At 57.5% G+C, this 54,743-nt stretch carries 64 protein-coding genes and 3 tRNA genes (1 of these 67 cut by a window edge); 31 read left to right on the top strand and 36 right to left on the bottom strand.

The window, feature by feature from the left end; all coding sequences use genetic code 11:
- Positions 1-50: 50 nt before the first annotated feature.
- Positions 51-470: a CidA/LrgA family protein gene (locus tag HWX89_RS01220; RefSeq protein WP_138795580.1), complete on the top strand. Its 420-nt coding sequence runs from the start codon at positions 51-53 to the stop codon at positions 468-470.
- Entirely contained in the window at positions 457-1,158 is a 702-nt protein-coding gene (locus HWX89_RS01215) for an LrgB family protein (RefSeq protein ID WP_138795581.1), read from the top strand. The genes HWX89_RS01220 and HWX89_RS01215 overlap by 14 nt, the downstream gene beginning before the upstream one ends.
- 20 nt (positions 1,159-1,178) lie before the next feature.
- On the opposite strand, the gene HWX89_RS01210 is transcribed toward HWX89_RS01215, so the two are convergent.
- The 3 genes from HWX89_RS01210 to HWX89_RS01200 form a co-directional block, all read right to left on the bottom strand.
- Entirely contained in the window at positions 1,179-1,535 is a 357-nt protein-coding gene (locus HWX89_RS01210) for a cupin domain-containing protein (protein ID WP_138795582.1), read from the bottom strand.
- 18 nt (positions 1,536-1,553) lie between these two features.
- Positions 1,554-2,837 carry an O-acetylhomoserine aminocarboxypropyltransferase gene (locus HWX89_RS01205; RefSeq protein WP_138795583.1) on the bottom strand — a complete coding sequence of 428 codons (1,284 nt, stop codon included), beginning with the start codon at positions 2,835-2,837 and terminating at the stop codon, positions 1,554-1,556.
- 74 nt (positions 2,838-2,911) lie between these two features.
- A complete protein-coding gene (locus tag HWX89_RS01200) occupies positions 2,912-3,346 on the bottom strand; it encodes a CoA-binding protein (RefSeq protein ID WP_138795584.1) in 435 nt (144 codons plus the stop codon).
- An 837-nt stretch (positions 3,347-4,183) separates the two neighbouring features.
- Between HWX89_RS01200 and HWX89_RS01195 the strand changes: the two genes are divergently transcribed.
- The 6 genes from HWX89_RS01195 (at position 4,184) to HWX89_RS01170 (ending at position 9,122) form a co-directional block, all read left to right on the top strand.
- Entirely contained in the window at positions 4,184-5,020 is an 837-nt protein-coding gene (locus HWX89_RS01195) for an EamA family transporter (protein ID WP_138795585.1), read from the top strand.
- A 246-nt stretch (positions 5,021-5,266) separates the two neighbouring features.
- Entirely contained in the window at positions 5,267-5,731 is a 465-nt protein-coding gene (gene rplM, locus HWX89_RS01190) for a 50S ribosomal protein L13 (protein WP_138795586.1), read from the top strand.
- A gap of 2 nt (positions 5,732-5,733) precedes the next feature.
- Positions 5,734-6,201 carry a 30S ribosomal protein S9 gene (gene rpsI, locus HWX89_RS01185; RefSeq protein ID WP_051795849.1) on the top strand — a complete coding sequence of 156 codons (468 nt, stop codon included), beginning with the start codon at positions 5,734-5,736 and terminating at the stop codon, positions 6,199-6,201.
- A 128-nt stretch (positions 6,202-6,329) separates the two neighbouring features.
- On the top strand, positions 6,330-7,283 hold the full coding sequence (speB, locus tag HWX89_RS01180; protein ID WP_138795587.1) for an agmatinase: 954 nt from the start codon (positions 6,330-6,332) through the stop codon (positions 7,281-7,283).
- Positions 7,284-7,356: 73 nt separating this feature from the next.
- Positions 7,357-8,283 carry an N-acetyl-gamma-glutamyl-phosphate reductase gene (gene argC, locus HWX89_RS01175; RefSeq protein WP_138795588.1) on the top strand — a complete coding sequence of 309 codons (927 nt, stop codon included), beginning with the start codon at positions 7,357-7,359 and terminating at the stop codon, positions 8,281-8,283.
- On the top strand, positions 8,280-9,122 hold the full coding sequence (locus HWX89_RS01170) for an aminoglycoside phosphotransferase family protein (RefSeq protein WP_138795589.1): 843 nt from the start codon (positions 8,280-8,282) through the stop codon (positions 9,120-9,122). Before argC ends, HWX89_RS01170 begins: the two co-directional genes overlap by 4 nt.
- A 1-nt stretch (position 9,123) precedes the next feature.
- Here HWX89_RS01170 and HWX89_RS01165 read toward each other — a convergent pair whose 3' ends face one another.
- Complete coding sequence (locus HWX89_RS01165) at positions 9,124-10,227, bottom strand: COX15/CtaA family protein (RefSeq protein ID WP_178340589.1); 1,104 nt, start codon at positions 10,225-10,227, stop codon at positions 9,124-9,126.
- Positions 10,228-10,491: 264 nt separating this feature from the next.
- On the opposite strand from HWX89_RS01165, the gene HWX89_RS01160 reads away from it, so the two are divergent.
- The gene (locus HWX89_RS01160; protein WP_138795591.1) at positions 10,492-10,704 is read left to right on the top strand and encodes a DUF2842 domain-containing protein; all 213 of its coding nucleotides are present in this window, start codon (positions 10,492-10,494) and stop codon (positions 10,702-10,704) included.
- 101 nt (positions 10,705-10,805) lie between these two features.
- On the top strand, positions 10,806-12,062 hold the full coding sequence (locus tag HWX89_RS01155) for a GNAT family N-acetyltransferase (protein WP_138795592.1): 1,257 nt from the start codon (positions 10,806-10,808) through the stop codon (positions 12,060-12,062).
- 38 nt (positions 12,063-12,100) lie between these two features.
- Here HWX89_RS01155 and HWX89_RS01150 read toward each other — a convergent pair whose 3' ends face one another.
- The gene (locus HWX89_RS01150; protein ID WP_138795593.1) at positions 12,101-14,371 is read right to left on the bottom strand and encodes a GumC family protein; all 2,271 of its coding nucleotides are present in this window, start codon (positions 14,369-14,371) and stop codon (positions 12,101-12,103) included.
- Between the two features lie 222 nt (positions 14,372-14,593).
- On the opposite strand from HWX89_RS01150, the gene uppC reads away from it, so the two are divergent.
- The 6 genes from uppC (at position 14,594) to HWX89_RS01120 (ending at position 20,261) form a co-directional block, all read left to right on the top strand.
- The gene (gene uppC, locus HWX89_RS01145; RefSeq protein WP_138795594.1) at positions 14,594-15,166 is read left to right on the top strand and encodes a polysaccharide export protein UppC; all 573 of its coding nucleotides are present in this window, start codon (positions 14,594-14,596) and stop codon (positions 15,164-15,166) included.
- A gap of 17 nt (positions 15,167-15,183) precedes the next feature.
- Positions 15,184-16,320: a polysaccharide biosynthesis type 4 glycosyltransferase UppD gene (uppD, locus tag HWX89_RS01140; protein ID WP_138795595.1), complete on the top strand. Its 1,137-nt coding sequence runs from the start codon at positions 15,184-15,186 to the stop codon at positions 16,318-16,320.
- Between the two features lie 120 nt (positions 16,321-16,440).
- A complete protein-coding gene (gene uppE, locus HWX89_RS01135; RefSeq protein ID WP_138795596.1) occupies positions 16,441-17,997 on the top strand; it encodes a polysaccharide biosynthesis glycosyltransferase UppE in 1,557 nt (518 codons plus the stop codon).
- Positions 17,994-19,253, top strand: coding sequence for a polysaccharide biosynthesis O-antigen ligase family protein UppF (uppF, locus tag HWX89_RS01130; protein WP_138795597.1), 1,260 nt, complete (start codon positions 17,994-17,996; stop codon positions 19,251-19,253). The genes uppE and uppF overlap by 4 nt, the downstream gene beginning before the upstream one ends.
- Before the next feature lie 63 nt (positions 19,254-19,316).
- On the top strand, positions 19,317-19,466 hold the full coding sequence (locus HWX89_RS01125; protein WP_138795598.1) for a hypothetical protein: 150 nt from the start codon (positions 19,317-19,319) through the stop codon (positions 19,464-19,466).
- 162 nt (positions 19,467-19,628) lie between these two features.
- Complete coding sequence (locus HWX89_RS01120; RefSeq protein ID WP_138795599.1) at positions 19,629-20,261, top strand: hypothetical protein; 633 nt, start codon at positions 19,629-19,631, stop codon at positions 20,259-20,261.
- 57 nt (positions 20,262-20,318) lie between these two features.
- On the opposite strand, the gene HWX89_RS01115 is transcribed toward HWX89_RS01120, so the two are convergent.
- The 6 genes from HWX89_RS01115 to HWX89_RS01090 form a co-directional block, all read right to left on the bottom strand.
- Positions 20,319-20,855: a DUF1269 domain-containing protein gene (locus HWX89_RS01115; RefSeq protein ID WP_138795600.1), complete on the bottom strand. Its 537-nt coding sequence runs from the start codon at positions 20,853-20,855 to the stop codon at positions 20,319-20,321.
- A 174-nt stretch (positions 20,856-21,029) separates the two neighbouring features.
- Positions 21,030-21,290, bottom strand: coding sequence for a hypothetical protein (locus HWX89_RS01110; RefSeq protein WP_138795601.1), 261 nt, complete (start codon positions 21,288-21,290; stop codon positions 21,030-21,032).
- Position 21,291: 1 nt separating this feature from the next.
- Positions 21,292-21,612, bottom strand: coding sequence for a helix-turn-helix domain-containing protein (locus HWX89_RS01105; protein ID WP_178340577.1), 321 nt, complete (start codon positions 21,610-21,612; stop codon positions 21,292-21,294).
- A gap of 640 nt (positions 21,613-22,252) precedes the next feature.
- Positions 22,253-22,329: transfer RNA gene (locus tag HWX89_RS01100), tRNA-Pro, on the bottom strand.
- Between the two features lie 121 nt (positions 22,330-22,450).
- Positions 22,451-23,038 carry a dual specificity protein phosphatase family protein gene (locus tag HWX89_RS01095; protein ID WP_138795602.1) on the bottom strand — a complete coding sequence of 196 codons (588 nt, stop codon included), beginning with the start codon at positions 23,036-23,038 and terminating at the stop codon, positions 22,451-22,453.
- Between the two features lie 290 nt (positions 23,039-23,328).
- On the bottom strand, positions 23,329-23,916 hold the full coding sequence (locus tag HWX89_RS01090; RefSeq protein WP_138795603.1) for a YqaA family protein: 588 nt from the start codon (positions 23,914-23,916) through the stop codon (positions 23,329-23,331).
- A gap of 473 nt (positions 23,917-24,389) precedes the next feature.
- On the opposite strand from HWX89_RS01090, the gene HWX89_RS01085 reads away from it, so the two are divergent.
- On the top strand, positions 24,390-25,034 hold the full coding sequence (locus tag HWX89_RS01085; RefSeq protein ID WP_138795604.1) for an exopolysaccharide biosynthesis protein: 645 nt from the start codon (positions 24,390-24,392) through the stop codon (positions 25,032-25,034).
- Here HWX89_RS01085 and HWX89_RS01080 read toward each other — a convergent pair.
- Positions 25,020-25,313 (bottom strand): hypothetical protein, encoded by a 294-nt coding sequence (locus HWX89_RS01080; RefSeq protein ID WP_138795605.1) that lies wholly within the window; start codon positions 25,311-25,313, stop codon positions 25,020-25,022. The genes HWX89_RS01085 and HWX89_RS01080 overlap by 15 nt on opposite strands.
- 178 nt (positions 25,314-25,491) lie before the next feature.
- Between HWX89_RS01080 and HWX89_RS01075 the strand changes: the two genes are divergently transcribed.
- A tRNA-Asn gene (locus HWX89_RS01075) sits at positions 25,492-25,566 on the top strand.
- A gap of 85 nt (positions 25,567-25,651) precedes the next feature.
- Here HWX89_RS01075 and HWX89_RS01070 read toward each other — a convergent pair.
- The 4 genes from HWX89_RS01070 to HWX89_RS01055 all read right to left on the bottom strand — a co-directional run bounded on the left by HWX89_RS01070 (position 25,652) and on the right by HWX89_RS01055 (position 27,728).
- Positions 25,652-25,987, bottom strand: coding sequence for a DUF2934 domain-containing protein (locus HWX89_RS01070; RefSeq protein ID WP_138795606.1), 336 nt, complete (start codon positions 25,985-25,987; stop codon positions 25,652-25,654).
- 218 nt (positions 25,988-26,205) lie between these two features.
- Entirely contained in the window at positions 26,206-26,649 is a 444-nt protein-coding gene (locus HWX89_RS01065; RefSeq protein ID WP_138795607.1) for a TIGR02594 family protein, read from the bottom strand.
- Between the two features lie 112 nt (positions 26,650-26,761).
- Positions 26,762-27,316, bottom strand: coding sequence for a methylated-DNA--[protein]-cysteine S-methyltransferase (locus HWX89_RS01060; protein ID WP_138795801.1), 555 nt, complete (start codon positions 27,314-27,316; stop codon positions 26,762-26,764).
- A 142-nt stretch (positions 27,317-27,458) separates the two neighbouring features.
- Complete coding sequence (locus HWX89_RS01055; RefSeq protein ID WP_178340576.1) at positions 27,459-27,728, bottom strand: DUF982 domain-containing protein; 270 nt, start codon at positions 27,726-27,728, stop codon at positions 27,459-27,461.
- Between the two features lie 188 nt (positions 27,729-27,916).
- On the opposite strand from HWX89_RS01055, the gene HWX89_RS01050 reads away from it, so the two are divergent.
- From HWX89_RS01050 to sseA, 4 genes are all read left to right on the top strand, one after another.
- Entirely contained in the window at positions 27,917-29,365 is a 1,449-nt protein-coding gene (locus HWX89_RS01050; RefSeq protein ID WP_138795609.1) for a cryptochrome/photolyase family protein, read from the top strand.
- Between the two features lie 121 nt (positions 29,366-29,486).
- Positions 29,487-30,524, top strand: coding sequence for a cysteine synthase A (locus tag HWX89_RS01045; protein ID WP_138795610.1), 1,038 nt, complete (start codon positions 29,487-29,489; stop codon positions 30,522-30,524).
- Between the two features lie 12 nt (positions 30,525-30,536).
- Positions 30,537-31,274: an alanyl-tRNA editing protein gene (locus HWX89_RS01040; protein ID WP_138795611.1), complete on the top strand. Its 738-nt coding sequence runs from the start codon at positions 30,537-30,539 to the stop codon at positions 31,272-31,274.
- A gap of 16 nt (positions 31,275-31,290) precedes the next feature.
- The gene (sseA, locus tag HWX89_RS01035) at positions 31,291-32,712 is read left to right on the top strand and encodes a 3-mercaptopyruvate sulfurtransferase (RefSeq protein ID WP_138795612.1); all 1,422 of its coding nucleotides are present in this window, start codon (positions 31,291-31,293) and stop codon (positions 32,710-32,712) included.
- A 27-nt stretch (positions 32,713-32,739) separates the two neighbouring features.
- Here the strand turns inward: sseA and HWX89_RS01030 are convergent, their stop codons facing one another.
- Entirely contained in the window at positions 32,740-33,387 is a 648-nt protein-coding gene (locus tag HWX89_RS01030; RefSeq protein ID WP_138795613.1) for a dihydrofolate reductase family protein, read from the bottom strand.
- 48 nt (positions 33,388-33,435) lie between these two features.
- Positions 33,436-34,323 (bottom strand): DUF4344 domain-containing metallopeptidase, encoded by an 888-nt coding sequence (locus HWX89_RS01025; protein ID WP_138795614.1) that lies wholly within the window; start codon positions 34,321-34,323, stop codon positions 33,436-33,438.
- Between the two features lie 158 nt (positions 34,324-34,481).
- Here HWX89_RS01025 and HWX89_RS01020 point away from each other — a divergent pair, with 158 nt between their 5' ends.
- The 3 genes from HWX89_RS01020 (at position 34,482) to HWX89_RS01010 (ending at position 37,630) form a co-directional block, all read left to right on the top strand.
- Positions 34,482-34,949, top strand: coding sequence for a DUF1203 domain-containing protein (locus HWX89_RS01020; protein ID WP_138795615.1), 468 nt, complete (start codon positions 34,482-34,484; stop codon positions 34,947-34,949).
- Between the two features lie 96 nt (positions 34,950-35,045).
- Entirely contained in the window at positions 35,046-35,381 is a 336-nt protein-coding gene (locus HWX89_RS01015; protein ID WP_138795616.1) for a PilZ domain-containing protein, read from the top strand.
- Positions 35,382-35,641: 260 nt separating this feature from the next.
- Complete coding sequence (locus tag HWX89_RS01010) at positions 35,642-37,630, top strand: bifunctional 2',3'-cyclic-nucleotide 2'-phosphodiesterase/3'-nucleotidase (RefSeq protein WP_138795617.1); 1,989 nt, start codon at positions 35,642-35,644, stop codon at positions 37,628-37,630.
- Between the two features lie 42 nt (positions 37,631-37,672).
- On the opposite strand, the gene HWX89_RS01005 is transcribed toward HWX89_RS01010, so the two are convergent.
- Together HWX89_RS01005 and HWX89_RS01000 are read right to left on the bottom strand one after the other, a co-directional pair.
- Positions 37,673-38,215, bottom strand: a complete 543-nt coding sequence (locus HWX89_RS01005) for a DUF2087 domain-containing protein (RefSeq protein WP_138795618.1) — start codon at positions 38,213-38,215, stop codon at positions 37,673-37,675.
- A gap of 204 nt (positions 38,216-38,419) precedes the next feature.
- Positions 38,420-39,388, bottom strand: coding sequence for a LysR family transcriptional regulator (locus HWX89_RS01000; RefSeq protein ID WP_138795619.1), 969 nt, complete (start codon positions 39,386-39,388; stop codon positions 38,420-38,422).
- A 153-nt stretch (positions 39,389-39,541) separates the two neighbouring features.
- On the opposite strand from HWX89_RS01000, the gene HWX89_RS00995 reads away from it, so the two are divergent.
- Positions 39,542-40,159, top strand: a complete 618-nt coding sequence (locus HWX89_RS00995) for an FMN-dependent NADH-azoreductase (RefSeq protein ID WP_138795620.1) — start codon at positions 39,542-39,544, stop codon at positions 40,157-40,159.
- A gap of 38 nt (positions 40,160-40,197) precedes the next feature.
- On the opposite strand, the gene HWX89_RS00990 is transcribed toward HWX89_RS00995, so the two are convergent.
- The 3 genes from HWX89_RS00990 to ilvA form a co-directional block, all read right to left on the bottom strand.
- Complete coding sequence (locus HWX89_RS00990; protein WP_138795621.1) at positions 40,198-41,466, bottom strand: GGDEF domain-containing protein; 1,269 nt, start codon at positions 41,464-41,466, stop codon at positions 40,198-40,200.
- 120 nt (positions 41,467-41,586) lie between these two features.
- Entirely contained in the window at positions 41,587-41,895 is a 309-nt protein-coding gene (locus HWX89_RS00985) for an HlyU family transcriptional regulator (protein ID WP_138795622.1), read from the bottom strand.
- A gap of 73 nt (positions 41,896-41,968) precedes the next feature.
- Entirely contained in the window at positions 41,969-43,243 is a 1,275-nt protein-coding gene (ilvA, locus tag HWX89_RS00980) for a threonine ammonia-lyase (RefSeq protein ID WP_138795623.1), read from the bottom strand.
- Between the two features lie 80 nt (positions 43,244-43,323).
- On the opposite strand from ilvA, the gene HWX89_RS00975 reads away from it, so the two are divergent.
- From HWX89_RS00975 to HWX89_RS00965, 3 genes are all read left to right on the top strand, one after another.
- Positions 43,324-44,781: a TrkH family potassium uptake protein gene (locus tag HWX89_RS00975; protein ID WP_178340575.1), complete on the top strand. Its 1,458-nt coding sequence runs from the start codon at positions 43,324-43,326 to the stop codon at positions 44,779-44,781.
- Between the two features lie 64 nt (positions 44,782-44,845).
- A tRNA-Leu gene (locus HWX89_RS00970) sits at positions 44,846-44,931 on the top strand.
- Between the two features lie 250 nt (positions 44,932-45,181).
- Entirely contained in the window at positions 45,182-45,586 is a 405-nt protein-coding gene (locus HWX89_RS00965; protein WP_138795803.1) for a hypothetical protein, read from the top strand.
- 66 nt (positions 45,587-45,652) lie between these two features.
- Here the strand turns inward: HWX89_RS00965 and HWX89_RS00960 are convergent, their stop codons facing one another.
- Positions 45,653-45,847 carry a hypothetical protein gene (locus tag HWX89_RS00960; protein WP_138795624.1) on the bottom strand — a complete coding sequence of 65 codons (195 nt, stop codon included), beginning with the start codon at positions 45,845-45,847 and terminating at the stop codon, positions 45,653-45,655.
- A 175-nt stretch (positions 45,848-46,022) separates the two neighbouring features.
- Between HWX89_RS00960 and HWX89_RS00955 the strand changes: the two genes are divergently transcribed.
- Positions 46,023-46,253 carry a dehydrogenase gene (locus HWX89_RS00955; protein ID WP_138795625.1) on the top strand — a complete coding sequence of 77 codons (231 nt, stop codon included), beginning with the start codon at positions 46,023-46,025 and terminating at the stop codon, positions 46,251-46,253.
- Between the two features lie 384 nt (positions 46,254-46,637).
- Here HWX89_RS00955 and HWX89_RS00950 read toward each other — a convergent pair whose 3' ends face one another.
- The 12 genes from HWX89_RS00950 to HWX89_RS00895 form a co-directional block, all read right to left on the bottom strand.
- Positions 46,638-46,838, bottom strand: coding sequence for a hypothetical protein (locus HWX89_RS00950; RefSeq protein ID WP_138795626.1), 201 nt, complete (start codon positions 46,836-46,838; stop codon positions 46,638-46,640).
- 33 nt (positions 46,839-46,871) lie between these two features.
- Entirely contained in the window at positions 46,872-47,108 is a 237-nt protein-coding gene (gene rpsU / locus HWX89_RS00945; RefSeq protein WP_138795627.1) for a 30S ribosomal protein S21, read from the bottom strand.
- A gap of 24 nt (positions 47,109-47,132) precedes the next feature.
- Complete coding sequence (locus tag HWX89_RS00940; protein ID WP_138795628.1) at positions 47,133-47,423, bottom strand: cold-shock protein; 291 nt, start codon at positions 47,421-47,423, stop codon at positions 47,133-47,135.
- Between the two features lie 111 nt (positions 47,424-47,534).
- Positions 47,535-47,744, bottom strand: a complete 210-nt coding sequence (locus tag HWX89_RS00935; RefSeq protein WP_138795629.1) for a cold-shock protein — start codon at positions 47,742-47,744, stop codon at positions 47,535-47,537.
- A 260-nt stretch (positions 47,745-48,004) separates the two neighbouring features.
- Positions 48,005-48,325 (bottom strand): hypothetical protein, encoded by a 321-nt coding sequence (locus tag HWX89_RS00930; protein ID WP_138795630.1) that lies wholly within the window; start codon positions 48,323-48,325, stop codon positions 48,005-48,007.
- A 411-nt stretch (positions 48,326-48,736) separates the two neighbouring features.
- A complete protein-coding gene (locus HWX89_RS00925) occupies positions 48,737-49,450 on the bottom strand; it encodes a nuclease (RefSeq protein WP_178340574.1) in 714 nt (237 codons plus the stop codon).
- Between the two features lie 85 nt (positions 49,451-49,535).
- Entirely contained in the window at positions 49,536-50,069 is a 534-nt protein-coding gene (locus HWX89_RS00920; RefSeq protein ID WP_138795631.1) for a MerR family transcriptional regulator, read from the bottom strand.
- Positions 50,070-50,301: 232 nt separating this feature from the next.
- Positions 50,302-50,640, bottom strand: a complete 339-nt coding sequence (locus HWX89_RS00915; protein ID WP_138795632.1) for an integration host factor subunit alpha — start codon at positions 50,638-50,640, stop codon at positions 50,302-50,304.
- Between the two features lie 145 nt (positions 50,641-50,785).
- Positions 50,786-51,757 carry a beta-ketoacyl-ACP synthase III gene (locus HWX89_RS00910; protein WP_138795633.1) on the bottom strand — a complete coding sequence of 324 codons (972 nt, stop codon included), beginning with the start codon at positions 51,755-51,757 and terminating at the stop codon, positions 50,786-50,788.
- Positions 51,758-51,761: 4 nt separating this feature from the next.
- The gene (gene plsX / locus HWX89_RS00905) at positions 51,762-52,823 is read right to left on the bottom strand and encodes a phosphate acyltransferase PlsX (protein ID WP_138795634.1); all 1,062 of its coding nucleotides are present in this window, start codon (positions 52,821-52,823) and stop codon (positions 51,762-51,764) included.
- A gap of 99 nt (positions 52,824-52,922) precedes the next feature.
- Positions 52,923-53,486: a YceD family protein gene (locus HWX89_RS00900; protein WP_138795635.1), complete on the bottom strand. Its 564-nt coding sequence runs from the start codon at positions 53,484-53,486 to the stop codon at positions 52,923-52,925.
- Between the two features lie 8 nt (positions 53,487-53,494).
- Positions 53,495-54,034: a ubiquinol-cytochrome C chaperone family protein gene (locus tag HWX89_RS00895; RefSeq protein ID WP_138795636.1), complete on the bottom strand. Its 540-nt coding sequence runs from the start codon at positions 54,032-54,034 to the stop codon at positions 53,495-53,497.
- 269 nt (positions 54,035-54,303) lie between these two features.
- Between HWX89_RS00895 and HWX89_RS00890 the strand changes: the two genes are divergently transcribed.
- Positions 54,304-54,743: the 5' portion of an outer membrane protein assembly factor BamE gene (locus HWX89_RS00890; protein ID WP_138795637.1), read on the top strand. It continues 91 nt past the right edge of the window; 440 of the gene's 531 nt are visible here — the first part of the coding sequence; it begins with the start codon at positions 54,304-54,306; the stop codon falls past the right edge of the window.

Here is a 54,743-nt window from a genome sequence, read left to right as displayed (position 1 = left end):
GCAAACTATAGTGCGGGTCAAGGGAGGTTGTCGCAGCAAGGGTCAGTCAGATGACGATAAACAAGGCAACACACACTCTGCACAACCGTATTGTCTCCAGCAGGCTTTTCCAGATCATCATCATCAGCGCCTTCTGGCTGCTTGGCGAAGCCATCGTTCGTATTGCGCATCTGCCGTTTCCCGGTGCGGTCGCCGGATTGGCACTCGTGCTCATTCTGCTCGCCTCGGGCAAGATCAAGCCGACAAGCATGCGTGGCGGCGCGCAATGGCTGCTGGCGGACATGCTGCTGTTTTTCGTACCTGCTGTTCTCGCGGTTCTCGACCACCAGGAATTTCTCGGCATTGTCGGCCTGAAAATCCTCGCCGTCATTCTCGGCGGCACGGCAGCCGTGATGTGCTCGACCGCGCTCGCCGTCGATTTCGGCTACCGCATGATGATGCGGCTGGAGCAACGCCATGTTCCCGTCTGACAGTCTCATCTTCCAGACGGCATTCTGGTCGGCAGCAACAATCGTTCTCTATTACGTCTCGAAGCGGATTTATGGCCGTTGGCCGAAACCCTATCTCTCTCCGCTGCTTCTGGCGCCGCTGTTTCTGATCTTGATCGCGCTTGCCATGAACACGGGTTATGCCGAGTACATCCACGCAACACACTGGTTGATGCTGCTGCTTGGCCCGGTGACGGTCGCCTTCGCCATTCCGATCTATGAGCAGCGGGCGATGATCCGCCGGTACTGGCCGGTGCTGGCCTTCGGCGTAACGGTTGGCAGCACGACGGCGATGGTGACCGCATGGGCGCTGGCGAGCCTTCTCAGCATCGACGGAGCCTTGCGTCTCAGCCTCTTGCCAAGATCGATCAGCACGCCCTTCGCCATGACCATTTCACAGGACATTGGCGGCGTGCCCGATCTGACTGCCGTGTTCGTGGTGCTGACGGGCGTGCTGGGTGCCGCACTTGGCGAAACGCTGCTGCGCTATCTGCCACTCAAGTCGTCGCTGGCACGCGGCGCCCTTTTCGGCATGGGCGCGCATGGCGCCGGTGTCGCAAGAGCACACCAGATCGGTCAGGAAGAAGGCTCGATCGCAGGACTGGTGATGGTGATTGTCGGACTGGTCAACGTTCTTGTTGCGCCAGTCCTGGCCATGCTGCTGCGTTAACGGCACGGTATCATCCGCCGTTACAGGCGGATGACGTAATCCTTGCGGGTCGTTTCGATGACTTCCCAGGTTCCCTTGAAACCAGGCCGCACAATGAGCCTGTCGCCTTTTTGAAGGTGGATGGGCTCGCCGCCCTCCTCCGTCAGCACGGAGTGACCTTCAAGGATGCTGAAATATTCCCACTCATCGTAGACCACCCGCCATTTGCCCGGCGTCGACTGCCAGATACCGGCATAAAGACCACCTGAAGCCTCCTCCAGATTCCACGTCGTGAATTTGGGATCACCGGAAACCAGCCGGTCGGGCGCAGGCGCACCCTCTTCCGGTTGAACGCCAGCAAGATCGCCATCGGTCGCGAAGGTCAGAAAATTCGTCATGGGCATGCTCCGGCGGGATCAGATCTTGGCGAGCGACTGCTCGAGATCGGCGATGATGTCGTTGACATCTTCGATGCCGATCGACAGGCGGACGACATCCGGGCCGGCACCTGCGGCCTTCTGCTGTTCCGGCGTCAATTGCGCATGGGTGGTGGAGGCCGGGTGGATGACCAGCGAGCGCGTATCGCCGATATTGGCGAGATGCGAGAAGAGCTGCAGCCCCTCGACCAGCTTCTTTCCGGCTTCATATCCACCCTTGATGCCGAAGGTGAAGACAGAGCCTGCGCCCTTCGGCGAATAGTGCTGCTGGATCGCGTGATTGTCGCTGTCTTCCAGCCCGGCATAGTGCACCCAGCTGATCTTGGCATGCGACTTCAACCATTTGGCTACGGCAAGCGCGTTGTCGGAATGGCGCTGGACGCGTAGCGGCAGGGTTTCGATGCCGGTCAGAATAAGAAACGCATTGAACGGCGCAATCGATGGGCCGAGATCGCGAAGGCCGAGCACCCGGCAGGCAATGGCAAAGGCAAAGTTACCGAACGTCTGGTGCAGCACGACGCCTGAATATTCCGGACGTGGCTGAGACAACGCCGGGTAGCGATCCGTGGCCGACCAGTCGAAGGTGCCGCCATCGACGATGACGCCTCCCATGGAATTGCCGTGACCGCCGAGAAACTTGGTCAGCGAATGCACAACGATGTCCGCGCCATGTTCGAGCGGGCGAACGAGATAAGGGCTTGCCATGGTATTATCGACGATCAGCGGCAGTCCACGGCGGTGTGCGATATCGGCAATGGCGGCGATATCGACGAAGGTGCCGCCCGGATTGGCAAGGCTTTCGATGAAGATTGCCCGGGTGCGATCATCGATCTGATTTTCGAAGCTTGCCGGTTCGGCCGCATCGGCCCAGCGAACCTGCCAGCCGAAATTCTTGAAAGCATGACCGAACTGGTTGACGGAGCCGCCGTAAAGCTGGCGGGCGGCAACGAAATTGTCACCGGGCTGAAGAAGCGTGTGGAACACCAGCATCTGAGCCGCATGGCCGGATGCGACGGCAAGGGCTGCCGTGCCGCCTTCCAGTGCCGCAACGCGTTCTTCGAGCACGGCCTGGGTGGGGTTCATGATGCGCGTATAGATATTGCCGAATTCCTTCAGCCCGAACAGAGCAGCAGCATGATCGGAATCCCGGAAGGCATAGGCCGTCGTCTGATAGATCGGCGTAGCCCGGGCACCCGTTGTCGGATCGGGCTGTGCACCCGCGTGTACGGCAAGCGTGGCGAAACCGGGATTGCTGCTCGACATAATGTTTCCTCCAATTGAAATTTTGGAGGGATCATAACGCCTTGGCGGCAAATGGTAAGCCTGTTGCGTTCCAACTATCGCTTAATATTGAGACGCGGATACTCAATTGCCGGGCAACGGTCCATCACAACATCTATGCCGTAGGATTCCGCCTTGGCGGCTGCATCGTCGTCGCGCACGGAAAGCTGCCCCCAGAGCACGGCTGGGCGTTCAGGCAGGAGAATCGCCTCCTCGACGACATCCGAGAGATATTCCGGCGCGCGAAAAACATCGATCATGTCGACCGGCTCGGGAATATCGGAAAGACGGGCATAGACCTTCTGCCCCAGGATTTCCTTGCCTGCCTGCCCGGGATTGACGGGAATGACATGGTAGCCCTTGGCCAGAAGAAACCGCATGACGCCATGGCTCGGCCGCGCAGGGTTGGGAGACGCGCCAAGCAGAGCAATCGTTTCGACTTTCGTCAGGATCGTTCGGAGGTAGTCCGGATTGTAGTGGTCATGTTGCATGCCGACTTGTCCCTTTCTTACGCTCTTCTTTTCATGCCCATCCGTCGGATGCTGCGTAAAAATGCGCCGCTCCAACAATCGCCCTTCGAGCCCCTCGCTTTTAGCATAGCCTTTTTTCTGGCTCGTACGATTTAACACAGACACTGCAAAGGTAACGATCTTCTGTCATCTAGGTTGCCCTTCTACCGCGATGAAGGCCCGATTTGCGAATTTGCGACTTATCGGACAAGTGCTGCAACTTTTGCAAAATGATTTCACGGCGCATTGCAATCCGGGTTGCAGAGTTTTCACGCGGAGATTGTGCAGCAATCAAGCAACCTCGAAAATAATCCTAGACGACACCATAAACGTGCATAACATCCGCCATTCGTCTCCTGTTTGTTTTCATTCCGTTCACAGAAACATTAGCTATGTCTAATTTTCAAGATATGCGGCGGCGCAGCAAAAAAACATCGACCTGAAACGTTTCAGTTCGTTAAATTAGCGATTTTTGAAATTCATTTTCATTTGTGACATTGCCAAGAAAGCCGTTCTCACCGTGACGAAACGAACCCATGCAAATCGATTTGATCCGTAACATCCTCACGTAACATCGCGATCGAAACATGTCGGAAGACACACCAGGAGCAAAACCACAAGCTGTGCAGTGAGGTCAGCAAATTTGCAAATGACAGGCTAAATAATGGGCATGCCCCACGGCATTTGCGCTGATAACTTTTCTGACCGAGAGATTTGGCGCTTTTGCGACGTCGCCGCTCACACCATCAATATCGAGGAGAGTACCGCGCCTGCAGGAAATACGGTAGATGAAGAAAAAATGACGCGGGCGAATCTATCGTGACAATCGAGATCTTCTTGCTGGTGCTCCTTGGCGCCTTGCTGCATGCGGGCTGGAACGCGCTGGTGAAGGCCGGGTCCGACAAGTCGCTCGATGCTTCTCTCATTGCAGCCGGCGCGGCTGCATGCTGCGTCCCTTTCCTGCCCTTCCTGCCGTTTCCAGAGCCGATTGCCCTGCCCTTCCTGATCGCATCCGCCTTTCTGCAGTTTGCTTATTTCAGGCTTGTTGCGGCTGCCTACACGATTGGCGACATCGGCTTGGTCTATCCCGTCATGCGCGGCGTGGCACCTTTGATCGTCGCGGCATCGAGCAGCCTGTTTCTCAGTGAAATACTGAGTCCGGTTGCGCTTCTCGGCATAGCGATCATCTCAGCCGGTATTCTGACCCTGGCGTTCGAAGCACGGCGCGGTGGCGGACGGGCCATTCTTGTCGCCCTTCTCAACGCTTTCGTCATTGCCTCCTATACCTTCGTCGACGGCGTCGGCGCGCGGCTTTCCGGCAACGCGATTTCCTATACGCTGTGGATGTCGCTTCTGCCGCCGGTGCTGCTTTTCACATTCGCTTTCTATCAACGCGGCGTCACGCCCGTTGTCCAGCACGTCAAGCGTTACTGGTGGCGTGGGCTGATCGGCGGTGGCGGTTCCATCCTGTCTTACGGGCTGGCACTTTACGCGATGACAAAAGCCCCTGTGGCCGTGGTCGCGGCACTGCGCGAAACCTCAATTCTGTTCGCCATCGTCATTTCCGTGGTGATCCTGAAAGAGCGGGCGAGCATCTGGCGTTATGCGGCCGGAGCGATCATTGCGGGTGGCGTTCTGGTCATGCGGCTGGGTTAAATGGCCTCACTTGATGGGGTAAAATAATACCACATAGACAAACCATTGTTTTTGCTTGATTATTTTTACGACCCTGAAAATCGCCGATATTGACGCTTTTTCCGCCGCACCGTATAAGCGCGCCAGACTGAATTCCTGCCGGAAAGCGGTCTTTTGCGGTTGCTGACAAGGCAACCAACCCAAGCAACAAGAAACGCCTGCATACGCTTTTTACCGCGCATGACAGGTTCAAAGAAAGTGAAAACTATGTCTACTTTCGTTCAGAAGCCCGCTGAGGTGGAGAAGAAGTGGATCATCATCGACGCCGAAGGCCTCGTTGTTGGTCGTCTCGCCACCATCGTTGCTACCCGCCTGCGCGGTAAGCACAAGGCAACCTACACCCCTCACGTCGATGACGGCGACAACGTCATCATCATCAACGCTGAGAAGGCTGTCTTCACCGGCAACAAGTATTCCGACAAGAAGTACTACTGGCACACCGGTCACCCGGGTGGCATCAAGGAGCGTACGGCTCGCCAGATCATCGAAGGCCGCTTCCCGGAGCGCGTCGTTGAGAAGGCCGTTGAGCGCATGATCCCGCGCGGCCCGCTCGGTCGTCGCCAGATGAAGAACCTCCGCGTTTACGCTGGTTCGAACCATCCGCACGAAGCACAGCAGCCCGTCGCTCTCGACGTTGCATCGCTGAACAAGAAGAACGTAAGGAGCGCCTGATAATGGCCGATCTTTCCTCCCTGAAAGACCTCGCCCCGGCATCGGAAGCTTCGGCTCCCGTGCACGTCCGCAAGGTTGACACCCTCGGCCGCTCCTACGCGACCGGCAAGCGCAAGAACGCCGTAGCCCGCGTATGGGTCAAGGCTGGTTCTGGCAAGATCATCATCAACGGTCGCGACTTCACGGCGTACTTCGCTCGTCCGGTCCTCCAGATGATCCTGCAGCAGCCGATCGTTGCTGCCGCTCGCACGGGTCAGTTCGACATCATCGCTACGGTTGCTGGCGGCGGTCTGTCCGGCCAGGCCGGTGCAGTTCGTCACGGTCTGTCCAAGGCCCTCACCTACTTCGAACCGGGCCTGCGCTCTGTTCTGAAGAAGGGTGGCTTCCTGACCCGCGACAGCCGCGTTGTCGAGCGTAAGAAGTACGGTAAGGCCAAGGCTCGCCGTTCCTTCCAGTTCTCCAAGCGTTAATCGCTTCCGGAATACAGAACTACGAAAAGGCGGGGCTTCGGCTCCGCCTTTTTTCGTTGTCATGCGCCCTTGTTTTTGGCCCGATAAAACCGCAACCTCGCGGGTAAACAGGACCGTCGGGGAAACACATGCCATCGAAAACCATCGATCACGCCTTTACCGCCACCACGCTGACGTCGGCTGCGACCGATCCGACCCATGCGGGCACGCTGTCTTTCATGCGGCGCAAGTTCACCAAGAACCTGAAGGGCGTTTCAACGGCGGTCTGGGGCATTCCTTTCGATGCGGCAACGTCCAACCGTCCCGGTGCACGGTTCGGGCCACAGGCCATTCGCCGCGCTTCGGCGATTTTCGACAACGACCCGCAATATCCGTTCGAACGCGACCTGTTCGCCCATATGCCGACCATCGATTACGGCGACTGCCTGCTCGATTACGGCAACCACTGGAAAACGCCTGAGACGATAGAAAAAGAAGCGCGCAAGATCATTTCCAAGACGGACTATCTGCTGACGCTGGGCGGCGACCACTTCATTACCTGGCCGCTTCTGAAAGCCCACGTTGCCAAACACGGTCCGTTGGCGCTGGTGCAGTTCGACGCGCATCAGGACACCTGGTTCGACGACGGCAAACGGATCGACCACGGCTCCTTTGTGGCGCGCGCCGTGCGTGAGGGGCTGATCGATGCAGACCGCTCGATCCAGATCGGCATCCGTACACATGCGCCTGACGATTTCGGCATTCACATTGTGCACGGCTATGAGGTGGAGGAGATGCGCGCAAGCGACATCGCCTCGCTGATCGTCCGGCATACGGCAGGCATGCCCGTCTATCTGACCTTCGATATCGATTGCCTCGATCCGGCTTTTGCCCCCGGCACGGGAACGCCTGTGGCGGGTGGCCCCACCAGCGCCAAGATCCTGTCCGTTCTACGCGGGCTCGGCCAGCTCGATATTCGTGGCTCGGATGTGGTCGAGGTCGCACCGGCTTACGACCATGCGGATGTCACCGCCATTGCCGGGGCGACGGTTGCAATGTATATGCTTGGCCTGCGCGCTGAGCGACTGGCGAAAGCAGGTTGAAAAAAGACCCGCCGACGCATGAGAGATTGAATCCGAAAACAGATACAACCCACTGAAAAGTCAGGACAAGGACATGACAGCGAAGATCTTCATCGATGGCGAACACGGCACCACGGGTCTGCAGATCCGCACGCGCCTTGCTGGCCGCCGCGATATCGAGTTGCTGTCGATTCCCGAGGCCGAGCGTCGCAACGCCGCCATGCGTGAAGACATGCTGAATGGCGCCGATGTTTCCATCCTGTGCCTTCCCGACGACGCATCGCGGGAAGCCGTCGGCATGGTCGCTGGCAACAACAATGTCCGCATCATCGACACGTCCACCGCGTTCCGGATACATCAGGACTGGGCTTACGGCTTCGCTGAAATGGACAGGGAACAGACCGACAAGGTGCGTTCGGCCCGTTTCGTCGCCAATCCCGGCTGCTATCCGACCGGCGCCATCGGCCTTATCCGGCCGCTGCGTGCCGCGGGCATTCTGCCTGACGGCTACCCGGTCAGCGTCAACGCCGTTTCCGGTTACACCGGTGGCGGCAAGCAGTTGATCGGCCAGATGGAAGACCTGAACCGCGATGACGCCATCACGGCCAACAACTTCCTTTACGGGCTGACGCTGAAGCACAAGCACGTTCCCGAAATGAAACAGCACGGCCTTCTGGACCGTTCTCCGCTGTTTTCGCCCTCCGTCGGCCGCTTCGCGCAGGGCATGATCGTACAGGTGCCGCTGTTCGTTGCCGACCTGAAGGATGGCGCGAGTGTCGAAACCGTGCATGCCGCACTTGTTGCCCATTATGCCGGCCAGGACATCGTTACCGTTGTGCCGCTTGAAGAGAGCAAGGCGATTGCCCGTATCGATGCCGAGGAACTGGTCAACAAGGACACGATGAAGCTTTACGTGTTCGGCACCGGTGAGCACATCAACCTCGTTGCTGTCCTCGACAATCTCGGCAAGGGCGCATCGGGTGCGGCTGTCCAGAACATGGAACTGATGCTCTCTGCATGAGCGGGAGCGGCTTGCCTTTTCCGCCCGAATGGCAGATCGCGCAAGCCAGGCAGATTGCCGACACGGTTGCGGGCACGGTCTATGACGTGACCCGCGCCGACGGTTCACGCGATATTGCCAAAACTCTCAAACCCAAGGCGCTTGAAGACAGCCTGCGCGGTGCGGATTTCATCGCATGGCGCGGCGGTATTGGCTGCGTCGAATTGATCGACCGCACCGATACGATCCTCCTGATGGAACACGCCGGCGAGACAACACTGCGTGACCTTCTGGAGCGGGATGGCGATGCGACAGCAACCGGCATCGCCGCCGAGGTCCTCCTGAATTACCACCGCCCGTCTGACACGCCGCCGCCTGCCAGCCTGCAGCCGCTGCAGCGTTATTTTGCCAGCCTGTTTGCCAAGGCAGAACAGGACAGGCGAGACGGTCGCGACAGTCTGTACACCGAAGCTGCCGGCATTGCGCAGGCGCTGATTGGCAATCAGCAGGATATCAAGCCGTTGCATGGCGACCTGCACCACGAAAACATCATGAAGAGCCCGCGTGGCTGGATCATCATCGATCCTGCCGGCCTGATCGGCGATCCGGCACTCGATGTCGCCAATATGTTTTCCAATCCGCTCGACCGGTTCGATCTGACCCGCAGCGAGGAGAGGATTGCCGCCATGGCCTCTGTTTTTGCCGAAACACTGAAGCGCGACATGCGCACCATCCTGCGTTACGCCTTTGCCTATGGCTGCCTTTCAGCCGCTTGGCATGAGGAAGACGGCAATGAAAAAGACCGCGACGATGAACTCTCCGTCGCGGTCTCGATAAAATCCGTCCTCGGACAGCTCTGAATCAGTCGCGAAGCTCGACCGCGACTGCCGGCGGGTATTCACCGATAAAACCACGCCAGTGCGCAATCGCGAAGCCAAGCACGATCAGCGCCATGCCCTGATGGGCGAGTGCCACGTGGATATCGACATGCATCAGCAGCGTCGTGATGCCGAGCGCAGCCTGGATGCAGATCAGCACGAAGAAGAGCACACTGCGGCGCGCATGCGGCGTTCCCGGCAACTCCCGGCAGATGCCGACCATATGCCAGAGACTTGCGGCAAACAGCGTGTAGGCGCCCAGACGATGCACGAACTGCACGGTCTTGGGGTTCTCGAACAGATTGATCCACCAGGGCTGCTGCAGGAAGAGATCGCCCGGAACCAGCGAACCGTCCATCAGTGGCCAGGTGTTATAGGAGAGCCCGGCATTCAGCCCGGCAACGAGCGCACCGAGATAGATCTGGAAAAGACAGAGTACGGCCAGCACCATGGCAAACCGCCGGCCGGTGCGTTCATTGGCGGCATCCGGTGAGTGCACCGACAGGCCGCGCAGTATCCACATGCACCCTGCAAAGATCAGACAGGCGATCGTCAGGTGGGTGGCAAGGCGATATTGCGACACATCCGTGCGGTTGACGAGGCCAGACGACACCATCCACCAGCCGATGAAACCCTGAAAGCCGCCCAGCGCCAGCAGTCCGACCAGTGGCAAACGCAGACGTTTTTCGATGCGGCCGGTCAGCCAGAAATAGGCGAGCGGCAGCGCGAAGATCAGGCCAATGGTGCGGGCCAGCAAGCGGTGCGCCCATTCCCACCAGAAAATGGTCTTGAACTCATCCAGGGACATGCCCCTGTTGATTTCCTGATATTGCGGAATACGCTTGTAAAGCTGGAATTCCTCTTCCCATTCGGCGACCGAAAGCGGGGGAATGGCGCCGTGTATCGGCTTCCATTCGGTGATGGAAAGGCCCGATTCCGTCAGGCGCGTCGCGCCGCCGACAAGAACGAGACAAAACAGCGTGAAAAGCACCACGCGCAACCAGATTCGCAGTAGGCGACGATCCTTCTCCTGTTTGTGCAGGGCAGTTTCCACCGCCAGCTCCACAGAACCGTTTGCCACCGTCATGCCACTCGAACGCATTTCGCCGATCTCCATTGTTCAGCCTCTGTCTGATTAGCCCCAACCGACCCTGCAAAACAAGACCCGAGGGTTTGCGGCATCCCGTCGCGGCGCTATAGTCGGGCAAGACATTGGGGTGGAGCATTGCATGGGTGAACGTCATTTGGTTTCGGCAATACAACCGAAGGGGGATTGGAGCGCCGGGCTATTTTCCTCAGAAACGACAAAACCCGGCCTCAATGCCCGAAACCTGAACCTCGGTTGATCCTCATGCGCCCTCGCCTCAGATCCTTCATCGGCACCATCGTCATTATCTGTCTTGTCGTGGTTTATGCCGTCGTGGCCACCTCCGTTGCGGCTGCGATCTTGTCGCAATCCCCCTGGTGGGTGCACCTCGCCTATTTCATTCTGACCGGGCTTTTGTGGATTTTGCCCGCCATGCTTATCATTCGATGGATGGCCGGGTCAAAACAGGCAAAATAGCGTGGACAAAAGCGCGTTACCGCCAGCGGTTGCCTTCGGCTTATAAAGACATTGTTTGCCGGTGGCAGCTATAGTCTCGCCTGATCAACCGGAGAGAGCGGATGACGGCGGTGGGGCCGGTCACGACCAAGGATGGCGAAGCGAAGTTCACTTCGGTGGACGGTTCTGCGTTGCCTGAGCGGCGCCGCGCCGACCGGCTCATCGTCGATCTCGTCGACGATATCGATTCCATCCGCACAGAATGGGACGCTCTCGACCGCGATGCTCTCAACTCGCTGCATCAGGGACTAGACTGGTGCCGCATCTGGGCGAAGACCCAGAATAGCCCGTTGCATGTCATCCGTGGTCGCCAGGGTGGCAAAACCGTTTTCCTTCTGCCACTCGAACTGGTCCGTGAAGGTGGCATTCGCCAGGCGCGTTTTCCAGGCGGCCGCTTCAACAACATCAATACCGGTGTGTTCGATGCGGATTTTGCCGAGAAGGCAAACAGCGCCACGACCGCAGCCATTACCCGCGAAGCCAAAAAGCTTCTGCATGGAAAGGCCGATGTTCTGGCGTTGCAGAATGTGCCGCTGGTCTGGCGTGAGCGCACCAGCCCGCTTGCGCATCTTGCCTCTGTCGAAAACCAGAACCCCGCCTTCCAGCTTCCGCTTCTCGGCAGCATGGAAAACACGATCCGGCAGGTGAATGCCAAAAGGCGCCGCAAGAAATTTCGCATCCAGAGCCGCCGTGCCGAAGAACTGGGTGGCTACACCCACGTGATCGCGCAGACGCCGGAGGAAAAATGCCAGTTGCTGCAGACCTTTTTCCGGCAGAAATCGACGCGGTTTGCATCGCAGGGCATACCAGACGTTTTCCGCGACCAGGCCGTCAAGGACTTCTTCTACGACCTGGCATCCGTGGAACCGGCCGGGACTGACACCGCGCTCGAGTTACACGCCATCCGCCTTCACGGCGAAAATGAAGGTTTGATTGCCGCGGTTGCCGGTCTTTCGCGCAAGCAGGACCATGTGATCTGCCAGTTCGGCTCGATCGATGAAACGGTTGCCAAGGACCTGAGCCCCGGCGAATTGCTGTTCTGGCTGATGATCGAGCGGGCCTGTCAGGAAAAGGCCGTGCTGTTCGATTTCGGCGTCGGCGACCAGCTTTACAAACGAAGCTGGTGCCCGATGATGACGGTGCAGCACGACATCTTCCTGCCGCTGACACTGAAAGGCCGGCTTGCAGCGTCTGTGTTCGTGGCGATTGCCAGAACCAAGAGTGCGATCAAAACCAACCCGACGCTTTATGCGCTGATCCAGCGGCTGCGTGCCCGCACCTGGGATGGAGGCGGATCAGCCGCCTCCAGGGACGATTAGGATCAAGATCCCATCGATGTTTGAAACGCCATTAGCGCTCACGCGGCGCTGAGATGATCGCGCTTGCGCATTCCCGACATCGGCAGAGCCTGTTCGTAGCCATGCGCGAGCAGATCACCGAGGGTCTTTTCCAGCACGACATCTTTCGTGTCGGGAACGGAAACGACGATTTCGGCAGGCATACGCCGCAGCATCTTCTCAAGGCTCTGAATCTGGACCGCACCGCATTCCACGAGAACCGTGTCGTAGGCATCAGACAGCGCGTTGATAATCATCGTCAGACGGTCGATGGCGCGCATCGCTTCACGCGGCTGCGCATTGCCCTGCGGCACAATATGGGCATCGGACAACCTGTCGCTGTGAATCGTCTCGCCAAATGCGGCTGCACCAGCCAACAGGTCCATGATGCCGGGAAGGCCGGTGTCTGGAGCCATCAGGCGGGTCGGACACGCGGACGCCGTCATATCCACCAGAACGACGGAACGGCCGAGTTCGGAAAGAGCACGGGCCAGCATGACGGTGGTTGTGGAGCCGCTATCACCGGTTGGAGACACGACCGCGACCACAGGTTTGGCAACGCGAGCCGCCAGGAATGCCGCAACGGCATCAACTGAAAATTCGCCCTGGTCGTCATCGTCTTCCGCTGCAGCAATCTCTTCCTGCGCGGCTGCAGCGACGGCGGCGGCCTGCGGCTTTTCTTCCGCGATAGCGGCAGACGCCACCACTGGCGGTATCATCGCTGCGGCGGGTGACGGTTCGACATAAGCCTGCGGCGCAACGACCGGCGGCTTTTCTTTTGCCTTTGGCGTTTCCATCAATTCCGCCTCGTCGGCGCGTTCGTTCCTGTCCTCTGCGGCGGCAATACGGTTGGGATTGTCGCCAGCGACTGGCGCAGGCGCACGACCAACCGGCTTCAAGGCGCGACCGGTGAACAGTTCCAGCAGCATCACCACGATGCAGGAGAGAAGGAAGGTCGCCAGCGTCACGACGATGGTGATCGCCCCTGTTTTGGGGAAATAGGCTTCGCGCGGTTCGACGGCCGAGGAAATGACGCGGGCGTCGGCAGGCGTCGATTCTGCCGATCCGGCGCGAGAGGTCGCTTCGCGGTAACGGGCGAGATAGGTTTCCAGCAACTGACGCTGGGCGGCGGCTTCGCGCTCCAGATCGTTCAATCCGACCTGCTGCTCGCCAGCGCGCGCACTTTCGGATTTCAGCACATTCATCTGCTGCACGAGTTGACGTTCCCGCAACCGCGAAACATTCGCCTCGTTTTCAAGGCTCGCCAGAACCTTGCGTGTCTCTTCCTGAATTTGCCGCTGAATGCCATCAAGCTGGCTGCGCAGCGCCTTGATACGCGGATGGCCTTCCAGCATAGAAGACGAAAGATCGGAAATCTGGCTGCGGATCGTCGCCTCGCTTTCCTTGAGGCGCTGGATCATCTGCGAACTGACCACATCCGGGAAAGTGTCGAGCGGGCGGCCACTTGAGAGGGCATTGCGTACGCTTTCAGCGCGCGCTTCCGCATTGGCCCGTTCCGTTCTGACGCGGGCAAGTTCGGTCGAGGCATCGCTCAATTGCCGTGTGGCAAGCGTTTCGCCCTGCCCGGCCGACAGAAGATCGGAGGAAGAGCGATAGTCGGCAACCTTGCGATCGGCATCACGCACCTTTTCGCGAAGACTGGCGATCTCCGGTTCAAGCCAGCGGGCAGCCTCGGTGCTGGTGTCCAGCTTCGCGCCGCTTTGCAGCGCGATGTAGACCTTCATCATCTCGTTCGGGATCGTGGCGGCGAGCTTGGGGTCCTGCGAGGAGAACTCAACAGCGATGACGCGCGAACTTTCAAGCTGATAGACCTGCAGCTTTTCCCTGAAAGCCTTGAGGACCCGTTCCTCCGGCGCAACCTGCAGCGGATCGCGCTTCAGACCAACAGAGACAAGCAATTGCGAAAGGAAGGAGGGATTTGCATCCGGGTCGAACTCGTTGAGTTCGTGCAGCTTCATGTCCCGCGCCACCTGTTTGATCAGGTCGACCGATTGCAGGATCTGCACCTGGCTCGAAACGGTCAGCTCATCCAGCGCAGGTTCGGCAGGCGTGTTCGACTGCGGCGATGCACCAAAGGATGCTGCGCGGGATTCGATCAGCACGCGCGCTTCGCCCTTGTAGGCTGGCGCCATCATGCTGGATGCGACAAAGGCAGCCCCGCCCGCGAGAAGCGTAATCAGGGCAATACGCCCCTTGCGCTCCCATATCGCCGACATCAGCCGGGCGAGATCGATATCCACATCCCTGTCGTCCATGCGCTCGCCGTTCATACGGGCTCCATAGCCGGGGCAACCCCGTTTGTTCAAATATAGATCACCAATTTCGCGCAAAGCTTAAGTGTTGCCGGTAACACAACAGTTAATCCGGCAAACAACCGACGCAAATCGCGCAAAATAAAGCCGATTTCATCGGCCATCCGCGCTGCCGTTTACCGGCCATTAACCCTAACAGACCGATAACAATGGTCATTGAACGACTCGGAGCCTGACGAAATGCCGCTCGCCGGATCACGACATGTCACAGCACTCATTGTAGCCGCCCTGTCGGCCCTTTCGGGATGCGCGGCATATCAACCCGCGCCGAAAGCATTCCATGAGGTTGCCATGCAACCCTATCACGTCGATAGCGGTGATCGGCTGCGCATCAATGTCTTCGAACAGGCCGGGCTGACCAACACCTATACCGTGGATCAGGCCGGTTATGTTGCCTTCCCGCTCGTCGGCCAGGTTTCCGCCCGCGGCAAAACGTTGCCGCAACTCGAAGCCGCAATCGCTGCCAAACTCCGCCAGGGCTATCTGCGCGATCCTGATGTCACCATCGAGATTGATCGTTACCGCCCTGTCTTCATCATGGGCGAAGTTGGCCGGCCGGGTCAATATTCCTACGTGCCCGGGATGACCGCGCAAAATGCCATCGCCATTGCCGGCGGCTTTACCTCGCGCGCCAACCAGGCCGATGTCGATATCACCCGCAAAATCAACGCCGATGTCATCACCGGCCGCATCGGCATTACGGCACCGATCCTGGCGGGCGATACGGTTTATGTTCGCGAACGCTTTTTCTGACGGGCGAGACAGCATCGATGTCGAATGACGGGCCTCCGCTACGCATCATTCACTGCTTCCGCTCCCCTGTGGGCGGTGTCTTCCGCCATGTGCGCGACCTCATCGAAGAACACGTCAAGCAAGGCCACAAGGTCGGCATCGTCTGCGACAGCTCGACCGGCGGCGCCTATGAAGAGAAGCTTTTTGCCCAGATTGCCCCGATGCTGGAACTCGGGCTGACACGGCTGCCAATCCGGCGCTCTATCAGCCCTGGAGATCTCTTTGCGCTGTGGCGTTCCTATAAACACATCAAGAGTTTGCGGCCGGACATCTTGCACGGACACAGCGCCAAGGGCGGCGTGCTGGCACGACTGATCGGCTCACTGCTGCGGGTAAACAGGTATCGCGTCGCCCGCCTCTATTCGCCTCACGGCGGCAGCCTGCACTATGACAGGCGCAGCCTCAAGGGTCAGCTCTTCCTTCGGATCGAACGATTTCAGGAGCGTTTTACCGACGCGCTCTGCTTCGTCTGCCGGTTCGAACAGGAGACTTACGAAACGAAGGTCGGAAAGCCGCGCACCCGCACGGCGATGATCTACAATGGCGTTCAGGAAAACGAATTCGAGACCGTGCCGACACAGGAGGGTGCAGCACAATTTCTCTATATCGGCATGTTGCGCGACCTGAAGGGGCCTGACGTTTTTATCGATGCCTTTGCCAAGGCGGAGCGCATGACCGGCAAGACGCTGTCCGGCGTGATTGTCGGCGATGGCCCAGACAGAGACAAATATGCCGGAATGATTGCCCGTTCCGGTCTCTCGCGCCGCATCTCCATGCATGCGGCCATGCCTGCCCGGAAAGCCTTTGAAATGGCGTCGACAGTGGTGGTTCCCTCCCGCGCGGAAGCCATGCCCTACATCGTTCTGGAGGCGCTCGCGGCCGGCAAGACGGTCATTGCCTCGCGCGTTGGCGGCATTCCCGAAGTGCTGGGCGCAAAAAGCGAGGCGCTGGTGCCGGCTGGCGATTCCGGCGCTCTGGCCAAAATCATGGTTCAAGACGCCAGCGATCCCGTCTGGGCAGATCGGGTCATGCCCAAGCCCGAAGACTTCAAGGCGCAGTTTTCCACACCGGTGATGGCCGCAGATATGCTGACGCTCTATCGCTCTTTGACCTGAGACGCCGCCAGCCCCAAAGTTACACGCCCTGACTGCACGCAGCGTTAATAATCACTGCCATAAACGTTTCTTAGTATGTTTGGACTAGATTTTCGCTCGTAAAGGGTGTGGGCTGTAGCGATGAGCAAGGATAATGAAGAGCGGCACGAATTCGATGTAATCTCGTTCCGCAAGAAGATGTCCGAACGCGACAATAGAGACGCTTCCATTTCCGAAAGCGTCGAACCCAATCCGCTTGCGCGGCAGGTTGCCAGCCAGCTTCGCGCCGGAAATCACTCCCCCAACATGGTCATCGGCCAATTGCGGATTTTTGAATTCGCGCTTCTTGCCGTGATCGCAGCCGCCGTCAACGGCTTTGCCGCCTATGATGGTGCCGGCGGTTTTGCCCACTGGTTTGTCGGCGGGTTGCTCGGCGCGCTTGCCTGCGTGATGTTCATGCAGGCTGGCGACTGCTACCAGCTTCCGGCGTTGCGTGCTCCTTTCAAGGTCTTCTTCCGGGTTCAGGGCGCCGTCATCCTGTCATTCGCGCTGATTGCCGGTTTTGCGCTGGTGTTCTTTCCCGATACGCCGCGCTCTCGGGACGTGTTCATCACCTGGTATGCGCTTTGCGCCATCGCACTGTTTGCCGGCCGCACGCTTCTTGGTTTTGCCATCGGCCACTGGTGGCGAAACGGCGTGATGGAACGCCGTGCCGTGATTGTTGGCGGTGGCGACATGGCCAAGGATCTCATTCGCTCTCTCGAACAGCAGACCGACAACGATATCCGCATCTGCGGCATTTTCGACGACAGAAAAAGCAGCGGTCGTTCGCCCGATGTCGTCGCCGGCTATCCCAAGCTTGGCACCTTTGCCGAACTGGTGGAGTTTGCCCGGCTGACGAAGCTCGACATGCTGATCATTGCCCTGCCGCTGAGTGCTGAAGCGCGCATTTTGCAATTGCTGCGCAAATTGTGGGTGCTGCCGGTGGATATCCGCATTGCCGCACACGCCAACAAGCTGCGTTTCCGCCCGCGCTCCTATTCACATGTCGGCGAAGTGCCGATGCTGGACGTTGTCGACAAGCCGATCCGCGACTGGGATTCGGTGGCAAAACGCATCTTCGACATCGTGTTCAGCATCATTGCCATCGTCCTTCTGTGGCCGATCATGCTGGGTGCGGCGATTGCCGTGAAAGCGACCTCGAAAGGTCCTGTGCTTTTCATGCAGAAGCGTCACGGCTTCAACAACGAGACTATCAATGTCTGGAAGTTCCGCTCCATGTATACGGAGCTCAGCGATCCAACCGCCAAGAAGGCGGTGACGAAAAACGATCCGCGCGTCACGCCGGTCGGACGTTTCCTGCGCAAGTCCTCGATCGATGAGTTGCCGCAGATGTTCAACGTTCTACGCGGCGATCTTTCCCTCGTTGGGCCGCGGCCGCACGCCGTTCACGCCCAGACGGGCGACCTGAAATATACCGAGGTGGTGGAGCATTATTTTGCCCGCCACAAGGTCAAGCCGGGGGTTACGGGCTGGGCGCAGATCAATGGCTGGCGCGGTGAAATCGACCACGGCGACAAGATCAAGTTCCGCACCGAATACGATCTCTATTACATCGAGAACTGGTCGCTGTTCCTCGATCTGAAGATCCTGTTCCTGACGCCTATACGCCTGCTCAAGTCGGAAAACGCCTATTGACCAAAGCCGCCTACCAGCACGCTCCGGATTTTGACGCGCCGCTGGCCACCATGCGGCTGATCGGCTCGTTCTTCATCGCGTTCGGGGTGTTTCTGTCCGGCTTCGTCATCTCGGAACCTGCGCCTTACGAACTGATGATGGTAGGACAGGTCGCGCTGTGGTTTCTGCTCGGCCTGCGCCTGTCGCGCACCGTCGTCATTCTGTTGTGTCTGCTGCTGGCCTTCAATGTGGGTGGATATCTGTCGCTGACCACCATGGCCAATCTGGATGAGGGGCCGCTTTATCTTGCGGTATCGACCTTTCTGGCGCTGACATCTGTTTTCTACGCCGCGATCATCGAAGATAAATATCAGCGACTTCTGCTGATCTTCCGCGCCTGGCTTGCGGCCGCGCTGATTACTTCAATGCTCGGCATTCTCGGTTATTTCCACGCCCTGCCCGGCTTTGAGGTCTTCACACTTTACGACCGCGCCAAGGGTGCATTTCAGGACCCGAACGTCTTCGGTCCCTTCCTGGTGGCGCCGTCGCTCTACCTGATCTACGGCCTGCTTACCGGCAAGACGATGCATGCGCCCTGGCGTATTGCCGGGCTGCTGGTTCTGGCGCTCGGCATCTTCCTGTCCTTCTCGCGCGCAGCCTGGGGCCTCTTTCTGTTTTCAGCGGTCCTGCTGGTGTTCGTGATGCTGCTCAAGGAGCGCACCTCGGCGTTTCGGCTGAAAATTCTTGTGCTGTTTCTTCTCGCAGTCGCTTTCATGGTGGCGGCCGTCATCATCGCCCTGCAATTCAAGCAGGTCGCGGATCTGTTTTCCAACCGTGCATCTGCCGTCCAGTCCTATGACGGTGGACACCTCGGCCGCTTTGCCCGCCACTATCTTGGTTTCCTGATGGCGATGGAACACCCGCTCGGGATCGGCCCGATGGTGTTCGACGACATCTTTCCCGCGGCCGAACACAATATCTGGCTGAAAAGCCTGACCACGCATGGCTGGTTCGGTTTCGTCATCTATCTGGCGATGGTCTGCTGGACGATTGCGGCGGGCTTCAACAACCTGCTGCGTGAGCGCCCGTGGCAACCGTTCCTGATTATCGCCTGGGTGACTTTCGTTGGCCACGTGCTGATTGGCAATGTCATCGATACCGACCACTGGCGGCATTTCTTCCTGCTGCTTGGCGTGATCTGGGGATGCATGGCGCTGGAGAAACGCGAGACCCTGAAACGACGCCGAACACTGGCCGCGTCCCCTCGCCTGCCGTAACGGAACTTTCCCTGATCATCGGCGTTTATCCCGCGATATCACGATCATACGGGGATAATTTGCATGACTCAGACCAATAATCTTTACCTCATCATCGGCGCGCTGGTTGTGGTGATCGCCGGCCTTGGCGCCTATGTCTGGCATGAAGAAAGCAAACCGCAGGGCATTGAGATGAACATCGGCCCGAATGGTGTCTCCGTCGAGCAGAAATAATATACGCAAGCGTGAGGCAACCTTGCCCCAATAGACCGGTCGAAGGCGTTTAAAAACGTCGTGACCGGACTTCTGATGTGAGAAGCCAAGGGGTGGCCCGCGCCACCAACATGAGGTCGATGCGCATGAAACGCGTTGGCCTGTTCAGGACGCAAGATCGACATGGTATCTTCCATCGACCTTTCCACACGACTGACGGCAACAAAACTGGCACTCAAGGCCATCAAGGAACAGGAAGACGCAACAGAAAGCGCATCCAACCAGCGCACACAGCTTCTTTCGTCCTACGGTATCGATACCTCGGCCTCGACCACCACAACACTGAACAATCTGCTGACGCGCCTTTCGGAGCAATCGGGAGAAACCACCGAAGCAGACGATTCGACGCCGGTTTCCACTGACATCACCTCGGCCGATTTCATGACCAGCCTGAAGAAGAAACTTCAGGCGCTGGCGGAAGAAACAGCAACCGCCGAACAGGCGAAGGAAATGCTGGCAGCGCTGGAAAAAGGAACCCTCACCGTTTCGGACCCGCTGAATGGCGTTCAGATGACCGCCTGGGACCCATCGGATGAAAACGACGTGACGACGCAAGCCAGAACGCAGATCGAAAGCATGGGCTGGAGCGAGTTTCTGAAACAGCGGCTCGAGCGTGAAGGCGGCAGCTATGTCCGCTCATCGACCGGCGCCTATACGGATGCGATTTCCGGCAGCAATGCGTTTTTCGGCAGCGTGGGCGACCACTATTATTATCTGACCTGGCCCAAGGCAGACGCAAATACCGTTACGGTTTGATGCAACGAGATTTTGCGACACGCCGCAGAGTGCTGCGGCGTATCGCCAAAACCTTGCTTAGACAGCAGGAGCCGGCGTTTCCACGGAGCTGCCAGACAGCGCCTTTTGCAGTTGCGCTTCCTGCTCTGGCGAAAGCGAGGTTTTCAGGACGCGACCGCGCAGTCCTTCAAACTCAGCCATCACCTTCTCCGGCTGTACCTTGCGGATCAGCACGAACAGCGCAGACGATCCGTTTGGAATTGTTTCGCCCAGCGATTTGATGAAGTCGTCGTCAATGCCGTAATCACCCAGCGAACCGGCAAGCGCGCCCGTGCCCGCACCGAGAACGCCACCAATGGCGAAACCTGCCAGCGGATTGAGGAACAACAGGCCAACAAGGCCGCCCCAAAGGCCGCCAGACAGCAAGCCGGAACTCGCACCAAGTGCCGTCAGATTGACGCTCTGCTTGAGATGCACCTTGCCGGACTCATCACGAACGACAACGACTGCGTCTTCGAGATCGACCAGATATTCCTTTTTCAGACCCGCAAGCTTGAGAAGAACGCGGTCAGCTTCTTCTTTCCCGTCAAAACCGACGACTACCAATTCGGACATGAGCTATCTCCCTGAGTTTAGATTGCCTGCAACTGAACGTTTTGGACCGCAGCAGGTTCCCGTCTATGCTGAAGAGAAGATGTGTCGGGCGTTTGACAGTAAATGCGCGGTAAAAATCAGGGCCGATGCATCGCTGCACCGACCCTTTTTGATTTTTATGCTCTGAGGAAAACCTTAGTGCACGGATGGCTCTTCGCCGTCGAGGAAGCTTCTGATGCCATCCTTTTCGCAGGTTGCCAGAAACTCTTCCCAGGCGTCCTTGTCGGTGGCGAAATTCTCTTCCCAGGTCGTCACGTCGTCCTCTTCGCTGATGACCTCCAGCGTCCAGTCCTGCTGTGTGCCGGCAGGTCGGTAAATATCGACGAGTACCGTGATGCCGTCGTCTTCGAACTCGCCCGAAAACTCGGAATGTTCGATCTTCTCTTTCTTCGCCATGTCAGCCTCCTGCACCTGTGGGCGCATCCGGCGCCATGTGCTCCGGATACTGCACTGTCTCGGGACTTACAATCTCCGGATTCGGCGATTTAAGAAGACGCACACCGGGACCACCCGCCCCACTTGTCGCATTGTCATCGATAAATGAGATACCACCGGACTGCAGCGCCTGGAGCAAAGCAGCAACCGCATCGCCCGGCACCGGCTGACCGGCTTCAAAGGCCTGAACGGTAACGGCTTCAATCTTCGATTCGTCGGCAAGTGTCTTTTGCGACCAATCCAGGAAAGCTCTCGCGGCGCGGCATTGTGCAGGTGTCAGCATTAACAGAGGCTACTGCAATTTTGGGGGAATGGCCAGAAAGGACATTCTCCCGTTACCTCCCAAGCAGCGGCAACGGCAGACTGTAAACCAGCACCCATTCTGTGAACGGCTCGTTGGAAATATTCCGTGAATACGACGATGGCATAGAGCCAACTCCCGCCTCACAGCCGCGCACAATCAAAAGCCGCTCCAGTTTCCCGAAGCGGCGCTCTTGATAAAAATGGCTATGAATAAAGAAGCAATATCGATTTCAATATGGTGAATTGAGCTAAAATAAAGTGCCCGTCCCCTAAAACAAGCGTATTGATTTAGCACATCAAGCTGGGAGTCAAGCAACCGGCTACAACCTGTAGTGCCAAGTGTGTGTTTTCTGTTTGATAGCTGCAAACAAAAACAGCGTGTGCAGCCAAGACGTCACGCATTGGAAGGTTCTTCACCTCTCCGCACCTCAAAAGCGCAAGGTTCGAGTCCTGCAGGGGTCGCCACCTCGAAGCCAGCTTCTTACTCAATCTGACAGACCGGTCAGCACTCTCTTCGCCAATCCTGATACGAAAAAGCACGTAAGAGCGGAAAAGTATGCATCTATTGGATAGCTGAGAATTTTCAAGCCAGCCTTGGGGGCATCTGGCTTGGTTTTGAATGGTCGGAGCGACAGGACTTGAACCTGCGACCCCTTGACCCCCAGTCAAGTGCGCTACCGGGCTGCGCTACGCTCCGAACCTGAAAAGGGCTTTATATAGATGGCGTTTGGAGAGCAAGCGGAAAATGACCTTTTTCCCGAAAAACGAAAAATCTTCATGCCCTCCCCCGAGCCATCAACACCCTCCCTCTTGGCGTATCAAGGCTCCTGCCAGGCGAACAGCCAGTCTTGCGGGATCAGCGTCTGCTCCACGGTTTCCCAGGTCTCGTCCATGGCGTAGGCCTTGGAGAGATAAGGCAGGCTGAGGTGGCCGAAGCGGAGAGAGAGTTGGCTTTCGGCGGCCTCTTCGCCGGCGCCCAGGACGCGGGCGAGATAGAGGGCTGAGGCAAGGCCGCTTCGGTCTGCGCCAGCCTTGCAGTGGATGAGAATGGGTTTGGGCGCATCGCGCATGATTGCGACCAGTTGGTCGACCCTTTCCATGCTGAGTTGCTCATTGGCCGACATGCCGAAATCGATATGGGCAACACCCAGCCTGTCCGATTCGGATGTTTCATCCCGATACCAGCCTTGTGAGGGATTGGCGCCGCGCAGGTTGATGATGGTCTTGATGCCGTATTGTTTGACGTAACGGTCCAGTTGCGCTGTTTGCGGCTGGTTGGAGCGGTAAAGCTGTCCCGGTACGACCTCGTGGAAGTTGCCCAAATACTGGATACCGAAGAGGTACAGGCTGACAGAGAGTGCGATTGTCGCCACGGCCCAGGCGGAGCCCTTTAAAATTCGTCGCATGATAGCGGTTCCTCGTCAGAGCACCGCGTCGCTACAAAGGCAGACGGCAGCGCTCCATTTTTCTCAATCGACGCGCCAAATGGCCTGAAAACCGGGATTGATTTTCTGGCCGATGCGTTGGTCGAGGCACCGGATATCCGCCATTTCTGACATCAAACTGAAAGTTGTGCGCCGAAGATCCTGAAGCGGGTCACGCGAGAACGCGGAGCGTTTCGCGCCCACTCACGGGCAGCCGCCGGCACGTTCAACGCGCCTGCGGAACATGGTAGGCGTCTCAAATCCCGACCATGTCACCGAACGAAGACATAGACCGCATAGACGGCAATCAAGGCGCCGGCAGCGGCCGCCGTGATGAGACCGAGGCGCTTTTCGATGAAGTGGCGGATAGACTCGCCGTATCGCTGCAGCAGGCCGGCCAGAATGAAGAAACGTGCGCCGCGCGTTACGACGGCAGACAGGATAAATAGCCCGAGACTGATGTTGGCTGCTCCCGACAGAATGGTCACGACCTTGATCGGCGGCAGGTGCGCGAGACCCGATGTCACCAGCAGGAGAACGATGGTCTCGTAATTGACCGAGCTTTTGAGGTGCTCGAAGCTTTCGAGCTTGCCATAGAATTCCAGGATTGGCCGCGCCAGGCTTTCAAAGGCGTAGTGCCCGAGAAACCAGCCGGCGATACCGCCGAGAACCGAGGCGACCGTCGCGACCAGAGCATAAAACATGGCGCGTTTCGGTTTTGCCAGCACCATCGGCAGGAACAGCACGTCAGCGGGTACGACGAAGATCGAACTTTCCACGAATGCCACTATCGCCAGCCACCAGACGGCGGTTTTGCGTGCAGCAAGCGCCATCGTCCATCCGTAAAGATTCTTGAGCATTTCCGTATCCCAGAGTGAAGCAGTTGATCAGGAAGCCATGTGGCGGGCGGGGCGCGTATTTTCAGGCCTTACGCGACGGCAATAGAGACAATGCAACAGAATGGCAAATGTTGGGAAGATGGTTTCCGCAATGCGGAATCGATGAAAAGAAAATGATTACAGCCAATAAGGCTCAAGCCTCACCGCAACGCAAAAATATCGCCCTAAGGTAGATAACTATCGGATTTTATTGTAAAATGTTTCTCGGAGGAAATTGGAGGAACGCATTATGGAATATGTGAGCTTCATTACGTCGATCAATCCGGTCATCCTTGTCATCCTGTTTGTCGTGCTCGTGGCAGGCGCCTACAGCAACTGGGTTTCCCACTAGGCTGCAAACGCCATTCGTTGCAGGCGCATTTCTATCGGTGATAGGCATGGAGCCCTATAAATGCTATCGGTTCCGGGAGTAAAACAACTTCCGGGAAGTCTGCATGACGAATGAATTCGCATTTACCGATACGTCCGAGAAACTCAGCACCACGCTGGAAAAACTGATCGGAAGGGTTCGGGGCAAAACGATCACCCTGCGCGAACTGATGGAAGCGATTGGTGAACAAGGACTTTTGCTGATCTGTGCGATTGCGTCCCTGCCCTTTCTCATTCCCGTGTCGATACCGGGCGTGAGCACCGTGTTCGGCGCAGCGATCATTCTCGTCAGTCTGGCGATCACGCTGAATCGGCTGCCGTGGCTGCCAAAGAAAATTCTCGACCGCCAGATGGAAACGGAAAAGCTCGTCCCGGCGCTTCAAAAAGGCGTGGCGATCGTCTCCAAGCTTGACCGTTATATTCGCCCACGCATGCCGGCACTGACCACCGGGCTTGTTGCCAACCGGATCAACGGCCTAGCTCTGATGACGGCGGGCGTGCTTCTGATGATGCCGCTGGGCTTCATTCCGTTTTCCAACACCCTGCCAGGTGTCGCGATCCTGCTTTTTTCCGCCGGCATGATCCAGCGCGACGGCGTCACCGTTCTCGGCGGTTATCTGTTCCTGCTGCTGACATCGATTTACTTCGCAGCGCTCGCCTATGCCGCCTTCTGGGCCGGCCAGGGCATCAGCAATTCATTCGGCGGCTGATCCGCCATCCTTTTTGCCAGCACCATCGCGGCGCTTCTGCCGCGATGCCCACCATACGGTCACGCGCCGACGATGACGGCGTACTGCCGGCAGATCGTGCGACAGCACGACGAGACCAAGCGGAATCATCCAGAATCCGAGGATCGGCAAGAAGCCGAGCGTTCCCCCGACGACCAGAACCGAGCCTGTCGCGATCCTGCCAGTGCGAGAACGCGGCATCGCCACGCTCCATTTGCCGACATTTAAACGGCCTGTTCTGGCATCGACTCCGAATTTCATTTCCTGCTGCCCTTTTTCATCCAGCCTGTGGATAAGTTTTTTGCACGCTACAAGCCCTGAAAAGTGGGGCTCTCAGGAGATAAAACAAGACGAATGCGTTTTTTTTGAAAAAACCGCTTGGCAAATCGACAAAGCATTTGTATTACCCCGCCAACGCCGCAACAAACGGCGCCAACGTTCCCTGGTAGCTCAGCGGTAGAGCATTCGACTGTTAATCGACAGGTCGCCGGTTCGAATCCGGCCCGGGGAGCCATTCTTCTCTTAAAGAGAACTTTTCACCCAATACCGCTGATTTCCATGACGACATAGCCGTTTGACCGGATATTGGTCCGAGAGACCTATTTCGTCTTCTTTTTCGCACTCGGGCGTTTGGTCGCCACTGTCGTGTTCGTCACCGCAAGCGGATCGCTTGCCGGGAAGCTTTCTTCCAGACCTTCGGTCAATTCGTCCTTATCATCGGCCCGTGAAGCCTTTTGTTCGTTCTGAAGGGATTTTACGGCTGGCGACTTCGGTTTGCGCTCAGCGGGCTTCTTGACCGGTTTTTTGGCGGTTTCTGTTGCGACTTCGCGCTCCGCTTCCGCCCAGTGCCGCTCATGCGACCCTTCCGGTCTGCCTTCCTTTTCCCAAAGGGCGTGCGCCTTCGCACGGATAGAGCCTTCACGATCTGCAGTCATAACGAACCTCCCTTTGATCTCATCCATATGACAACAAAAACAGAGAAAGATGACATTTGTTCCTCGTTCCTGACTATGAAGAGGTTTCATTTGACGGTCGTCAACAGCAGGCTGGATGCGCGGCGCAGTTTCCTTCAAAAAAGGCATAAAAAAAGCGGGCCTCAGCCCGCTCTTTTGGAATTGCCAGTGGCACAGTGCCGGGTCGGCCCCGAAAACGGTTAGCGACGCACCGACACGATGGACTTGCGGCTGAAGTTTGAAACCTGCACGCGGCCCGACTGGTTTCCGCCCAGGATCTTTGCCGTCTTGCCGCTCATGCTTTTCAGGATGCCGGCGTGATAACCGCGTCCGTTGCGGACAACAACGACATCACCGGGTTTCGCCTGGCCCACCGGCACAGCGTAACCGAAAGACGTCCAGGATTTGGCAAAACCATAGGATTTCGGAGATTGCCGCCCTGCCTTGCTGGCAACGGCGTGGAGGAAAAGACCGCACCAGGGGGTGACGCGGGGATTGGCACCCAGAATGTTCTTGAGGCTCTTGTTATTCTTGGTCTCGTGCAGACCCGAATATCTTTCTGCCTGGTTCAACATTCCGGCAGAGGCTGACGCCGCCGCTGTTAAAGACACTACAGCGGCTAGAAATAACGCGGATACTTTCAAACTTGTCGCCCTTTTGTTAGAGGGCGCCCATGTATTGTGACAATTCAACGACAATTTGACGAGATATTGGCGAAAATTTGGACGGTCTATACAGCACGAATCTGTCGTTGCTTCAAAACAGGCTGCCCTGGGCCTCGTCGTCGGAAGCCCGCCCGGCATTTTCCAGTGCCAGCATCCGCAATTTCGTCGTTGAGCCGCCCGGTGCGGAAAAACCGCCAAGCCTGCCGCCGGCGGCCAGAACGCGGTGGCACGGTATGATCAGCGGCACCGGATTTTTCGCCATCGCCTGCCCCACATCCCGCGCCTTTTCCGGCCCTCTTCCCAGCGTCTTTGCGACGGCGCCATAGGTGGTCGTGTTGCCCCAGCCAATAAGGCGGACAGCCTGATAGACATCGAGATGAAAGGGTTCCGCTCCGGCCAGATCAACCGGCGTCCTGGAGAAATCCGCCGCCTCACCGGCGAAGTAACGAACGATGCTCTCGATGATCCGCCGCAGTTCATCATCCGGTGCTGCAGCCGACAGGGACGGGACCCGCCGCATCAGCAGCTTTTCCGTTTCGGCAGCATTGGCGCCCGGCAATTGCAGACGTCTTATGCCTTTCGCGCCCCATGCAAGACCGCAATGGCCAAGCGCGGTCGGAAAAACGATATAGCCCTGATTTTGCATCGTACCGTGCCGATCACCTGTTGTGTGTGGCAAAGTTCGCCCCTCATGGCCACATTTTCAACCCGTTTTGCCAAGGCCCCAACAAAAAAGCCACCCGCACCGTTACGGATGGCTTCGTTCGAGATGATTTTCCGGTTGAAAATCAGGAGGCGATCTGACGATCTTCGTCCATCAGGCATTCAGCCTGCCGGCTTGCCGCGATGAACGCCGCTCTGGCGATTTCGCCATCAACGCTCCCCATCAGAGAGGCGCGGCAAAGTCGTAGCGCCTGCTCATAAGCCTGTCCGGTGCGTTCCGGCCATTCGTGCTGCAAGAAGTCAAACGCTTCGTAGGCGCCGTTGAAAATTCTGGGCGAGCCGTTCTGCAGGGAAATGGTAACGGGGGTTTTCCATTTGATGTCGTTCAGAAGCATCGATTGTACATCCATAGTTTATTGCCCCGTTGAAACATTGGCGCCTTCACTTGGTTCCCGCCCCCGACGGTTTCAAGTCTAAAAAAATCCTCATCAGAAAACCGCGTCCGTCCATCTTCCCATTCTAGCCGATTTGAGGAACAAAGCCGTTCAATTGTCATTCAAGCAGAGGTGAACCGGAAAAGCCCATGTCAACAAAGCCCTCTGCCGTTATCGTCTGGTTCCGCAAGGACCTGCGCCTGTCCGACAATTACGCTCTGCGCGCTGCACTCGATCACGGTGGAGCGGTGATTCCCGTTTATATCAGGGATGATAAGGCTGGATCGGCCGGTCCTCTGGGTGGCGCACAGGAATGGTGGCTGCATCATTCGCTGGAAGCCCTGGCGACCTCGCTCGAAACATGTGGCAGCAGCCTTCTGCTTCGCAGCGGCAAGCCTTCAGACATTCTCCATTCGCTGATCTCGGAAACGGGTGCCGACACGGTTTTTTGGAACAGGCGCTACGATCCCGATGGCATGGAGACGGACAGCAAACTGAAAGAGGCGCTTCGAGGTGACGGCCTGACGGTGAAAAGCTTCGCGGGCCACCTCATGCACGAGCCATCGCGGGTCAAGACCAAAGGCGGCGGCCCTTACCGTGTCTACACGCCCTTCTGGCGGGCGATCGAAGGTGCCGAGGAGCCGCATGTGCCGGCAGAGGCACCGGATAAGCTGACAGCACCCGGCACCTGGCCGAAGACGGAAAAACTGGCCGACTGGAAACTTTTGCCAACCGGACCGGACTGGGCAAAGGATTTTGCCGATCTTTGGACGCCGGGCGAAGCAAGCGCGCAGGAAAAGCTTGAGGATTTCATCGACGGCGCGCTGAAAGGTTACGAGGAAGGCCGGGATTTTCCCGCCAAGGATGCCACCTCCATGCTCTCGCCGCACCTGGCGCTTGGCGAGATATCGCCTGCGGCTGCATGGCATGCGACCAAGGGGCTGTCGCACAAGATCGGGTCTCAGGATATCAGCCGTTTCCGCAAGGAACTGGTCTGGCGCGAATTCTGCTATCACCTGCTGTTTCATTTTCCTGAACTGGACGAAAAAAACTGGAACGACAGTTTCGATCCCTTCCCGTGGAAAAACGACAATGCGGGCTTCAATGCGTGGAAGCGCGGCATGACGGGATATCCGATTGTCGATGCGGGAATGCGGCAATTGTGGAAGCATGGCATCATGCACAATCGTGTCCGCATGATCACCGCGTCCTTCCTCATCAAACATCTGCTGATCGACTGGCGCAAAGGCGAGAAGTGGTTCCGCGATACGCTTGTGGATGCCGACCCGGCATCGAATGCCGCCAACTGGCAATGGGTGGCCGGATCGGGCGCAGACGCCTCACCGTTCTTCCGGATCTTCAACCCCGTGTTTCAGGGCGAAAAATTCGATGCGAATGGCGACTATGTGCGCATGTTCGTTCCCGAACTGGACAAACTGGAGCGGAAATACATCCATAAGCCATTTGCAGCACCGAAGGACGTGCTGGAAAAAGCCGGAATCGAGCTTGGGACAACCTATCCGAAACCGGTCGTCGATCATCAATTTGCGCGACAGCGGGCACTCGATGCCTACTCCGGCCTCAAGAAACACGCATAAAAACGGGGAACGGCAAATTTTTGCGTGGCAGACGCAAAGCCGGGAAGATAATTTCTTGTCACGATGCAGTTGTAACGGGACATAACCCCTCTTAGTTTCTGCTCAGACAAGAAGGCTCGCCATGACCATTCACTCCTCTGCGCTTACCGCCATCGGCAACACGCCACTCATCCGCCTCAAGGCTGCGTCCGAAGCGACAGGCTGCGAAATTCTCGGCAAGGCAGAGTTTCTCAATCCGGGCCAATCGGTGAAGGATCGCGCCGCGCTCTACATCATTCGCGACGCGGAACGCCGCGGCCAGTTGCGGCCGGGCGGCACGATTGTCGAGGGTACGGCAGGCAACACCGGCATCGGTCTTGCACTCGTCGCCAACGCGCTTGGCTACAAGACCGTCATCGTCATTCCGGAAACCCAGAGCCAGGAAAAGAAGGATGCGCTGAAGCTTCTTGGCGCCAAACTGGTCGAGGTTCCGGCTGTTCCCTATTCCAACCCGAACAACTACGTGAAGGTTTCCGGGCGCCTTGCCAAACAGCTTGCTGCGACCGATCCGAACGGCGCTATCTGGGCCAACCAGTTCGATAACATTGCCAACCGGCAGGCCCATATCGAAACGACCGCGCCCGAAATCTGGGACCAGACGGACGGCAAGGTGGATGGCTTCATCTGCGCTGTCGGTTCGGGCGGCACGCTGGCTGGCGTTGCAGACGGTCTTCGCGACTTCAATCCCGACATCAAGATCGGTCTTGCCGATCCCGATGGTGCGGCTCTCTTTGAATATTACACCAATGGCGCGCTGAAATCGGAAGGCTCATCCATTACCGAGGGCATCGGCCAGGGACGTATTACCGCCAATCTCGAAGGTTTCCGCCCCGACTTTTCCTACCGTATTCCGGACGCAGAAGCGCTGCCGGTGCTGTTCGACCTCGTTACAAAAGAAGGCCTGTGCCTGGGTGGTTCGAGCGGCATCAACATTGCCGGCGCGATCCGCCTTGCCCGCGAACTGGGTCCGGGGCATACAATCGTGACCATTCTTTGCGACTACGGCAACCGTTACCAGTCAAAGCTCTTCAACCCCGACTTCCTGCGCTCGAAGGGCCTTCCTCTTCCCGCCTGGCTGACGGAAAAGAGCGAGATTTCGGTTCCGTACGAAACTGTTTGAGGACCTGCCGAAATGCCTGTGAATGCCCTGTTTCGTGACGATTTCTATCTTTCAACTGCAGAAGCGATCGTTACGGCGGTGCATGAAGATGGCGGCATCGAACTCGACCAGACCTGCTTTTACGCCACGTCGGGCGGCCAGCCCGGCGATTCGGGCGTGCTTGAACGTGCCGACGGCTCAAAAATCGACCTTGGCGTAACCAGGCACGGCGCCGACAAGAGCATCATCATTCACGTTCCACTCGAAGGTCAGGCGTCGCCCGCTGTCGGCGAAAAGGTGACGCTGCACGTGGACTGGCCGCGTCGCTACAAGCTGATGCGTATGCACACGGCCTGCCATCTGCTGTCCGTTGTCTGCCAGTGGCCGATCACCGGCGCAGCGGTGGGTGAGGACGAATCCCGCGTCGACTTCGACATGTCGGAAACGATTGACAAGGACGACGTAACGGCCAAGCTGATGGAGCTGGTGAAGGCCAACCACCCGGTTTTCCTGCAGTGGATTACGGATGAAGAGCTTCTGGCCAATCCCGGCATCGTCAAATCCAAAAACGTGCGCCCACCGGTCGGCCTTGGACGCGTGAGCCTCGTCTGTATTGGCGAGGCATCCAGCATCGACAGCCAGCCCTGCGGCGGCACCCACGTTTCGGAAACAAAGGAAGTTGGCGACATCCACATCGCCAAGATCGAAAAAAAGGGCAAGGAGAACAGGCGTTTCCGCATTCGTTTCGGCACACCTGAAGCTACGGCCTGAGATCGGGAGAAATATCGTGAGCACGGATAAAAGCCGCTTCGTCGTCTCGGCGGACTGGGTAGAGGCGCAGCTTGGCACGCCAGGTTTTCGCATTGTAGATGCTTCCTGGTATCTGCCGGCGCACAAGCGCAATGGCGCGGAAGAATTTGTCGCCGGGCACCTTCCGGGTGCCGTGTTCTTCGATCAGGACAAGATCGCCGATCACACCACCGGCCTGCCGCATTCCTTGCCCTCGCCGGAATTCTTTGCCGAAGAGGCAGGCAAGCTTGGTCTGAGCGACAGCGACACGATCGTCGTTTATGACGGTCCGGGGTTCTTTTCCGCGCCACGCGTATGGTGGATGCTGCGCGTCATGGGCGTGCAGAAAGCCTATGTGCTGGACGGCGGCCTGGATGGCTGGAAACGCGAGGAGCGCCCGCTCGAAACCGGCACGCCGGAGATTGCGCCCGCAACCTTTACACCTGACTTTGATGAAAGCCGCGTCACCTCCCTGTCTGCCATGCGCGGCATTGTCGACAGTGGTGACAAGCAGATCGCTGATGCGCGTGGCGCCGGCCGCTTTACCGGCGATGAAGCGGAACCGCGCGCCGGCATGCGCGCCGGTCACATGCCCGGCGCCCGCAGCCTGCCTGCCACGGCCTTTTCCGAAAATGGGCACTTCAAGGATCTTGCAACGCTTCGCAAGATGATCGGCGATGCCGGTATCGATTTGTCGAAGCCCGTCGTGACAAGCTGCGGCTCCGGTGTAACTGCCGCCGTCATCATGCTTGCACTGGAATCGCTCGGTCATTCCGAGAACTCGCTTTATGACGGCTCATGGTCGGAATGGGGCGGACTTCAGGACACGCCCATCGTTACCGGTGCGGCCGACGCCGTGCCGGCCGTGTCTCATGGACCGCTGAAAGCGCATGTGACGCAACTGGAAATGACGTCGCCGCCGAAGGTCAGCCTGCCGATCCCGGTCAACATCCAGACAGCGCTGATGCGGGTCAACAATATTCCCCTGCACTTCTACCGCTACCTCTACTGGCGCGTCGGCAAGCGCTGGCACTGGCAAAAACGCATGCGCATGAATGATGCGGCGCTTTCCGCCGTGCTGCGTGATCCGGCCAACAGCGTGACAGTGCTTTACATGAATGGCGCCCCAGCCGGTTTCTTCGAACTTCACAAGGTCGATGAGGACGTGACCGAACTGTCCTATTTCGGCCTTCTGGAAGAGGCAATCGGTGCTGGTGTCGGCAAATGGTTTCTGCTGCAGGCGCTCTACGCCGCGTGGCAGGACAACCCGAAGCGCGTGACGGTTACGACCAACACGCTCGACCACCCACGCGCCCTGCAGCTTTACCAGATGATGGGCTTTTCGCCGGTTGGGACTTACGAGGCCTGGGTCGAGCCGCTGACCGAAACGGAACTGCTTGAAATTTCAAGAAAGAGCTGAGTGGCAGGCTCGTCCACAGGCGAGCCCCTATCCGGTTCTTCCAATCAAAAGGTGCGTGGCGTTTTCGCCGCGTACCGTTTCACGGCACTGATAACCGAGTGCAGGCAGATCAAGCCCGGACAGCAGGTTTTCGCCCTTGCCCAATAGCACCGGCGACTGGGCAAGATGCAGATCATCGATAAGTTGCTGCTGCAGATATTGGCGGATCACGGAAACGCCGCCGCCCAATCTCACGTCCTTGCCGCCTGCCGCCGCTTTTGCTGCTTCAAGTGCTTCCTCGATGCCATGCGTGATAAAGTGAAACGTCGTACCGCCCTTCATGTCGAAGGAGGCGCGTGGATGGTTTGTCAGCACGAAGACCGGCACGTGGTACGGCGGCTCTTCGCCCCACCAGCCCTTCCAGCTCTCATCCGGCCACGCGCCACGGACGGGGCCGAACATGTTGCGCCCCAATATCCAGGCGCCGATATTTTCGAAACCGCTGGCTGCGAAGCCTTCGTCTACGCCAGTCGATCCTCCGTCCTGGCCGAACATCGTCCTGAAGGTCTTCGTGCCGAAAGCCCAGTTGTGGAGTGTTTCGCCTTTAACGCCCAGCGGGTTTTGAAGGCTTTGATCAGGGCCCGCGCCAAAACCATCCAGCGAGATTGAAAAACTGCGAACGACCAGCCGTGACATCTCATCCTCCTCATATGTCGGAGGAAAAGGTAACAGAGTTTGTTCGGGTTACAATTCCAGGCCGAGATTCACTGCGGTCGGAATTTCCTTCACCGACTCGCTTTCCTTCTCGCTTCCGCCTTCCGACAGATGCGCCGCGATCAGCTCCGCCTGGAACTTGCCGAGTTCGTAGCAATAGGTGATTTCGCGGTTTTCCGCCGACCAGTAGACATCGGGTCGACCACAGGATTTTGCCGTCAACTTGACGTCGCCCTTCAAGGCGTAGGCACCGAAGCTGCGGCTGATGAGATCGAGAACCTTCGATTCCCGGATCATGATCGCGTAGGATTCGAGCGCCGGATCACGGGCTGGTTGATAGCTGATCGTGAACTTGCTGGTTGGCTTGTCCACCTGATGCGGCCGCAGGAAATCTTCCCAAGCCGAAGCGATCGCCGGATAGGATGCCTCGCATTTCTGGAAATCGCCGCCCTCAAGCCCCATCATAGCGGCAAGGTCGCCGTAGCCTTCCTTGTCCCGTCCGACCATCAGGCAGGCCATGTCACGGTCACGGTTCTTGTTGGGAATGAGGACCGAATTAACCGGCGGCTCATGCAGAGGCAGGCTTTCCGCGTCGCGGCCGAGATACCAGCTATCGGTGGCATTGACGAGCGCGGTATCGAGCCACTCCTCATTGGCCTGAAGGATCATTGTTCCGGCCAGTTGATCGGCAGGCTCCTGGCTGCTGCCGGCATCGGCAACACCGAAGTCTGTAATCATCATCTTCGCGCTTTCATGATAGAGCGAGAAGATTGCATTGCCGATGACGAAGTTGACCGCCTGCTGAAGCTGATCGTCCGAAAGGTCGTCCAGACCCGAGGCAAATTGTGCCTGGACGTGCGTTGGCGCAGTCAAGGAAACAAGGACCATCGGTAAGGCAGTCAGCAAACGACGGATCATAAAATCGGACCTTCCGGAATCGAGGAGCAACACTGATTCCCCAAGGCAACGCATCCCGCAATGGGGTGGTTGCATCCCATCGCAAGAATCGGGTGGATAGCCGAGCGTTTCGGGATCATAGCGGCAAAGTAGCAACGCCTAACAGACCGGAGACCACCATGACCCAAATCGTTTTTACCGCCATGTCGGAACAGGAAGCCGCAGCCTTTCGCGCCGGCGAAGCCGATGCCTATGGCAATGCACCGGAAAAAGCCGTGTCACCGGGTGGTATGCCCTGCCGCCATTGCCTTGGCGAGATCGGCGAAGGCGAAGGCATGCTGATCCTCGCCTATCGCCCCTTCAGCGCACTGCAGCCCTATGCGGAGACCGGGCCGATCTTTCTTCACGCCGATGAATGCCAACGCTATCCCGAGACGGATGCGCTGCCGCCGATGCTGGAAAGCCCCGATTACATCGTGCGCGGATATGGCGAGAATGAGCGCATTGTCTATGGCACCGGCGCCATGACCGCAACGGACCAGATCGCCGCGCGTGCCAGCGAGCTTCTGCAGCGTGACGACGTCGCCTATGTGCATGTTCGCTCGGCCCGCAACAATTGCTTCCAGTGCCGCATCGATGCCGCGTGAATTCGCAAATTGCCTGCAATTTTAAGGATAGTGCTAAATGCGGTTCAAGCTTTGTGTGCCAGCATAGGACAGTCGAAACAATTGCGTGAGCAGACAATGACGAACAATCTCAACATGCCAACGCGTGGCGCGCAGCGCAGCAGGACCCGGATTTTTGCCACCGTGCGTTATGTCAATCAGGCAACAAAGGCGCGCGTGATCGATCTTTCCGAAACCGGCATGGCGCTGGAGCTGGACGGAGCGTTTTCTGCCCAGAAAGGCAGCCGCGTGAAGGTGGAGAGCGAGGACCTCGGTTATCTCGAAGGCGTCGTTCAGTGGCAGCACATGAACCGTCTGGGACTTCAGCTGAAGCTCTCGACCAACACGCTGGCGCAGCTTTCCTCATACTTCCGCTTCTTCCATGAAGAGGTAAAGCCGACCCTGGCTCGCTAGCGCCTGCAGGATATCCGATCGAAAAATCGCTCCGTTTCATGCCTGAACGGAGCGATTTCTTTTTTCATTGTTGCCGTCTGAAAATGCCTTGATCCTCGTCAGGCCCGCCAGCACATTCCGGTCAATCGACAAAAAATTTATCAAACGGTTGAAAAACCTCACGACCGTGACCGGCTTGTCATTTTGGTGATGGACTCCTCTGCGATTGCTTCTAGGTTGTCATCTTCATGACAATGCACGCTTCCACTGAAGGAGTTCCCATGTCGTCGCACCTTGCCCTCCATCCCATCACCCGACGCTCGCTTCTCGGCGGCATTGCCGCTTCCTCGGCCTTCGTGGTGCTGCACCCCTTCGCGGCGCGCGCCGCAAACAATCAGGCGCATCTGCGCATCATGGAAACGACGGATATTCACGTTCACGTCTTCCCTTATGACTATTACGCCGACAAACCGAACGACACTATGGGTCTTGCCCGCACCGCGTCGATCATCGATGCCATCCGCGCCGAGGCCGGAAACTCGATGCTAGTCGACAATGGCGACTTCCTGCAGGGCAATCCGCTCGGCGACTACATTGCCTATGAGCGCGGCATGAAGGCCGGCGACAAACATCCCGTCGTCAACGCCATGAATGTGCTGGGGTACGATTGCGGCACGCTTGGCAACCACGAGTTCAACTACGGGCTCGACTATATGTTCAACACGCTGGCCGGCGCGAGCTTCCCTTATGTCTGTGCCAACCTGACTAAGGGCCAGCTTGCCTCCGACCCGAAGCAGGACGAACTTTTCTTCAAGCCATACGTCATCATGGAAAAGCAGATCCGTGACGGTTCGGGCGCGACGAGCCCGATCAAGATCGGCATCATCGGTTTCGTGCCGCCGCAGATCATGATGTGGGATTCGAAAAACCTCGAAGGCAAGGCGCAGACCCGCGACATCGTTGAGGCGGCAAAGGCCTGGGTTCCGGTGATGAAGGAACAGGGCGCCGACATCGTCATCGCACTCTCCCACTCTGGAATCGACGGCAAGGGACAGAGCGAACGCATGGAAAATGCCTCGCTTTACCTGGCAGGCGTCGAAGGCATCGATGCGATCTTTACCGGTCACCAGCATCTGGTCTTCCCCGGCCCGAAAACCTGGGACGGCATTGCCGGCGCCGATCCCGTAAAGGGCACCTTGATGGGCAAGCCCGCGGTGATGGCAGGCTTCTGGGGCTCGCATATGGGTCTGATCGACCTGCTGCTCGAAAAGGACGGCAAGAGCTGGAAGATCGTCGATTTCACATCGGAAGCACGGCCGATCTATCACCGCGACGACAATCGCAAGATTGTTGCCGATGTGAAGGACAAGCCGGAGGTCGTGGCGGCTGCCAAGGCAGAACACGAGGCTACGCTTGCCTATGTGCGTCGCCCCGTCGGCAAGACATCTGCCCCGCTCTACTCCTATTTCGCGCTGGTGGCCGATGATCCGTCCGTTCAGATCGTCTCCAATGCGCAGACCTGGTACATCAAGGACATGCTGAAGGAAGGGCAGTACAAGGATCTGCCGGTGCTTTCGGCTGCCGCTCCCTTCAAGGCCGGTGGACGTGGCGGTTCGGACTATTACACCGATGTCCCCGCTGGTGACATCGCCATCAAGAACGTCGCCGACCTCTATCTCTATCCGAACACCGTGCAGGCGGTCCTGATCACCGGTGCGCAGGTGAAAAACTGGCTGGAAATGTCGGCGGGCATGTTCAACACGGTCGAGGCCGGCACCAAGGACGCACCGCTGTTGAATGCGGACTTCCCGTCTTACAATTACGACGTCATCGATGGCGTGACCTACCAGATCGATGTGTCCAAACCGGCGAAATTCGACAAGGACGGCAAAGCTGTCAATCCGGACAGCAACCGCATCGTCAACCTGCAGTTCGAAGGCAAACCGATCGATCCGGAACAGAAGTTCGTGGTTGCGACCAACAATTACCGTGCCAGCGGCGGTGGCAAGTTTCCGGAGATCGGCACGGACAAGATCATCTTCGTGGCACCGGATACCAACCGCGATGTGATCGTGCGTTACATCATCGATCAGGGCACCATCAATCCGTCGGCCGACGCCAACTGGTCGTTTGCACCCGTCGCCAACACCACGGCGATTTTCGAAACCGGTCCGAAAGGCCGGCAGTTTGCCTCCGAGGTCAAGGGCGCGAAGATCGAGGAAGCAGGTGACGGCGCGGAAGGCTTCGCCAAGTTCCGCCTCGTCCTCTAACACCGAAAAAACCTCCCGGCGCTTTCATGCCGGGAGGTTTTCCTATTTCAGTGCATTGACCGCTCGCAACAACAGCGGCAGCTCTGGCGGAGGTTTCTGCTCGATGCGCTGATAGTCGCTACCGTCCCTGTTTCGGCGCACAAGCCCAAGCCCGAACATATCGCGCCTCAGCATCGCAGCATCGCCAAACAGATGCAGTTCGTTCAGCAGGTTGCTGAACTGCTTTTCCGTGAACCGTTGCCCGGCGGGAATTTTCGACCACAGATACCAGAGGCAGAGTTCCTGTTGCGACCGCCGGGCAGGCCATTGCACCAGTCTGCCGTCTCGATCGAAAAGCCTTGATGATTTCAGCACCCGGCTTTCGTTCGGCGCAGGGAGCATGCCGATTACAGGAGCCAAGCCTTCAACCGGATTGCTGCGAGTGGCACGCAAATGCTGGACATTGCGAAATCCGGCGGCCCGGCTCAGGAGATTGAGCATTTCGACATGCGACGGTTGATGACCGAGCCTGTTGATCTGCTCGCGGACGGATTTTGCGAAGGTGGAGAGGTCTGCGACCTCCATGGAAAGAAGCGAACGTGGCATAACTTACCCTCAAGTGTGCCATTCCAGATTGGTGTCGCTGATCGCCGGCTTTCGACGTGGCACGGGATAAGTGCTGTCTTCAAATGTTGCGCAGGTTTAGCTTCCCTTGCGGGACGGCGATGCCTCGGTGAACTGCTGACCGTGGCTTAAATCTACAGTCAGCAGCCGCGCCCCGTCAATGCGCAGCCGCCAAACGGCAGTATATCACTCCGCGGCGACTTTGAGTTTCTTGTCCGTTCCAGCCTCGATCAGATCGTGGAAATTCTTCTGGTTCGGGCATTGTGACAGACGCGTCTGAAACGCTTCCATCAGCCATGTTCCGGCCGGACCGGCGGGCGTATCCAGCCTGCGCAGGGCAAAGAGTGGATATTCGCCCTGCTCGTAGGCGTCGAGATCGAGCACCTTCAAGCCACCATTGACGAGATCGTTGCGCACGAGCGAGGCAGGAAGCCCGCCCCAGCCGAGACCGCCCTTGATGAGCTGATATTTCGTGGCGATATCGCTGACCTTCCAGGTCTTGTAGGAGAGCACGTTGAAGTCTCGTCCCTTTGTCAGACCTGAAGCGTCGGTGACGACAAGCTGTACTTCCTCGCGCACATCGGCCAGAACAAGCGGGCGCTCGATCTGGGCCAGCGGATGATCTGCCGCGATGACCGGCAGCAGGAACGAATGGCCGATCTTTTCGGTGACCAGTTCATCATCCTGCCGCAGTAGCGCGCCGCCAATGCCAATATCGGCCTTGCGGCTCAGCACCATGTCCATGACCATGCCAAGCTCACCGACGTTGAGGCTCAAGCCGATGGTCGGAAATTGCCGACGAAAATCGCGCAGCACCGCGACGACGGCTTCGGCCGGAACCATGGTGCTGATGGCCACCGACAGTTCCGCCTCCAACCCCTGTTTCAGCCCTTTTGCGCGTGCGCGCATTTCCTGCAGCCCAGCCACAATGCGCCGGGCGTCTTCCAGCATGGCGCGTCCCTCGTCCGTCAATCGTGGCTGGCGCACGCCATTGCGCTCGAAGAGCGTCACCTCAAGCTGCGCCTCGAGATTGGCGATGGTGTAGCTGACCACGGATTGCGCACGATTGAGAGCGCGCGAAGCAGCGGAAAAACTTCCCGTTTCGGCAACCGTCAAAAACACCTGCAACTGATCGAGTGTCGGGTTCGCGTCCATGTCCCATCCAATTCTTCGATAGATTGGTTCCACATTATCACAGTTTTCTTGATAACGAGATTTTTCCATATAAGCAGCAAAGGAGGCGGAAACCACCCTCCTCCAACGACCCTCCCAAGGCGTCACTAGCCCGTTGCATACAAGGAAAAGACCATGTCCAACATTCTTCTCATCACCTCCAGCCCGCGCGGTGACGAATCGGTTTCCAACAAGTTCGCTGGCGAACTTGCAACGAAGCTGCAGGCCAAGTCGGCAGCGAACACGCTGGTTCACCGCGACCTCGCCGCTGACCCGATCCCGCACCTCGACACGGTCAAGACCTCTGCAATCCGCAAGGCTCCCGACCAGCGCACGAGCGAAGAAGCCGTTGCAGCCGAATACTCCGACAAGCTGGTTGCCGAGCTGATGGCTGCCGACACTGTCGTCATCGGCACCGGCCTCATCAACTTCAACATCTATTCCGGCCTGAAGTCCTGGATCGATAACGTTGCCCGCGCTGGCCAGACCTTCCGTTACACCGAAACCGGCCCGGTTGGCCTTGCCACCGGCAAGAAGGTCTACATCGTTCTGGCGGCTGCCGGCGTTTACTCCGAAGGCCCGGCTGCTTCGATGAACCATGCGGTTCCTTACCTGAAGACCGTTCTCGGCTTCATGGGCATGACTGACGTGGAAGTCATCTACGTTGAAGGCCTGGCATTCGGCCCTGAGGCAGTTGAAAAGGCTGTTGCTGCCGCAGAAGCCAAGGTTGCCGAACTGGCACTGGCTGCCTGATACGACAGCGGATTGCCTGGAAACTCCAGGCAATCGATCTAGCTTTCGACTGAAAATCCATAACGGCCGCGGACCTGATCGCGGCCGTTATTTTTTGCCGCGTAGAGGCGAATATCCGCCTCGGCGAGCAGATTGCGGAAATCGGCTCCGTCCTCGGAAGAGGTGGCAACACCGATACTGACGGTCAATGGCGTGCCATCCGGCCGCTGCAAATTCGTCGCGATCGTGCATCTGAGGTTCTGCGAGCGTTCAATGGCATCGTCATGCGGCATCGACGGCAGCAGCACGACGAATTCCTCACCACCGAAACGGTACAGGCTGCCAAAGGGCTGCACGGCATCTTTCAGCACGGTTGCAAACTCCTTCAGGATCTCATCCCCCTTCAGATGCCCGAAGGTATCGTTGACGGCCTTGAAATGATCGATATCGACCAGGAGCACGCTGACAGGCTGTTTCCGTTCCAGCCCTTCTGCAACGACAGCAGGTGCATCCAGCTCCATGCGTGCGCGATCCGAGACCCCCGTCAGCATGTCGCGACCCGAACGCGACAGAAGCTCCTCATACCGCTCGCGGAAAGTGAGGTCGTTGAAGACATCGGCAACGTTGCGCCGATGCAGGAAACGGCCCTTTGCCGATGACAGTCTCAAATAGATGGCAAACAGGATCGAATAGATGGCGACAGCCACCATCTTGGCCATCCAGCCATCGTAAAAGACGCCGATAGGTGCGTCGAACATGTAGCGCAACGCGCCGTAGAAACCGGTCTGGTCGAAGCTCAGAACCACCACGCCGCAGATTGCAAAGCGCAGCACGGTGTGGCGCTGCAGATAACGCCCAAGCTTTTCATAGAGCAGGATGATGGCGATTGCGTCGATGTAGAGGAGGCTGGTTCCCCAGACCATCAGCACGCCCATCTCATCGAGAAAGCCGGCGCTGACGGCCTGTCCCGGCACCACGGCCACGGTCTGATTGAAGCGGATGATCTGCGCCATCACTACGGTCAGGATATTGCCGAGGAAGAGGCCGTAAATGGGCTGGCGGACAATGGCTGCGTCCTCTCTCATGTAGAGCATGAGGATCATCATCAGCTTGCCGGCAAAAAGAATGGACGAACCGGGGGACGCAACGCCGAACGGCAGGTCGACATAGAAGACCGCCGCAAGGTAGGTCTCCAGAAAGTGCATGACGCCGAGCGCGGTCAGGAAAACGCCGAGACCGAGGATATGACGGTAATGCAGGAAGGCCGTCATGACCGAGAAATAGACGATAGCCTCTAAGACAAAGAGTGCCTGATTAGCCCATTGCATCGGCACACGCCCTAACGATCCACATCGCGCCAACAGACCGGCGCAACTTCATGTCCACATCGCGAGACGATAGGGCGAAGCGACAAACGGAATCTTAATGAGAACTGGAAAAAGGCGCCCTCATTTCCCGGAAAAGAGCGATGCGCCGTTCTGATCGATGATGAGCTGCGCCTTGCGAACCGTAAACTCCACCGCATCGTCCATGCTGGTGAAAACATCGGCGCGCACGAAATCGTGCACCAGGGTTTCGTCTCCGACCTTTTTTTCGATGCGACCGGCGAGGCGGAACTGACCGCCTTCCTTGATCGGCGTCGGGTAGATCAGATATTCGCCATGTGCGTGCGGCTCCACCTGCGCGACCTTCTGCGGAGCATCGGACGGCTGACCGGAACCGAAAGCGGAAAGGATTTTCGAGAAAAACGAGGCCATGACTTTCACTCCCTGTGTCAACGTCGTGTTTTGAAGGGAGAGCGTTTCTCTCCCTTCCCTGTCCGCTCCGGGATCAGATAATCAGGTTCGCCAGAATATCGTTCTCGGTTATGTCCTCATAACCAAGACCCGCCGCCTCGAAACGTTCCAGCAGACCGGAGAAGTTATCCTTGTCGCTGGTTTCGATGCCGATGAGGATCGAACCGAAGTTGCGGGCGGACTTCTTCAGATATTCGAAACGGGCGATATCATCGTCCGGACCGAGCAGGTTGAGGAAATCTCGCAGCGCGCCGGGACGCTGCGGCAGGCGCAGAATGAAGTATTTCTTCACGCCCGCGTAACGCATGGCGCGTTCCTTGACATCGGGAAGGCGCTCGAAATCGAAGTTGCCGCCCGACACGACAGCTATGACCGTCTTGCCCTCAAGCTTTTCGCGTCCGAGTTTTTCCAACGCGGCGATGGACAGGGCGCCAGCAGGCTCCAGAACCACGCCTTCGACATTCAGCATGTCGATGATGGTGACGCAAATGGCGTTTTCGGGAATGAGCATGACCTGCTCTGCCGGAAAGCTCTTCAGCGCTTCGAAGTTCAAGTCGCCGATACGGGCAACGGCTGCACCGTCGACGAAGTTATCGACCTTGTTGAGCGTGACCGGCTCGCCTTTTTCAAGGCTGCGCTTCAGGCTCGGCGCACCCTCCGGCTCGCAGAAGATGAAACCATCCTTCTTGACCGTTCCCGCCAGGAAACCGGAAAGACCAGCCGAAAGGCCGCCGCCACCGACCGGCATCACCACCAGATCAGGGGTCGTGCCGTCGGGAAGCTGATCGACGATTTCGGCAGCCACGGTCGCCTGACCTTCGACGATGTCGGTGTGGTCGAAGGGCGGCACCATGTAGCCGTCGTTTTCTTCGACATAGGCGCGCGCTGCGGCATAGCACTGGTCGAAGATATCGCCGACGAGGCGGATGGAAATGTACTCACCGCCGAAGATGCGGGTCTTGTCGATCTTCTGCATCGGTGTGGTAACCGGCATGAAGACAACGCCGCGAACGCCGAAGTGACGGCATGCGAAGGCAAAGCCCTGCGCGTGGTTGCCAGCGGATGCACAGACGAAAACCTTGTCCTTGCCAGCCTTGGCAACGGCCTTGCGCAGAAAGTTGAATGCGCCTCTAATCTTGTAGGAACGAACCGGCGTCAGGTCTTCACGCTTCAACCAAATCGAAGCGCCGTACCGACGGCTAAGATGTTCATTCAACTGCAACGGCGTTTCAGGAAAGATTTCCCGTACTTCCCGCCGCGCTGCCTCCACAAGCTGCTTGTCCACGATTGTCAATCCATTGAAATTCATGATGGCACTCGCTATGCCATAGGAAGACGTCGGAGACAAAGACTCATTTCAGCGCGGCCACGAACTCTGGGTTTCATTTCTTGAACAGTAACCTTCTGCGCTCGGTTATCTACGTGGCTTCGATCTTCGGGCTTTACATGGCAACGGCGATGTTCGTGCCCGCCCTGACCGACCTTTATTATGGCAATGACGACTGGAAGGTGTTTGCGCTGTCCGGTTTCATGTGTGGCGGATTCGCACTTGCCTGTGCGCTGGCGACACGCGGTCCCATCACCAGCTTCAACAAACGGTTCGGCTTTCTGCTCGTCAACCTTCTGTGGCTGGTCTTTTCGGTGATCGGCGCGGTGCCGTTCTTTCTGTCGGAACTCAATCTGACGCTTGGGCAGGCCGTTTTCGAATCCGTTTCCGCCATTACCACGACGGGGTCTACCGCCATTTCAGGGCTTGATCACGCGCCGCAGGGCATCCTGATCTGGCGTTCGCTTCTATGCTGGCTCGGCGGTATCGGTATCGTGGCACTGGGGCTCTTCATTTTGCCGTTGCTGCGCGTCGGCGGCATGACGTTCTTTCGCATGGAATCATCCGATACCGGCAACGACCGACCCTTCGCCCGGCTTGCCAGCTTCACCCGCGCCTTCGTCGGCATCTACATCATCATGACATTCGCCTGCACCGTCGCCTTCGACTTTGCCGGCATGAGCCATTTCGATGCGCTCAACCATGCGATGTCTACAGTTGCGACCGGTGGCTTTTCCACGCATGACGCCTCGTTCGCCTATTTCAACAACACCGCCCTTCTGTGGATTGCGACGATCTTCCTGATATTCGGCAGCCTGCCCTTCTCGGTGATGATCCTTTTGGCCGTGCGGCGCAGGCTGGAGACGTTGCGCGATCCGCAGATTTTCGTGTTTCTCGGTTATCTCTGCGCCATTTCCATCGCTGTTGGTGTGTACCACCATTTGCGAAATGGCGTGGCGCTGGACGAAGCACTCAGCCACTCCTTCTTCAACATGACCTCGATCCTCTCGACCGGCGGCTTTGCCAGCGACGATTATACGCTGTGGGGGCCGTTCGTTGTGGTGGTGGCGTTCTTCGCGACCTTCATGGGCGGCTGTTCAGGCTCGACGGCCGGCGGCATCAAGGCCTATCGCTTCCTCATCATGTTCAATGTGGCGAGAGCAGGCCTGAAGAAACTCATCTACCCCAACGCGGTCTATTCGGTGCGCTACGGCAAACAGGTGGTCGATCCGGAAACGATCCGCACCGTCTTTCTCTTCGTCAGCTGTTTCATCGCGCTGTGGATTGCAGGCAGCCTGGCGATGAGCGCCATGGGATACGACTTCCTGACGGCAACCTCGGCCGTGGCAACGTCACTCGCCAATGTCGGTCCCGGCATCGGGCCGATCATCGGGCCTGTCGGCAACTTCTCGACCATCAGCGATCCCGCACTTTACCTGCTGTCGGTCCTGATGCTGCTTGGACGTCTCGAAATCCTGACGGTTCTTGTTCTGTTGATGCCGATTTTCTGGCGGAGCTGACGCCGACAAAAGGCAATGGATGCAGTTGACCGAAACCGCCCGCACTGTGTAGATGGGAGTGAGCGCGGACGTGGCGGAATCGGTATACGCAGCAGACTTAAAATCTGCCGGCCCTTGGTCTTGCGGGTTCAAGTCCCGCCGTCCGCACCAATCAAGATCAAAAATACCAGATATTTCAAAACTCTAAGCGGATGAGACTGCTTTCAGTCGACGTTGCCGCGCGACAGGCACCTGATACGTCCGGTCAGGCCTGCCGAACATCTAAACTTGCCCAATTGCTCCACAGTTCCGCTGTGAGCTGCGGTCGAATTAGAACATCTGACACCTCATAAGTTTCAGTTGCATCGACTCTACTGCAAACGCTAAGCGTGTTTTTTCAACAGATTTGGGGGTATCTATGATGAAAACGACAATCGCGCTTCTTGCGTTCTTCACTCTTTCCAGCTCGGCCTTCGCAGCGTCCTGCGAGAAAAACTTCAGTGTTTCGGGCGTACCCATGCTGACGGCCGTGTCCTACAAATCCTGGCAGGAGTTGCCGAAGGCGAAGGCGCCTGCCGTTCTTCAGAAGCTTGCTCAGGCTGTTGCGGCAGAAGGTTTCTCCGGCATCCAGGTCAACAAGGCACTTTCTACCGTGGACGCTCACCAGGAGACATCGGGCAGCGGCAGAATTCAGACCCTGCGGGTTGTTGCCCGGCAGAAGGGCGCCGGCGTGCGGATTGATGTCGTGTTCAGCATTCAGGCCGGGCAGGTTACCGACAAGAACATCGTTCGCAAGGGCATCTGCGACATCATCGCTGGCGCGTGATCGTCGCCGACAGTGCGAATATCTTACGGTTATCCATGCGCGCCGCGTTCACTCGCGGCCGCATCATCATTCCGGCCTGTCAGGAATAATCAACCAGAAGAGCTGCACGAGATCGTTCCAGAGGCGAACGGTGTCCTCGATCATTTCCATGACGTCCCAATAGACGTAGATGGCGCCCAAGGTCAGCGCGCCAAGTAGGAGCCAGGGCCAGATCGGGCGGCGTTTCGGATTGGCTTCAGGCTGTTCGCTTGGATGGTTCATTGGCAATCTCCCCCTCCCGGACCTAAGGCAAAATCGCTATCATCTCAAGACGGCAAAGACTTGGGCTTGACTCATTTGTCCACGAGAACATAATAGGAACATCGCTTGGCACGGCGGCGTGTGCCTTTCGAAAAAAGCAGGGCAATTTTGAACTCTTGGACCGGAGAATGAGAACGTGCGCCTACAATCAAGAGAGCCGGAGGCAGATCCGGTCGAACACATCATTGCCTGGCATGACGGCGACAGCCGCGCTGCGATCGAGACTTTGATGGAGGATATTCAGCATCTGCGTCTGCAGCTTGCGCTCGCAACAGCGGCCATGGGGAGAGGTTTTACGCGAGGCTGGCTTCCGACTGAAACCCGCGGTGACGTCGAGGAACAAGACCCATGCAATGCCAAAGCGTAAGACAGGCAAGACAATCCGGCACTGGCAGCAGTCAGACTCCTAAAAGGCTTAGCAGCGATTGAACACGCCCGCTCCTTCTCATTCCGCAAAGCCGTGAATGCGACATGGTGCGCTTGCTCCATGTTGCATGAGTCAAAGGCCGAGTTGCGCGTGGAATTGCTGACCGTATTTCCCATAAGACGGTCGCATCTCGCTTGGCCATAACTGGCTCCGCAGCAGGAGCGCGATGCAGCGCAATTCGAGAGTGGCTTGCTCGTTTGAAAAAAAGAGCCACTTCGAAGCCGACACGACATCTTCTGAAACAAGTGTAATCGATCCGCACCGAGAACCGCGCTAAGACTGCGATCAGTTCCCGGAGCAAAACTCACGCCAATTGTCGAGACCTTATTTTTTTCGACGAAGCGCGGGGGTCGGGCCCGCTTCGGTTTGTTGTGCTTCACGCAACAAGCGCAGACGTTCCGTCTTTTGCGCACGCTGGGCAGCCTCTACAGCAATGATCTGTTTTGCAGCACTATCGGTGATCGAGGCTTTGTCTTGAGCGGGCGCCTTGTCAGGCTTGAAGAATGCTTCTTTCGTAATCGTCATGACGACCTCCTTTCAGGAAGGTGTAACGGACAGTCAGCGTGGACGGATGACTTTCTTGGGAGCGGGAAGCAATCCCTCGCGCTGCATCTTCTTCTTCAACAGCTTGCGATGACGGCGCACAGACTCGGCCTCTTGGCGGATGCGCTTTTCAGACGGTTTCTCGTAGGCACTGCGGGCCCGCATTTCGCGAAAAACACCTTCGCGCTGCAATTTCTTTTTCAGGACGCGAAGCGCCTGCTCGATATTATTTTCTCGAACGATGACTTGCAAAATCTCTCCTTTTCAGACGTTGTTTTACTTCCTGGTTTTGAGAGCAGATAAATCGATCCAGCTCGTGCCAGTCTTTTGGGCTGCAGAAGTCCTGCTCACCTCTACCTTTCGGGCCGTCGACGCTTCCGTGTCGATGTCATCCTGATCGATATTGCGATCAAAATTTTCGCCATTGAGACGGACCCGATAGCGGGCAACGCCGTATGTAATCGGCAGCACCGCGAGAATTTGACCCGTTCCTTTCGGCTGCACACTGCCACGCGTGCGCGCTTTAAGTACGATAGTATCGCCTGTGCAATAACGAGCGTTCAGCATAAGAGCCTCCCACGTCCATAAAAAACTAAAGGCCGGGCGTTACCCCGACCTCTCATCGTCATCCACTCTGGCCGCCAGTACATCCGTGGTCGGCTTGAGCAAATGACAAATTTATGCAGCCTGAAGATTGTCGGCCGAGCTCTTGCCGGACCGGCGGTCCTGCACGATTTCGTAACGGACCTTCTGTCCATCAACGAGAGAGCCCAGACCTGAACGTTCTACGGCAGAGATGTGAACGAAAACGTCCGTCGAGCCGTTGTCAGGCTGAATGAAGCCGAAGCCTTTGGTTGCGTTGAACCACTTTACAGTACCAGTATTCATAACGATTTCCTTTCGAAGCAATCGTAGTTGTTCCCGCGATACCTCGCAGGATTGGATCGATGTTTTGAGAGGAAATCCGACGGGAGCCGAGCTCTGGACCGACGTCACAAGCAATGTTCGATAGATTGTATATAGGGTTAAATCTCAAGATTTGCAATGAAATTACTGAAATTCAACATAGATCATTTAGAAACCGCTGATTTAACGCCATTAATTCATCTCACAGATTTTCTTGTCCATTCCGATTTTTGACAATTGTATTATTTCTCACCTGGGAAAAATCTTATCAACTGCGTGCCAATAATCTTTTCGCGGCTGGCATCATCAAAAGAAATACAGTGTTCAATATTTCTCCGCAGACTGACAGGCACTTCTGGTCCGCCAGCTTTCAGAAGTTTGTCGCTCATGGCGAGAAGTGCTGCAACTTCTCCACTGCATTGAGAGGCGGATATTACTTCTGCCTTCGCCACACTGGAACGCCCGTGGCTAAAGCCATTCTCGGCCTTGTAAAGCGCATATAGATGCCACACCAAAAAGACCGCAGCCCAAAACAGGAAGCTACCGAGAACATAAGCACGCATAGCATCGTCCAGTTTCCGGTCTGATAAAGCTGAACTATCTTGCGCGGCAGCGTGGACATGCTCGTCTTTTCGAGCATGTGGAAACCATATCCAAAATCCGCCAAGACTGACTGCAGCATTCTCAGATCACCGGAAGAAACCAGGCAGCATTCATCGGCGGAAGACATGACGTCCTCCTTTTGTTGAGCCAGCAATTTCACCTTAAAACGGCAACGCGCTTCAAAACAGCGACCAGACAATGGAGCGTGCGCGCTTGCCCCAGAATTATCAAGAGAATTCTAATAGGCGATGCGGGCCCTTGGTGCACCAGCCGCGACATTCCATTCGCAGCTTGCAGAACAGCGCTATATATCTCTGTTTTCAATAGGTTTTCTAATTTGAAGCCGGGAGGAGCACAAAGTGCTCCGCCACTTAAAGCCTGCCGCACCAGGACTGGTTTTTTGCCCCTGCCGGATGCGCCAGCCCTTCGCGAACGAGCTGGTCGGCGAAGGAAACGCCAGAGCGGGAGAGTTGAGCACCGTTGTTACCGCCGGAGGCTACGTTGAAGGCACCGGCGTTCAGCATATCGCGCAGGCGAACCTTGGCGACGAAACCACGCTGGCGCTCTTCCATGCAACGTGCGCCGTCGATCTGCGGCACACTGATGCCTGCGATCTGCATCTTCACGCCCTTCATCCAGAAGGTATTGCCGTCTGCCACACAATTGTTGAGGCCGGACTGTCCGCAGAAAGCAAAGGCGCCGCTCTTTTCACCAAGCGAGACTTTTTCAACGGCAGGCCGTGTCTCAGGCAAGGCGGCAACCTGCGCCGACCGTGAGGCCGGGACCGTGTTGATGGGGCGTGGCGGGATGGGGCCGTTGCCTGGCAGCGTAGGCGCAGAGGGACGGATAGACGCGGTTTTCACCGGTGCCGTCGCCTCGCGTCTGGCGGTCTCCGTGGGGCGTGACGGGTTGGCCGGCTGCTGCGTTGTCCTGGCAAACTGCCGTTTTGGCAGGAGGCTATCGCGATGTTCGTAAGCCTGAATGCCGCCCACAACGACGCCGAACATCAGCAGCCACGGCCATACACTGCCGCCACTCGATTTTCCTGACGTGCGCCGCCGCGCTTTCGTTTTTCGATTGCTCACGGTTGGACTCCTTTTTACGGAGCCGCATTATCGGCCAAAGGAGTTTCCGAAAGGTTGGCATTTCAAGATGCCTGTGGATAACGGATCAACGAACCTGATCGAGCAGGCGCTTGCATTCCAGAAGATCAAACAGGGCTTCCTGCAACAGTGCCTGGTCATCCTTGCCGATGCTGGACTTGCCGATCGACACATCGGAATCGCTGCTGCTGCCGCCAAAACCGAAGAACCGGCCGCTTGGCTTAACCTTGGCACGGCCGACGACTTCGTCCTCATCCGCATCCAACACGCGCGGTTCGGCCACTTCCTTCTCGCCGCTTGCCGCCATGATGGCTTCCATCGTGGCAAGATCGCCGGATGCAATGGCCGCGACAAAACGGTTTCCATTGGCTTTCAGAAGCTTCTGAACGCCCTTGATGGTGTAACCGTGATCATAGAGAAGGTGGCGAATGCCCTTGAGAAGATCGATATCGTCGGGACGGTAATAGCGACGCCCCCCGCCCCGCTTCATGGGCTTGATCTGAGGAAAGCGCGTTTCCCAGAAACGAAGCACATGCTGCGGCAGGTTCAGATCATCCGCCACTTCACTGATTGTGCGAAACGCGTCGGGGCTTTTGTCCAACTCTTAACTCCCATCCAGACCGTCGATAGCGCAGGATGCCAGATCCCTCACGCAGCGCGTGAAAACCGGGATCGATTTTCGACGGGACGATGCGCAAATTCAAATCGCTAAAATTGATTATGATGCGAATCGACTTCATTTCAACGGCTTGAACGTTGAAATTCAAGTATGTTCACAGGAAGGAACGGAAAACGCAGGATGCTGCCGGTAAAATCCGGCAGCCGACAGGCGTTTAAGAGCCGGCTTTCTGGCTCTTCTGCTTGACCTTGCGGGCCGTGTGCGCCTTGAGAATGCGCTGCTTCAGGACGTTGGACGCCTTGAAGGTCATGACGCGACGCGGAGAAATCGGCACTTCCTCACCCGTTTTCGGGTTACGGCCGATACGCTCGTTCTTTTCGCGGATCTGAAACGTTGCAAAGGACGAGAGTTTGACAACCTCACCGCGTGTGATGGCGTTGCAAATCTCGTCGATGATCGTCTCGACCAGTTCAGCGGATTCGGTACGGGACAGTCCTACCTTACGAAACACAGATTCTGCCAGATCTGCGCGTGTCACTGTCTTCCCGGCCATTTTTCCCCGCAAACCGTCAAAAAAAATTTTCTCTTGAGCCGCCGAGATTATTTCCCTTGTGACGACCGGTCAAGCGATTGTTCCAGATTCACGTGTGGCTTTCGGCAATTGCTGCAATGGTTTAGTCATTGCCGAAACACAAGTGTTACCAGCGCAACAGCACCGCGCCCCAGGTGAAACCGCCACCCATGGCTTCCAGCATCACCAGATCGCCCTTCTTGATGCGTCCGTCACCGGCAGCAACCGCAATTGCCAGCGGAATGGACGCGGCAGAGGTGTTGCCGTGCTGGTCCACGGTGATCACGACCTTCTCGGGATCGATGCCGAGTTTTTTCGCCGAGCCATCGATGATGCGCTTGTTGGCCTGATGCGGCACAAGCCAATCCAGGTCGTCGGCGGTGGTTCCCGTCGCGTCAAACGCGGCTTCGATCACGTCGGTGATCATGCCGACAGCGTGTTTGAAGACTTCGCGGCCTTCCATGCGCAGATGACCGACCGTACCGGTGGTGGACGGGCCGCCATCAACGAAGAGCTTGTCCTTGTGCGAGCCGTCGGAGCGCAGCTGCGAGGTCAGAACACCACGATCAGCGGACGTGCCTTCGCCCTCACCTGCCTCAAGCACCAGTGCACCGGCACCATCACCGAACAGAACGCAGGTCGTGCGATCCTTCCAGTCGAGAATGCGCGAGAAGGTCTCGGCACCGATAACCAGCACGCGCTTGGCCATGCCACCGCGAATGTAGAGATCGGCCGTCGACACGGCGTAGACGAAACCGGAACAGACAGCCTGAACGTCGAAGGCAAAGCCATGCGTCATGCCCAGACGGTTCTGGATGTTGACGGCCGTTGCCGGGAAGGTGTTGTCGGGCGTCGACGTCGCGAGGATGATGAGGTCGATGTCAGCAGGTGTCAGACCGGCATTGTCGAGGGCTGCGCGCGCTGCCGCTTCCCCCAGCGACGCCGTCGTTTCGCCTTCGCCGGCGATGTAACGCTGCTTGATGCCGGTGCGCTGCACGATCCATTCGTCGGAGGTTTCGACAACCCCTTCGATTTCCTGGTTGGTCATGACACGCTTCGGGAGCGCTGCCCCGAAACCACGTACGATAGAGCGGATCATTCCGTTATTCCTCATCAGCCACGAGTGCTTCGGGCGCCGGTGGCGGAAGCCGTCTTGCGTGGTAAACCTTCAGGTCGTTTTCTATTTTCGCTGTCAGGCCGTTGTGGACCATGTCGTAGCCAACGTCGACCGCGGACGCAAAACCAAGGGCGTCCGTGCCGCCGTGGCTTTTGATGACAATGCCGTTCAGGCCGAGAAACACGCCACCATTGACCTTGCGCGGGTCCATCTTCTCACGCAGCACGTCGAACGCGCTCTTGGCCAGGATGTAACCGATCTTGGCAATGAAGCTGCGGGAAATCGCCTCACGCAGCAGCGTGGTGATCTGGCGTGCCGTGCCTTCGGCTGCTTTCAGGGCAATGTTGCCGGTAAAGCCCTCGGTGACGACGACATCCACCGTACCCTTGCCGATATCGTCACCTTCAACGAAGCCGCGATAATCGATGGTGGCGAGATCGGCTTCACGGATCAGACGGCCCGCCTCGCGAACCTCATCCTGACCCTTGACCTCTTCGACACCGACATTCAGCAGGCCGACCGTCGGACGGTCGATATCGAACAGCGCTCGCGCCATCGCGCCACCCATCAGGGCGAAATCGAGAAGCTGCTGGGAATCCGCACCGATCGTCGCGCCGACGTCGAGCACGATGCTTTCGCCTTTCAACGTCGGCCAGATGCCGGCAATCGCCGGGCGCTCGACGCGCGCCATGGTGCGCAGGCAGAACTTGGCCATGGCCATCAGAGCGCCGGTGTTACCGGCAGAGACGGCAACGTCTGCTTCACCCAGTTTCACGGCCTCGATAGCGCGCCACATACTGGAGACGTAGCGACCACGGCGTAACGCCTGGCTCGGCTTTTCGTCCATGCCAACAGAAACTTCACAATCGTGAAAGACCGACTTTTCCCGGAGCGCGGGATACTGTGCCAGAATGGGTTCGCATTTGCTTTTCTGCCCGTACAGCAGAAAAGTCACATCGTTATGCCGATCAAGCGCCTTGGCGGCACCGGGGATGGCAACATCAGGGCCGAAGTCGCCGCCCATGACGTCAATTGCTATTCTGATCACTCGTCCCTTGTCCTTCTTGCCGCCGTTGCAGCGAATTTTTGCGCGAAAATACCTTTTCCGGCTTTTGTTACAATAAAATTATTCCGCCGCCTGGCGCATTCAGTCTTTTTTCCAGTCTTTCAGCACGGCAAAGGGCGAAGGCCGTTTTTCCAGTTCCGGCTCCTTTTCGCCTTTCACGGCGAATTCGGCGTCGGGTTTGCGTGGGTAAGGATCGATCGCCAAAGCTGCGAATTCCGCAACCACAGCGCCAACATCAATGCTGTCACCGGTGAACTGGTCGGGAATATCCGGACCATCCGGATCAAGAACGATCTCGCCCTGCTCGTTGGTGACCATGCGCGCCAGCTTCGATCCCTCGGGAACGAAAATATGCTCCACCGTTTCATCAATCTTGCTCGGCACAGGCTCGAGCGTCACGACGCAGGACTGGGTTATGGCAGCGTGCACTTCGCCCTTGATTTTGATACCGTCCTTTTTCCAGCGGGACACCTGCAACTCCGCCTTCAGGTATTCGACGGAGACAACATCCCAGAATTTAGCCAGCGCCTTCAGCTCTTCCGCATCGGCTTCGAGAGCAATCCTGACGGGATTGGCGGAAATATGGCCTACCTTCACGGGATAGGAAAAAGGCACGTCGTCGTTTGCTGCATGTCGCGCGTTCATTTTGAACCTCACTGTCCGGGCAAGGGAGGCGTCAGGCTTCCAGTCGCAACCCTATCTTCGGATTGCGCGGAAAGAACGTCTGACGCCTTCATCATCCATTGTGCCAGCGCCATCATGTCGGGCGCGGCTTCATCTGATTGCGGATATATATTGCGCTTCAGGGCAGCCGCAAGAGCTGCGGAATCGGAAGCATCGAGCGCGGCGGCGTAGGATTCGAGCCGCCCGTAAAACATGCCGGCAAATTTCTTCATGCGTTTGGGAACGCCCTGATCGCCGATCCCCAGCTCCCGCATCGAGTGGTCGAGGTCCTGAAAAAAGGCGTCGACAATCTCCTGGGCAATCTCCTGACCGCTGACATCGGAGGTTTTCGTGCGGCGAAAATAGAGAATCATCACCGCCGCCAGCATCTCGAAACGGCCCATAACGGTGTCGGGAACGCCCATATCGAGATAAAATTCGGGCGTACGTGCTGCCGAGGTCAGGACCGTGTATTGCCGGTCGACTATGGCGCGATTGTTATTTCTCTTCTTGAACAGCCCGAATATCATCGTTTTTTCCGCACAGAACCGGTGATTTCGATTCCGACCCATCGCACTTGTTGCATGATCGTGAAAGCTGGTTTACCGAAGCATCCACGAATTGCAATGCCATCGCGGTCACGTTCATCTTGCGGCTGAAACAGTCGAAGAGAACCGGAGGAGGTTGAACCGGGCGCGAAAGCACTGCATTCAAGGGGAAAGCGGACGTGTCCGTCCCCGGATTGACATAATCATGTGCACAGACACTGTGCACCACGTAATGCCGGAAGGTATGATTCATGACCGCAGTCGGGGAGTCGCAGTTGAGCAAGCAGAAATCGACACGTCATAGCAAGACCCTGAGCGCAACCGCCATCGCCGTTGTACTCTCAGCCGGTCTTCTTTCTGCGTGCAGCAGCACGACCGATGTTTTCCATAACGGCTACGTCATGGACGAACAGTCGCTTCCGCTCATTCCGGAAGGTTCCAGCCGCGAACAGGTTCTGCTGACGATGGGCACGCCGTCCACGACCGCGACCTTCGGCAACGAAGTCTTCTACTACATTTCCCAGAAGCGCGTGCGCCGCGCCGCCTTCCTCAAGCCGCAGCTTGTCGAGCAGAACATTCTGGCCATCTATTTCAACAAGGATGGCGTGATCGAGCGCAAGGCCAACTACACGCTGCAGGACGGCAAGGTGTTCGACACGATTTCGCGCACGACGCCAACAGGCGGCAAGGA

It is taken from the genome of Rhizobium sp. RM (assembly GCF_013390595.1).
Lineage (GTDB): Bacteria > Pseudomonadota > Alphaproteobacteria > Rhizobiales > Rhizobiaceae > Agrobacterium.
Note: the sequence above shows the minus strand (reverse complement) of the source record. Positions and strands in the feature narration are given on the sequence as shown.

Coding starts and splice junctions, on each gene's coding strand:
- HWX89_RS01220 (WP_138795580.1), top strand. CDS start 51: ATGACGATAAACAAGGCAACACACACTCTGCACAACCGTATTGTCTCC.
- HWX89_RS01215 (WP_138795581.1), top strand. CDS start 457: ATGTTCCCGTCTGACAGTCTCATCTTCCAGACGGCATTCTGGTCGGCA.
- HWX89_RS01210 (WP_138795582.1), bottom strand. CDS start 1,535: ATGACGAATTTTCTGACCTTCGCGACCGATGGCGATCTTGCTGGCGTT.
- HWX89_RS01205 (WP_138795583.1), bottom strand. CDS start 2,837: ATGTCGAGCAGCAATCCCGGTTTCGCCACGCTTGCCGTACACGCGGGT.
- HWX89_RS01200 (WP_138795584.1), bottom strand. CDS start 3,346: ATGCAACATGACCACTACAATCCGGACTACCTCCGAACGATCCTGACG.
- rplM (WP_138795586.1), top strand. CDS start 5,267: ATGTCTACTTTCGTTCAGAAGCCCGCTGAGGTGGAGAAGAAGTGGATC.
- rpsI (WP_051795849.1), top strand. CDS start 5,734: ATGGCCGATCTTTCCTCCCTGAAAGACCTCGCCCCGGCATCGGAAGCT.
- speB (WP_138795587.1), top strand. CDS start 6,330: ATGCCATCGAAAACCATCGATCACGCCTTTACCGCCACCACGCTGACG.
- argC (WP_138795588.1), top strand. CDS start 7,357: ATGACAGCGAAGATCTTCATCGATGGCGAACACGGCACCACGGGTCTG.
- HWX89_RS01170 (WP_138795589.1), top strand. CDS start 8,280: ATGAGCGGGAGCGGCTTGCCTTTTCCGCCCGAATGGCAGATCGCGCAA.
- HWX89_RS01165 (WP_178340589.1), bottom strand. CDS start 10,227: ATGACGGTGGCAAACGGTTCTGTGGAGCTGGCGGTGGAAACTGCCCTG.
- HWX89_RS01160 (WP_138795591.1), top strand. CDS start 10,492: ATGCGCCCTCGCCTCAGATCCTTCATCGGCACCATCGTCATTATCTGT.
- HWX89_RS01155 (WP_138795592.1), top strand. CDS start 10,806: ATGACGGCGGTGGGGCCGGTCACGACCAAGGATGGCGAAGCGAAGTTC.
- HWX89_RS01150 (WP_138795593.1), bottom strand. CDS start 14,371: ATGAACGGCGAGCGCATGGACGACAGGGATGTGGATATCGATCTCGCC.
- uppC (WP_138795594.1), top strand. CDS start 14,594: ATGCCGCTCGCCGGATCACGACATGTCACAGCACTCATTGTAGCCGCC.
- uppD (WP_138795595.1), top strand. CDS start 15,184: ATGTCGAATGACGGGCCTCCGCTACGCATCATTCACTGCTTCCGCTCC.
- uppE (WP_138795596.1), top strand. CDS start 16,441: ATGAGCAAGGATAATGAAGAGCGGCACGAATTCGATGTAATCTCGTTC.
- HWX89_RS01125 (WP_138795598.1), top strand. CDS start 19,317: ATGACTCAGACCAATAATCTTTACCTCATCATCGGCGCGCTGGTTGTG.
- HWX89_RS01120 (WP_138795599.1), top strand. CDS start 19,629: ATGGTATCTTCCATCGACCTTTCCACACGACTGACGGCAACAAAACTG.
- HWX89_RS01115 (WP_138795600.1), bottom strand. CDS start 20,855: ATGTCCGAATTGGTAGTCGTCGGTTTTGACGGGAAAGAAGAAGCTGAC.
- HWX89_RS01110 (WP_138795601.1), bottom strand. CDS start 21,290: ATGGCGAAGAAAGAGAAGATCGAACATTCCGAGTTTTCGGGCGAGTTC.
- HWX89_RS01105 (WP_178340577.1), bottom strand. CDS start 21,612: ATGCTGACACCTGCACAATGCCGCGCCGCGAGAGCTTTCCTGGATTGG.
- HWX89_RS01095 (WP_138795602.1), bottom strand. CDS start 23,038: ATGCGACGAATTTTAAAGGGCTCCGCCTGGGCCGTGGCGACAATCGCA.
- HWX89_RS01090 (WP_138795603.1), bottom strand. CDS start 23,916: ATGCTCAAGAATCTTTACGGATGGACGATGGCGCTTGCTGCACGCAAA.
- HWX89_RS01085 (WP_138795604.1), top strand. CDS start 24,390: ATGACGAATGAATTCGCATTTACCGATACGTCCGAGAAACTCAGCACC.
- HWX89_RS01080 (WP_138795605.1), bottom strand. CDS start 25,313: ATGAAATTCGGAGTCGATGCCAGAACAGGCCGTTTAAATGTCGGCAAA.
- HWX89_RS01070 (WP_138795606.1), bottom strand. CDS start 25,987: ATGACTGCAGATCGTGAAGGCTCTATCCGTGCGAAGGCGCACGCCCTT.
- HWX89_RS01060 (WP_138795801.1), bottom strand. CDS start 27,316: ATGCAAAATCAGGGCTATATCGTTTTTCCGACCGCGCTTGGCCATTGC.
- HWX89_RS01055 (WP_178340576.1), bottom strand. CDS start 27,728: ATGCTTCTGAACGACATCAAATGGAAAACCCCCGTTACCATTTCCCTG.
- HWX89_RS01050 (WP_138795609.1), top strand. CDS start 27,917: ATGTCAACAAAGCCCTCTGCCGTTATCGTCTGGTTCCGCAAGGACCTG.
- HWX89_RS01045 (WP_138795610.1), top strand. CDS start 29,487: ATGACCATTCACTCCTCTGCGCTTACCGCCATCGGCAACACGCCACTC.
- HWX89_RS01040 (WP_138795611.1), top strand. CDS start 30,537: ATGCCTGTGAATGCCCTGTTTCGTGACGATTTCTATCTTTCAACTGCA.
- HWX89_RS01030 (WP_138795613.1), bottom strand. CDS start 33,387: ATGTCACGGCTGGTCGTTCGCAGTTTTTCAATCTCGCTGGATGGTTTT.
- HWX89_RS01025 (WP_138795614.1), bottom strand. CDS start 34,323: ATGATCCGTCGTTTGCTGACTGCCTTACCGATGGTCCTTGTTTCCTTG.
- HWX89_RS01020 (WP_138795615.1), top strand. CDS start 34,482: ATGACCCAAATCGTTTTTACCGCCATGTCGGAACAGGAAGCCGCAGCC.
- HWX89_RS01015 (WP_138795616.1), top strand. CDS start 35,046: ATGACGAACAATCTCAACATGCCAACGCGTGGCGCGCAGCGCAGCAGG.
- HWX89_RS01010 (WP_138795617.1), top strand. CDS start 35,642: ATGTCGTCGCACCTTGCCCTCCATCCCATCACCCGACGCTCGCTTCTC.
- HWX89_RS01005 (WP_138795618.1), bottom strand. CDS start 38,215: ATGCCACGTTCGCTTCTTTCCATGGAGGTCGCAGACCTCTCCACCTTC.
- HWX89_RS01000 (WP_138795619.1), bottom strand. CDS start 39,388: ATGGACGCGAACCCGACACTCGATCAGTTGCAGGTGTTTTTGACGGTT.
- HWX89_RS00995 (WP_138795620.1), top strand. CDS start 39,542: ATGTCCAACATTCTTCTCATCACCTCCAGCCCGCGCGGTGACGAATCG.
- HWX89_RS00990 (WP_138795621.1), bottom strand. CDS start 41,466: ATGCAATGGGCTAATCAGGCACTCTTTGTCTTAGAGGCTATCGTCTAT.
- HWX89_RS00985 (WP_138795622.1), bottom strand. CDS start 41,895: ATGGCCTCGTTTTTCTCGAAAATCCTTTCCGCTTTCGGTTCCGGTCAG.
- ilvA (WP_138795623.1), bottom strand. CDS start 43,243: ATGAATTTCAATGGATTGACAATCGTGGACAAGCAGCTTGTGGAGGCA.
- HWX89_RS00965 (WP_138795803.1), top strand. CDS start 45,182: ATGAAAACGACAATCGCGCTTCTTGCGTTCTTCACTCTTTCCAGCTCG.
- HWX89_RS00960 (WP_138795624.1), bottom strand. CDS start 45,847: ATGAACCATCCAAGCGAACAGCCTGAAGCCAATCCGAAACGCCGCCCG.
- HWX89_RS00950 (WP_138795626.1), bottom strand. CDS start 46,838: ATGACGATTACGAAAGAAGCATTCTTCAAGCCTGACAAGGCGCCCGCT.
- HWX89_RS00940 (WP_138795628.1), bottom strand. CDS start 47,423: ATGCTGAACGCTCGTTATTGCACAGGCGATACTATCGTACTTAAAGCG.
- HWX89_RS00935 (WP_138795629.1), bottom strand. CDS start 47,744: ATGAATACTGGTACTGTAAAGTGGTTCAACGCAACCAAAGGCTTCGGC.
- HWX89_RS00930 (WP_138795630.1), bottom strand. CDS start 48,325: ATGCGTGCTTATGTTCTCGGTAGCTTCCTGTTTTGGGCTGCGGTCTTT.
- HWX89_RS00915 (WP_138795632.1), bottom strand. CDS start 50,640: ATGGCCGGGAAGACAGTGACACGCGCAGATCTGGCAGAATCTGTGTTT.
- HWX89_RS00910 (WP_138795633.1), bottom strand. CDS start 51,757: ATGATCCGCTCTATCGTACGTGGTTTCGGGGCAGCGCTCCCGAAGCGT.
- HWX89_RS00900 (WP_138795635.1), bottom strand. CDS start 53,486: ATGAACGCGCGACATGCAGCAAACGACGACGTGCCTTTTTCCTATCCC.
- HWX89_RS00895 (WP_138795636.1), bottom strand. CDS start 54,034: ATGATATTCGGGCTGTTCAAGAAGAGAAATAACAATCGCGCCATAGTC.